The following is a 52,216-nucleotide window of genomic DNA, read 5'->3' as shown; positions in this document are numbered from 1 at the left end:
CCGTCCACAATTCTACTTCCGTACAACAGACGTAACAGGTGTTGTAAACCTTCCTGAAGGTGTAGAAATGTGTATGCCTGGCGATAACGTAACAATGGAAATCGAATTGATTACTCCAATCGCTATCGAAGAAGGTCTTCGCTTCGCGATCCGCGAAGGTGGCCATACAGTAGGCGCTGGCGTAGTAACAGAAATCGAAGGTTAATTTAACCTTTTATGCTCATCGTAGAATGCGTTGAGCACAATACATGCAGCACTCAGAGCGGCAGATAATGCCGCTCTCGTGTTGTGTTTTTAAACTATGAAGTAGAAGGTTGCCTCTGCGGAGGAGAATTTCTATGGAGCAGCCCATTCACGAAATGGACGACAGGAGGAATTATTAATAATGGCTAAACAGCAAAAAATCCGTATTCGCCTTAAGGCATACGACCACAAAGCTCTCGATCAAAGCGCTGCTAAGATCGTAGACACTGCAAAAAGAAATGGCGCTATGGTATCTGGTCCGATTCCATTGCCAACAGAAAAGAATATCTTCACAATTCTTCGTTCTGTACACGTAAACAAAGATTCTCGTGAACAATTCGAAATGCGTACACATAAACGCTTAATCGATATTCTTGAACCAAATTCGAAAACAGTAGATGCTATCACTCGTTTAGATTTACCAGCTGGTGTATCTATTGAAATAAAACTATAAGGAGGTGCGATAATGTCTAAAGCTATTTTGGGTAAAAAATTAGGAATGACACAAGTCTTCACAGCTGAAGGCCAATTAGTTCCTGTAACAGTAGTGGAAACTACCCCAAGCGTTGTAGTGCGCGTAAAGACTGTAGAAACAGACGGCTACGAAGCAGTACAAATTGGTTACGGTTCCATTAAAGAAAAACATTTAACAAAACCTGTAAAAGGTCAGTTCGACAAAGCTGGCGTAGCTCCAGTGAAATATCTTCGCGAAGTTCGCGTAGCTAATGCAGCTGACTACACAGTAGGCCAAACTCTGGCAGCTGATATCTTCGCAGAAGGTGAATTGGTGGACGTAGTGGGTACAGGTAAAGGTAAGGGTTTTGCTGGCACAATTAAACGCCATAACTTCTCCCGTGGTCCTGAAACTCATGGTTCTAAATCTCACCGTGAACCTGGTTCCATCGGTCCTATGATCTCCGGTGGCGGCGGTAAGGTATACAAAGGTAAAAAACTCCCTGGACAAATGGGTGGTTACAGAGTTACCGTACAACGCTTATCCGTTGTGAAAGTTGATGCTGAACGTAACCTTTTATTGGTTAAAGGTGGTATCCCAGGCGCTAAAGGTAGCTTGGTTATGGTTCGCAACACGGTTAAACCTGTTAAATAATCATTTGTCGAAAGGAGGATTATGTAATGCCTACAGTAGCAACATATAATCAATCCGGCGTTAAAGTCGGTGAAATACAGTTAAACGATGCAGTATTCGGCGTTGAAGTTAACGAAGCCGTAATGCATCAAGCCGTAGTTCGTCAATTGTCTAACGAACGTCTCGGCACACATGCAACAAAAACTAGAGGTATGGTTCGTGGCGGTGGCCGCAAACCTTGGAAACAAAAAGGTACTGGCCGTGCTCGTGCAGGCTCCAGCCGTTCCCCAATCTGGATCGGTGGTGGTACTACATTTGGTCCACAACCTCGCAGCTATTACAAAGCTATGCCTCGTAAGGCTAGACGTTTAGCAGTTAAATCTGCTCTTAGCGATAAAGTGAATAATAGCGAATTATACGTTTTGGAAGAAATCACATTAGCAGCTCCTAAAACAAAAGAAGTGTTGAACATTATTAACAGCTTCAACGTTGGTGATGCAAAAGTATTGTTCATCACTGAAGGTGATGTAAATGTTGAACGTTCCGCTCGTAATATCCAAGGTGTTAAAGCTTTGGCTTGCGAAGGTATGAACATTTTCGATCTTCTTCATTACGATAAGCTCTTCATTACTAAAGGCGCTGTCGCAAAAATCGAGGAGGTGCTCGGATAATGCAATTACATGATGTACTAATCCGCCCGGTTATTACCGAAAAATCCACTATGCTTATGGAAGAAGGCAAATACACTTTCCGTGTGCCTTTGACTGCAAATAAAGTGCAAATCCGTCAAGCAGTTGAAAAAATCTTCAATGTAAAAGTAGAAAAAGTAGCTACTATTCGTGTTTTAGGTAAGACTAAACGCATGGGTCGTACACAAGGTAAACGTAGCGATTATAAAAAAGCTATCGTAACCTTAAAAGCTGGCGAATCCATTGAATTCTTTGAAGGTGTCTAAGAGTCTAGTTGTAAGGAGGCCCACTAATGGCAATTAAATCATTTAAACCGTACTCCGCTGGTCGCCGGTTTATGACAGTATCCGCCTTCGACGAAATCACAGCAAGCAAACCAGAAAAATCCTTGCTCGCTAAGATTTCTCAAAAAGGTGGTCGTAACAATACTGGTAAAATGACAGTTCGTCACCAAGGTGGCGGTCACAAACGTCAATACCGTATTATTGACTTCAAACGTACTAAAGATAATATTCCAGCTAAAGTAGCAACAATTGAGTATGATCCTAACCGTTCTTCTCGTATCGCTTTGCTTAACTACGCTGATGGTGAAAAACGCTACATTTTAGCTCCTAACGGTCTAAAAGTTGGTGACGTTGTATTCTCCGGTCCTGAGTCTGATATTAAACCTGGTAACTGCTTACCATTGGCTAATATTCCAGACGGTACACAAATCCACAATATCGAATTGAAAATCGGTAAAGGTGGTCAAATCGTTCGTTCCGCTGGTACATCTGCTCAATTGATGGGTAAAGATAATGGCTACGCTATTCTTCGTTTACCATCTGGTGAAATGCGTCGTGTTCGTCAAGAGTGCCGTGCAACAATTGGTGTTGTTGGTAACGCTGACCACAGCAACCTTGTAATTGGTAAAGCTGGTCGTCATCGTTGGATGGGTGTTCGCCCTGGCAACCGTGGTGTTGTAATGAACCCTTGTGACCATCCACATGGTGGTGGTGAAGGTAAATCTCCTGTTGGTCGTAAACATCCTGTTACACCTTGGGGCAAACCAGCACATGGTGTTAAAACTCGCGACAAGAAAAAAGCTTCTAACAGCTTAATTATTAAACGTCGTACAAAATAGGATAAAGGAAAGGAGATAAAATAGTGTCCAGATCTATTAAAAAAGGCCCTTTCGTAGCAGATCATTTGCTTAAGAAAGTTGAAGCTTTAAACGAAACTAACGAAAAGAAAGTTGTAAAAACCTGGTCCCGTGCCTCTACTATTATCCCAAGTTTTGTAGGCCACACAATTGCTGTGCATGATGGTCGCAAACATGTACCTGTATTCATTACAGAAGATATGGTAGGTCATAAATTAGGTGAGTTCGCTCCTACACGTACTTATAGAGGTCATGGTAAGGACGAAAAATCTACAGGCAAAAAATAGGAGGAAATAATACATGGAAGCAAAAGCAATCGCTAGACATATCCGAATCGCGCCTCGTAAAATCCGTATCGTTGCAGATTTAGTGCGCGGTAAAAACATCGGCGAAGCATTTGCCATCTTGAAGTTCACTCCGAAAGTTGGCGCTGATGTAGTAGAAAAAGTTATGCGTTCTGCAATCGCAAACGCTGAACATAATTTCGATATGAATGTTGACAATCTTTACGTATCCGAGATCTTCGTTGATCAAGGCCCTACATTAAAACGCATTCATCCTCGTTCCCGTGGTCAAGCTTTCAAAATTTTGAAACGTACTAGCCACGTAACAGTAGTAGTTAAAGAAAGAGCTTAAGAAGGAGGGAAACAGAGTGGGTCAAAAAGTTAATCCACACGGTTTGCGTGTCGGTATCGTAAAAGATTGGGACGCAAAATGGTATGCAGATAAAGATTTCGCTGCTAATCTTCATGAAGACGTAAAAATTCGTAACTTCTTGAAAGAAACCCTTTTCATTGCTGGTATTTCCCGCATTGAAATCGAGCGTACAAATAAACGTATTAAATTGACTATCCACACTGCGAAACCAGGTATGGTTATCGGTCGTGGTGGTGCTGGTATCGAAGATATCAAAAAAGCAATGACTCGTTTCACTGATAAACAAGTGGACGTTAACATTGCAGAAATTAAACAAGCAGACATGGATGCAACATTAGTTGCTGAAAACATTGCGGGCCAATTGGAACGTCGTATCGGCTTCCGTCGTGCAATGAAACAAGCTGTAGGTCGTACAATGCGCTTAGGTGCAAAAGGTATTAAAATCATGGTAAGCGGTCGTCTTGGCGGTGCTGAAATCGCTCGTAGCGAATCCTATCGTGAAGGTTCTATTCCTTTGCATACACTTCGTGCAGACATCGACTACGGTACTGCTGAAGCTCATACAACATATGGTTGTATCGGCATTAAAGTATGGATTTACAAAGGTGAAGTTTTGCCAGAAGCAAAACAAGCACCTGCTAAGAAGGAAGAAGGTGGCAAGTAATGCTTATTCCAAAGCGCGTAAAACATCGTAAGCAATTCCGCGGCCGTATGAAAGGTCGTGCTATGCGCGGTAATACAGTGTCTCATGGTGAGTTCGGCTTGGTAGCATGCGAACCATCTTGGATCACTAACCGTCAAATCGAAGCTGCCCGTATTGCTATGACTCGTTATATCAAACGTGGTGGTAAAGTATGGATTAAAATTTTCCCTGACAAACCAATCACAGCTAAACCAGCTGGTACTCGTATGGGTTCCGGTAAAGGTTCTCCTGAATACTGGGTAGCAGTGGTTAAACCAGGTCGTGTAATGTTTGAAATGGACGGTGTGCCAGAAGCTACAGCTCGTGAAGCTATGCGTCTTGCAAGCCATAAACTTCCAATCAAATGCAAATTTGTTGTTAAGGGTAAAGAATTGGGTGGTGACGTAAATGAAGGTTAATGACATTCGCAATATGAGCGCTACCGAAATGGAACAAAAAGTTTCCGGTCTTAAGGAAGAGTTATTTAACCTCCGTTTTCAGCTTGCAACAGGTCAATTAGAAAATCCTATGCGCATTCGTGAAGTTAAGAAGACAATCGCTCGTATTAAAACTGTACAACGTGAAGTTGAACTTAAATCTGAAAACGCATAATAACAGATTTGTTAAAGTTTGAAAAGGAGGCTTAAAATCGTGGCAGAAGAAAGAAACGTACGTAAAGTCCGCGTAGGTAAAGTTGTTAGCGACAAAATGGACAAAACTGTTGTTGTTGCTGTTGAACGTAAAGTACCTCACGCATTATATAACAAGCCAATGGTTAGCACAAAACGCTTCAAAGCTCATGATGAAAATAATGAGTGTCAAATTGGCGATACAGTTAAAATTGTAGAAACTCGTCCACTTTCTAAAGATAAATGTTGGAGAGTTGTTGAAATTCTTGAAAGACAAAAATAAGAGTGATGTAAGGAGGAATAGACGATGATCCAGCAACAAACAATTTTGAATGTTGCCGACAACACTGGTGCTAAACGTATTATGTGCATCCAAGTCATGGGCGGTTCTTATCGCAAATTCGGCAATATCGGTGACGTAATCGTTGCTTCTGTAAAAGATGCATCACCCGGTGGCGTTGTCAAGAAAGGCGACGTAGTTAAAGCTGTTATTGTTCGTTCTAAAAAAGGTATCCGCCGTCAAGACGGTTCCTATATTCGTTTCGATGAAAACGCAGCAGTAGTTATTAAAGATGACAAGACCCCTCGTGGTACTCGTATCTTTGGACCTGTAGCTAGAGAACTTCGTGAAAAAGACTTCATGAAAATCGTTTCTTTGGCTCCAGAAGTATTATAAGAAGGAGGAACGCAGCATATGGCTAAGCTACAAATCAAAAAAGGCGATACAGTTGTTGTTATCTCCGGTAAAGATAAAGGTAAGCAAGGTACAGTTATCGCAACTGAACCTAAAAAAGAACGCGTATTTGTTGAAGGCGTTAACACTGTAAAACGTCACACAAAACCTTCCCAAGCTAACCCACAAGGCGGCATCGTTACTAAAGAAGCTGGCATTCATGTTTCTAACGTAATGGTTGTCGACCCAGAAACTAAAACAGCTACTCGTATCAAAAAGGTAGAAGGCAAGGACGGTAAATTCGTTCGCGCTACTGTTAAATCCGGTACAGTACTTAAATAATCAGGAAAGGAGGAGCTACATAAATGTCTCGTTTGTTTGAACAATACAACTCTGAAATCAAAAAGAGTATGCAAGAAAAATTCCAATACGGCAATGTAATGGAAATTCCTAAATTGGAAAAAATCGTTATCAACATCGGCGTAGGTGATGCAGTAGGCAATGCAAAAGCATTGGAAGCAGCAGTTAATGACTTGACTATTATTGCTGGTCAAAAACCTGTTATCACAAAAGCTAAAAAATCCATTGCGAACTTCAAAGTTCGTGAAGGCATGGCGTTGGGTACAAAAGTTACTCTTCGTGGCGAACGCATGTATGAATTCCTTGATAGATTGATCAATGCGGCATTACCTCGTGTACGTGACTTCCGCGGTATCAGCGCTACTGCATTCGATGGCCGTGGTAACTACGCTTTGGGTCTTAAAGAACAGCTCATCTTCCCTGAAATCGAATATGATCAGGTAGAACGTGTTACTGGTATGGATATCATTATCGTAACAAGTGCTAAGACAGATGAAGAAGCTCGTGAATTGTTGACTCAATTCGGTATGCCTTTTGAAAAATAATAGGAGGAACATATAGATGGCTAAAAAATCTATGATTGAACGCGAAAAGAAACGCGCTAAAATCGTTGAAAAATATGCAGCTAAACGTGAAGCGTTAAAAGCAGCAGGTGATTATGAAGGCTTATCCAAATTACCAGTAAATGCATCCCCAACACGCTTGCACAACCGTTGCAACTTAACTGGTCGTCCTCACGGCTATATGCGTAAATTCGGTATCAGCCGTATTGCGTTCCGTGAATTGGCGTACAAAGGACAAATTCCTGGTGTTAAAAAAGCCAGCTGGTAATATTAGACGAGAGGAGGTTTTTAGATTATGGTAATGACCGATCCTATCGCGGATATGCTTACGCGCATCCGTAATGCAAACGCTGCACTTCATGAAACGGTAAACATTCCTGCATCTAGAATGAAAGCAGCCGTTCTTGACATCCTTTTACAAGAAGGCTTTGTAAAGAACGTTGAAAAAGAAGAAAACACTTTAAAAGTAACTTTGAAATATGGTTCCAATAACGAGAAAGTTATTACAGGAATTAAACGTATTTCCAAACCAGGTTTACGTGTTTACGCGAAAAAGGAAGAACTTCCTCGTGTACTTGGTGGTTTGGGTATCGCAGTTATTTCTACGTCCAAAGGCGTTATGAGCGACAAACAAGCTCGTAAAGAAGGTCTTGGTGGCGAAGTAATCGCATACGTTTGGTAATAGTAGCAATAGGAGGTAGAAATAATGTCACGTATCGGTAGAATGCCTATCGAGATCCCTGCAGGCGTTACTGTTACATATGATAACCATCATATGAACGTAAAAGGCCCTAAAGGTGAATTATCTCGCGATTTGCATCCAGATATGAATATCACTGTAGAAGGTAACACAATCACAGTAACTCGTCCTTCCGACGATAAAAATCATCGTTCCCTTCACGGTTTGACTCGCGCTCTTGTTGCTAATATGGTAACAGGCGTATCTGAAGGATTTACAAAAACTCTTGAAATCAACGGTGTTGGTTACAGAGCGGCTAAACAAGGCAATAAATTAGCTCTTACACTTGGCTTCTCTCATCCAGTAGAAATGGAAGCTCCAGCTGGTATTACAATCGACGTTCCAGCTCCTAACAAAATCGTTGTGTCTGGTGCAGACAAAGAAGTTGTAGGTGCAGTAGCAGCTGATATCCGTAAATGGAGAAAACCTGAACCTTACAAAGGTAAAGGTATCCGCTATGAAGGCGAAGTTGTTCGTCGCAAAGCTGGTAAAGCTGGTGCAAAAGGTAAATAGTAATATCATCTATATGAATGAAAGGAGTGAATATCTTGCCTCGTAAATCTAGTAGAAATATCGCTCGAGCAAAACGTCATCTTCGTATTCGCCGTCACATCTCTGGTACGGCAACTTGCCCACGTTTGAACGTTTACCGTTCTTTGAGCAACATTTACGCACAAGTAATCGATGACGTAGCAGGTACAACTTTGGTTGCTGCTAGCTCTTTAGATAAAGATTTGAACTTATCCTATGGTGGTAACGTAGCTGCTGCTAAAGCTGTTGGTGAAGCAGTTGCTAAAAAAGCTATCGCTAAAGGCATTGACACTGTAGTGTTTGACCGTGGTGGTTACATTTACCACGGCCGCGTAGCAGCCCTTGCAGAAGGTGCTCGTGAAGCAGGCTTAAAATTCTAAGAAGGAGGAACTATAGACATGGCGAGAATTGACTACACCAGTCTTGATCTTAAAGAAAGAGTAGTATTCATCAACCGCGTAGCCAAAGTAGTTAAAGGCGGTCGTCGTTTTTCCTTCAGCGCTCTTGTAGTTGTTGGTGATGGCAACGGTTATGTAGGCGTTGGCTTAGGTAAAGCAGCGGAAGTACCAGAAGCAATTCGCAAAGGTATCGATGATGCTAAGAAAAATATTGTAAACGTAGCTATTAAAAATGGTACAATCCCTCACAGCGTAACAGGCGTATTCGGTGCAGGCCGCGTATTCTTGAAACCAGCTGCTGAAGGTACTGGCGTTATCGCTGGTGGCCCTGTTCGTGCCGTATTGGAATTAGTAGGTGTTCGTAACATCTTGACTAAATCTTTGGGCTCTTCTAACCCTAACAATATGGTTCGCGCTACAATCGAAGGTTTGAAAGATTTGAAACGCGCTAGCGAAGTTGCTGAGCTTCGTGGTAAAACCGTTGAAGAAATCTATAACGCGTAATAAGGAGACAAGAAATGGCACAAGTTAAAGTAACATTAACAAGAAGCTTAATCGGTCGTCCTGAAGATCAACGCGCGACAGTTAAAGCTTTGGGCTTGAAAAAAACTAATTCTCAAGTCGTAAAAGAAGTAACACCTCAAATCGAAGGTATGCTTCATAAAGTTAGACATTTAGTAAAAGTTGAAGAAGTTTAATACTGATAAGGAGGTGCACTGAATGAAACTTCATGAATTACAACCAGCAGCTGGTTCTAAAAAAACTCGTACTCGTGTAGGCCGTGGTTTAGGTTCTGGCTTGGGTAAAACATCTGGTCGTGGTCAAAAAGGTCAAAACTCCCGTTCTGGCGGTGGCGTTCGCTCCGGTTTTGAAGGCGGCCAAATGCCTCTTTATCGTCGTTTACCAAAACGCGGTTTCAACAACAGCGTTTTTGCTAAACAATATGCTGAAGTTAACGTAGCACAATTAAATCGCTTTGAAGATGGTGCAACAGTTGATCCAGTAGCTCTTATTGAAGCTGGCATTTTGAAAAATGTACGCGATGGTATTCGTATTTTAGGTAACGGCACATTGGAAACTAAAAACTTGACTGTTATCGCTAATGGCTTCACTAAAGCTGCTGAAGAAAAAATCACAGCAGCAGGCGGAAAAGTTGAGGTGATCTAGGGTGCTAGATAGCCTCTCGAACATCTTTAAGATTACTGAGTTACGTAACAAGATTTTGTACACATTGATGATGTTTGCTGTGTTTAGAGCCGGCATTCACATCCCAGTACCAGGTGTAGATGCATCTGTTATCGAATCCTTGTTTACATCCGGTAACCTATTTGGTCTATTAGACTTGTTTGCTGGTGGTGCGCTAAGTAAGTTCTCTATCTTTGCGATGAGTATTACCCCTTACATTAATGCTTCCATCATCATGCAACTGCTTCAGTCTGTAGTTCCTCAGTTTGAAGCATGGAGTAAAGATGGTGAAGACGGGCGTAAGAAAATAGCGAAGGTAACTCGTTATGGCACCGTAGTCCTTGGCTTTGTACAAGCCGCTGGTATGGCATTTGCTCTTAGAGCAAACAACGCTTTGGTAAATAATGATTTCCTTAGCGTATTCGTTGTGGCCATCATCCTCACAGCAGGCACATGTTTGTTGATGTGGATTGGTGAGCAAATCACAGCATATGGTATAGGTAATGGTATTTCCTTGATCATCTTTGCTGGTATCGTAGCTCGATTGCCAGATGGTCTCGAAACTATTTATCAATATATCCAAAACGGAACCATTAACATGTTCCAAGCATTCTTATTTGCTGTAATTGCACTTGCGATGATCGCTGTCGTAGTGGCAGTTACACAAGGCCAACGTCGCATTCCTATCCAATACGCAAAACGCGTAGTAGGGCGTAAAATGTACGGTGGTCACTCTACATTCTTGCCGTTGAAAGTCAATCAGGCAGGTGTAATCCCAATTATCTTTGCGTCATCTGTGTTGATGTTCCCTGTAACAATTGCACAATTTATTGACAATGAATTTGTTCATAAAGCTGCTGATTTATTTACATGGGGGACGCCGTTACAAACGGCATTGTATGCGATATTGATCTTTATCTTTACGTATTTCTATACTGCAATCTCTATCAACATTACAGATATGGCAGATAATATGAAAAAATACGGTGGTTTTATCCCAGGTATTCGTGCGGGTAAACCAACTGCTGATTATGTGGATAACGTGATGACCAAGATCACTTTGGCTGGCGCTGTATTCTTAGCTGTCGTTGCTATTATACCGAATTTCCTCGGTAGTATAACCGGCGTCCAAGGCGTATACTTTGGTGGTACGGCTCTTCTTATTGTTGTAGGTGTAGCACTTGATACAATGCAACAAATTGAGTCGCTCATGGTAACACGCCACTATAAAGGCTTTGTGAAATAGGAGGGAAACGATATGTATATTTTATTAATGGGACCTCCTGGTGCAGGTAAAGGCACTCAGGCAGCTCGACTTATTGAAAAATACGGTATTCCCCAAATTTCAACAGGTGATATGTTCCGCGCTGCGATTAAGAACGAAACACCTCTTGGAGTTGAGGCTAAGAAATACATCGATGCTGGTCAATTGGTACCAGACAGTGTAACTGTTGGTATCGTACGTGATCGCTTGGTGAAAGATGACTGCAAATCTGGATTTATTCTTGATGGATTTCCAAGAACTACAGCGCAAGCTGTATCCTTGGATGCAATCCTTAAAGAATTAGGAATTTCTTTGGACGCTGTACTTAACTTAAACGTTCCTTCCGAGGAATTGGTTAAACGTATTAGCGAACGAGCTGTTCTAGAAAATCGTGCTGATGATAACCCTGAAACAGTACAGAAACGTCTAGCTGTGTACGAAGAATCTACTAAACCGTTAATTGATTACTATCGCAATAGCGGATTATATCAAGAAATTAATGGTTTACAAGATGTAGACGCAGTATTTGCTGACATCATTAAGGCGTTGGAGAAATAATCTATGATTATTTTAAAATCGCCCCATGAGATTGAATGTATCCGCAAGGCAAGTAAGCTTACAGCAGACACGTTGTCCTTGTTAGTAAAAAAGGCTAAACCTGGCATCACGACGCTTGAGTTAGATACAATTGCCGAAGAATATATTCGCAGCCACGGTGGTATACCAAGTTGTAAAGGGTACTATGGATTCCCCGCTACAATCTGTGCTTCTATTAACGAAGAAGTCGTTCATGGTATTCCGAGCGCTAAGCGTAAGCTTAAAAACGGCGATGTCCTCAGTATTGATCTCGTATCATCTATTGATGGATATCACGGCGATTCGGCTGTGACGATTCCTATCGGTCACGTCAAACCCGATGTGATGAAATTGTTAAAAGTTACAGAGGAAAGTCTGTTCAAGGGAATTGAACAAGTGAAAGTCGGTAACCGTATTGGTGCTATCGGTCACGCTGTTCAAACGTATTGTGAGAAACATGGTTACGGTGTCGTACGCGACTTCGTAGGTCATGGTTTAGGCCGCGAAATGCATGAAGATCCGCAAATACCAAACTATGGTAGTCCTGATCAAGGACCTCTTATGAAACCAGGTATGGTATTGTGTATTGAACCGATGATTACATTAGGTACTCACCGTGTTCGTGTATTAGGGGATGACTGGACAGCAGTTACAGTAGATGGTAAACCTGCTGCTCATTTCGAACATACAGTGGTTGTTACAGAAAACGGCCCTGAAATATTAACTATGCGGGAAGAACCGCGGTTAATTAAATAAACAGGTAACCGGAGGAAAAGATATGTCAAAAGAAGACGTTATTGAGGTGGAAGGTACGGTCGTTGAGGCATTACCGAATGCCATGTTCCAAGTTGAATTGGAAAATGGTCATATCGTATTGGCTCATGTGTCAGGTAAAATGCGTATGAATTTTATCCGTATTCTTCCTGGTGATAAAGTTACTATGGAACTGACACCGTATGACTTAAATCGTGGTCGCATCACCTATCGCTTTAAATAAGCATAGGGTCCACAAAGGAGGTACTAATGAAGGTTCAACCATCAGTTAAAAAGATATGCGAAAAATGTAAAATCATTAAACGCAAAGGCCGTGTAATGGTTATTTGCGAAAATCCAAAACATAAACAAAAACAAGGATAATCTGATAGGAGGTGGATGATTAGATGGCACGTATCGCCGGTGTAGATTTACCTCGTGATAAACGAGTGGAAATTGGTTTAACTTATATTTATGGTATTGGTCCGACTTTAGCATCTGAAATTATTGCTAAAACTGGTATCAATCCTGACACACGCGTTCGCGATCTTTCTGAAGATGAAGTAGCGAAAATCCGTGAATTGTTAGATGCTGATTACAAAGTAGAAGGTGACCTTCGTCGTGAAGAAGCTCTTAACATTAAACGCTTAATTGAAATCAACTCCTATCGAGGCAAACGTCATCGTATGGGTTTACCACTTCGTGGTCAACGTACTAAAACGAATGCACGTACTCGCAAAGGTCCTAGAAAAGCAATTGCTGGTAAAAAGAAATAAGATAAAGGAGGGATAAAGCGTGGCTAAAAAAGTTGTTAGAACTAAAAGAAAAGAAAAGAAACATATTGAATCCGGTGCGGCTCATATTCGTTCTACATTCAATAACACTATCGTAACTTTGACAGATACAAACGGTAATGCGTTGTCTTGGGCTTCCGCTGGTGGCTTGGGCTTCCGTGGTTCTCGTAAATCCACTCCATTTGCTGCTCAAATGGCTGCTGAACAAGCTGCTAAAGCTGCAATGGAACATGGTCTTCGCACTGTTGAAGTATTCGTAAAAGGTCCTGGATCCGGCCGTGAAGCTGCAATCCGTGCTTTACAAGCTGCAGGTCTTGAAGTTACTTCCATTAAAGACGTAACTCCAATTCCTCACAATGGTTGTCGCCCTCCAAAACGCCGTCGTGTATAATTTATAGCGACCGATATGATACGGTGCTATAATTAACTATGAACGTGTGTTATATAGGAGGATGTTCCTGATGAGCGAAGAAAAGAAACTTAAAATCGAGAAAGTGGACATCGCCGATGGCGGTCGTTATGGTAAGTTCGTATGTGAACCATTAGATCGTGGTTATGGGATCACTCTCGGTAATAGCTTACGCAGAATTTTGCTTTCATCCTTGGATGGGGCAGCTATAACCTCTATCAAAATTGATGGAGTTCTTCATGAATTCTCTACTATTCCTGGTATTCGCGAAGACGTTACGGATATCATCCTTAACTTAAAGCAATTGTGCATCAAAGTTGAAGAAGAAGCACAATTACCTTTGGAAGTTCATTTCGACTTCCAAAAGGATGGAATATTGACAGCTGCTGATTTGGCTGAACAATTCCCACCAGAGGTAGAAGTATTGAATCCTGAACTCGTGATTGCGACAATGGATGAGACAGCTCATCTCGTAATGGACGTAGTAATCGAACGAGGTAAAGGCTATGTTCCTTCAACGAAGAATAAAAAAGATACTGATGTTATTGGTTGTATTCCAATCGATTCCATCTTCTCTCCAATTCTTCGTGCTAAATACGAAGTGAGTGATGTTCGTGTAGGCAATGAAATGGACTTCGACAAACTTACATTAGAAGTTTGGACTGATGGCTCCATTACTGCTGCTGATGCAGTGGCAAAATCTGCTGCCATTATGATTGGTTATTTAGGGAACTTCACTAAATTAGCGCATTCTGCAGATGTTGTAGATGTAAACACTGGTGAAGGCGGTATCGTTATAGATCCAGTAGGTTCCGATAATGAAGAACCAGCTGTAGATGACGGCCCAGCAAAGATTTCCATCGACGAGTTGGAACTCTCTGTTCGTGCGTATAACTGCTTGAAACGTGCTGGCATTAATACAATTGCAGACTTGCTAGACAAAACCATTGATGACTTAGGAAAAGTTCGCAACTTAGGTAAAAAATCTATCGATGAAATTGAGGAAAAACTCAATAATCATCCAGGTGGTTTTCAACTTAAACAAAAAGGCGAATAAGGAGGAAGACGAATGTACAGAAAATTAGGCCGCGACAGCTCCGCTCGTAAAGCGTTGTTCCGTAGCATGTTAACATCTTTCTTCCAATATGAGCGTATTGAAACGACTGAAGCTAAAGCGAAAGAACTTCGTTCTTTAGCTGATCAAATGGTAACTTTGGCTAAACGTGGTGATCTTCATGCACGTCGCCAAGTTCTTGCATACCTCATGGATGAAAGTGTAGTAAAAAAATTGTTTGATACAATTGCTCCAAAATATGCAGACCGTCAAGGTGGTTACACTCGTGTAATCAAAACTGGTCTTCGCAAAGGTGACGCTGCACCTTTGGCTATTATCGAGTTAGTTTAATCAAACTCATACGGTGTTGTAACTTATGTTGCAGCACCGTTTTTTTATTGTCAATTTTATGGTACAATCGACTAGTATAATATCGTAATATGTTAGCAGTTATCGTAAAGGATGAATATGTATTGTCAACCTTTTGCATAATATCTAAGACATTATTAAATTCAAGTTCTATTAAATAGGATAAATTGAAATATGGGGATTATGCACAACATGAGTATGATAGATGATGCAAATGGTTCTACTTTCATAGAAACGAAATTGACTAGAAAGATATGAGGTTATCCATGAATGAACAAGACATTATGATTGAGGTCAATCATATGAGTCATATTTATACTGATGAAAACGGCAATGATGTACGTGCCTTGGATGATGTGAATCTATCCATTAAGCGTGGTGAATTTGTTTGTATCATTGGCACTAATGGCAGTGGTAAAAGTACGCTTGCCAAGCATTTTAATGTGTTATTACAACCTAGTGAAGGTCATATCAATGTATGTGGCTTTGATACGCGGGATGAAGCGCATATTTGGAATATTCGCCAACATGTAGGAATGGTATTCCAAAATCCTGATAACCAAATCGTAGCGGCCGTTGTAGAGGAGGACGTTGCCTTTGGTCCAGAAAACTTAGGTATTCCTAGTGCCGAAATTAGACAACGTGTCGATGCAGCTTTAGCCGCTGTTAATATGACTGAATATAGAGAACATGGTCCCCATTTATTATCGGGCGGACAAAAACAACGTATTGCTATCGCAGGTGTATTAGCGATGAAGCCTGATTGCATCGTTCTTGATGAACCAACAGCGATGCTCGATCCAAAAGGTCGCCGGGAAGTGCTTGAAACGGTTCACAAACTCAATAAAGAAGAGGGCATTACGATTGTGTATATTACGCACTTCATGGAGGAAGCTGTTACGGCAGACCGCGTTGTGGTTATGAAAAATGGTGTGAAATTACATGATGGTACGCCTCGTGAAATTTTTAGCCATGTAGATACCTTAAAAGGTCTGGGCCTCGATGTACCGGTAGCCTCTGAGATTGCTTTCAAATTGAATGCTAAAGGTTATGAAGTGGGTAAGAGTATCATTAATAATGAAGAGTTAGCAAAGGGCCTTAAAGGCTCAAAGTTAGGCAAGCAATTATCCGCTATACACTCAACAGATGCTCCAAGAGAGGAGGGAACCCATTAATGGCGATTGTGTTAGATAATATTACATATACCTACGGCATGGGTACCCCTTTTGAAAAGACTGCGCTTCGTGGTGTATCACTTACCATTGAAAATGGGGAGTTTCTAGGTGTTATCGGTCATACTGGTTCCGGTAAATCTACCTTTGTACAACATCTAAATGGGCTATTACATCCTACAACTGGTACAGTTACTGTCAATGGTGTAGATATTAGTGCTTCTACAGAAGAAGCAAAAAAAATGCGTCACAAGGTGGGGATGGTATTCCAGTATCCAGAGCATCAATTGTTTGAAGAAACCATCGCTCAAGATATCGCCTTTGGTCCTAAAAATTTAGGGCTTAGTGCTGATGACGTAGACGAGCGTGTGCGAGATGCGATGAAGTTCGTAGGGCTCGATTATGACACATATGCAGAACGTTCTCCATTCCATTTATCTGGTGGTCAAATGCGCCGCGTGGCTATTGCTGGCGTAGTGGCTATGGATCCAGATTTTCTCGTGCTCGATGAACCATCTGCTGGTCTTGATCCATTTGGACGGGAAGAAATCTTTGAAGAAATCATTCGACTTCATAAAGAAAAGGGGATCACTGTAATTCTTGTATCTCACAATATGGAAGATATTTCTCGCATGGCTTCTCGTCTTGTGGTACTCGATAAAGGGCGTATCGTTCTCGATGGTGAACCGATGGACATCTTTAATAATCATCGTGATGAATTACAGGCCGTCGGTGTAGATGTACCGCCAGTGTCTGTTACCATGGAATATTTGCGCGAACGAGGTCTTGATGTGTCTAATCGCGTACTATCTGTAGATGATGCGGTACAAGCAATTCTCGAAGGAGGTAACCATGTTAAATAATATTACTATTGGTCAATACTTCCCAGGAAACTCTTTCTTGCATCGCATGGATCCACGCGCAAAGATTATTGCCACTACTATATTCGTTGTAGCCATATTCTTGGCGAATTCTCCACTGGCATATGGCATTGTAGGTGGGTTCACTATCTTTGCAATGTTGTTATCACGTTTGCCGTTACGTCTGATGTGGTCTGCTATTAAACCGCTTTGGATTATCATCGTATTTACTATGGGGATTCATATTTTTACGACACCAGGCAATCCAATTTTTCAATGGGGGATTATCAATATTACCGACCATGGCGTGGCAATGGGCCTTCAAATGGCGGCACGCTTAATCTTCTTAATCTTGTTTTCTTCTTTGTTGACCTATACCACATCACCAATTCGCTTAACTGATGGTATCGAGCACTTGCTCAATCCGTTTCGTCGCATAGGTGTTCCTGCTCATGAGCTGGCTATGATGATGACTATTGCGCTGCGTTTCATCCCTACCTTATTGGACGAGACGGATCGTATTATGAAAGCACAATCTGCTCGTGGGGCAGACTTTGTAACAGGCTCTATCATTCAACGCGCAAAAAATATGGTGCCTCTTTTAGTGCCATTATTTATTAGTGCGTTTCGACGGGCTGATGAATTAGCCATCGCTATGGAGGCGCGTTGCTATAGAGGTGGCGTCAATCGTACACGTATGAAAGAATTACAAGTTACCTATGTCGATTATATCGGCGTCGGTGCTGTTGTCTTGATTACGATTATACTCATTGCATTATGGTGGCTTGGCCTATGAGAAATATACGAATCATAGTGGCTTATGATGGTACAGATTTAGCAGGTTATCAAAAGCAACCTAATGATAAGGGGTTAACGGTACAAGGTTGTTTGGAATATGGTTTATCACGTATTTGTAATGAACCCATTCAAATTTATGGTGCCTCTCGTACGGATGCGGGTGTACATGCTAAATTTCAAGTTTGTACATTTCAAACGTCGGGGACTATACCAGTAGAAAATATTCCTCGCGCTATGATAGCTCATATTCCTAAGGATATAGTCGTTCTAGAAGCGGTAGAAATTCCGCTAGATTGGAAGCCACGGTGGAATATATACGGTAAAGAGTATGTATATACGATTCATAATCAGCTCATTGCAGATCCTTTGACGCAGCGATATCATTGGCATGTGAAAAAGCCCTTAAATATTGCTCGTATGCAGGCTGCAGGTAATGAACTAGTAGGTACGCATGACTTTACAACCCTAAAGGGCACCAACTCAACTCCGGCGGATCCTGTAAAGACAATTATGGGAATTCGTGTTGAGGCCCGAGGTTCACAGGTAACGATTTCTGTGATTGGTGATGGTTTTTTATATCATATGGTCCGCAATATTGCAGGTTTACTTGTAGATATAGGTCTTGGTCGTCGCAAGGTTGAGGATATTAAAGGATATTTAGCCGCTAAAGACCGGCGTGCTATAGGGAAAACTGCACCTGCTCAAGGCTTATGTTTAGAAGAAATATTCTTCACTGAAGAGCGACAACAAGAGGTATTACGGAATAAATATTTTAGATGATTTGAGAATAAATATTCTATATAATTTTATATAGACTCTTTTTTTGATGTGAAAGTATAAAACGTTGAGCATAAATACTAAAAGGATACTACTTCAAAAGTAGTATCCTTTTTTTCTTATAATTTTTAGTTATAATGCCTTAATTTATACCTATTATTATGTGAAATGATACATTGTAAACCTAAAATATACATGATACAATGGCGATATAAGACAGGTTCGTACTATAAAACATTAACATAGTAAGGTAGACTCTTGTCAGCAGTGTAATTTTTATCCTAAGGAGGGTGAATCTCTTGCAAAAACGTAAAGATTTTATCTGGAAAATGGGCGGCCAACAAGGTGAAGGTATCGAGAGTTGCGGCGAAATTATGGCCACAATCCTTGCTAAAGAAGGCTACTCTTTGTATAGCCAACGTTTATTTGCATCTCGCATCAAAGGTGGTCATACTACATTCGCATTGCGCGTAGCATTGGAACAAATTATGTCCATTGGTGAAGGGGTAGACTTCTTGCTTTCCCTTGATCAAGAAACCGTTGATATGCACGGTTCCGAAGTACGTGATGGTGGATATATCATCTGTGATAGCAAAGTTAATCCAGACTTTTCTAAATTTGAAGGTACAAAGATTAATTGCTTATCTTTGCCTATCTCTGAAACAGCAATGAAACAAGGCTCCTTGTTGATGCGTAATATCGTAGCACTGGGGATGTCCGTAGCGCTTCTTGGCTTTGATACTAAGATGTTTAAAGATGCTATTATTGAGAAATTTGCAAAGAAATCCCAAGAGATTATTGATAAAAACTTGGCTGCTTTCGATGATGGTCATAGCCTTGTAATGGAAAAATTAGGCGATGTTGAAATCGATACATTGCCAGCGCCTGGTAAGAAAGATCAAATGTTCTTATTAGGTAACGAAGCATGTGCTCTTGGTGCTATTGCAGCAGGCTCCCGTTTTATGGCGTCTTATCCTATTACACCAGCATCCGAAGTTATGGAATACATGATTAAAACTATGGATAAGTTGGGCTCAACTGTTGTTCAAACAGAAGACGAAATCGCAGCGTGTATGACAGCTATGGGTGGCGTATACGCTGGTGTTCGCGGCTTTACATGTACTTCTGGCCCAGGTCTTTCCTTGATGGCAGAATCCTTGTCCATGGCTTCTATGGCTGAATTGCCAATGGTTGTTATCGACGTTCAACGTTCTGGCCCATCCACTGGTATGGCTACAAAAGTTGAACAATCTGATATTGATGCAGCTTGCTACAATGCACATGGCGACTATTCTGGTATCGTAATTTCACCAACATCTATCGAAGAATGCTTCTATGAAATTCAAAAAGCTTTCAACTTGGCAGAAATGTATCAATGTCCAGTTATCTTTATGCCTGACTTACAACAAGGTTTGAATAAACAATCAGTTCCTTCCTTCGATTTGAACCGCGTACCTATTAATCGCGGTAAAATGATGAAAGAAGCTGAACTTCCTGAATTGGTACAACCTAACTACTTCAAACGCTTTGAATTGACTGAAGATGGCATTTCTCCGCGTACAATTCCAGGTATGAAAAATGGTTTATTCCTTTCCACAGGTTTAGAGCATAATGAAGAAGGTAAACCAGCAGAAGCGCCTACAATGCACGTAGCGCAAACTGATAAACGGTTCCACAAATTGGAAACTGTAGCTGATAACTATGAACCATTCTTGAACAATGCTAAATACGACGAAGCAGATGTACTCGTTGTAGGTATGGCTTCTAGCCGTGGTGCTATTGAAGAAGCCGTTGCTGAATTCGATCAAGAAGGCGTTAAAGTTAACCACTTACAATTGCGCTTAATTAAACCATTCCCAGCAAAGCAATTACAACCGTTCTTTGATGCTGCGAAAAAAGTAGTTATCGTAGAACACAATAAAACTGGTCAATTGGCTAACTTATTTAAAATCAACATGCATAAGAAACATAAGATTTCTAGCTGCTTGAAATACGATGGTAATCCATTCACAAAAAGTTATGTGAAAAATGCGATTAAGGAGGTCCTATAATATGACAACAGCTAAAGATTACAGAAATGATATTCGTCCTAACTGGTGTCCAGGCTGTGGCCATTATGGGGTTCAAGCGGCGATTACTGACGCTGTAGTAGCGAAAAATATTCCACCAGAAAAATTAGCCGTAATTTCCGGTATCGGTTGTTCTAGCCGTATCGGTGGCTATTTCTACGCTTATGGTGCACATACAACTCATGGCCGTGCGCTTCCTTATGCGCAAGGCGTTAAACTTGCTAACCAAGATCTTGAAGTTATCGCATTTTCTGGTGACGGTGATGCCTTTGCTATCGGTATGGGTCACACCATTCATGCTTTCAAACGTAATGTAAACATGACATACGTAGTAATGGACAACCATGTATATGGTTTGACTAAAGGCCAAGCATCCCCTCGTTCTGACATTGGTTTTGTTACAAAAACAACTCCTCATGGTGCGTTTGAGTCTCCATTATCCGTTTGTGAAACTGCGATTGCAGCAGGTGCTACATTTGTAGCGCAAAGCTATATGGTGAATCGTAAAGAGCTCGTCGATTTGATTCAACAAGCTATGGATCATGAGGGCTTCTCCTTCATCAATGTATTCAGCCCATGTGTTACATATAACAAACGCAATAGTTACGATTGGTTCAAAGAACATTTAGTAGCATTGCCTGAAGGTTATGATCCAACAGATCGTGCTACAGCGCTTAAAACTTTGGGTGATACTGATGGTTTGGTTACAGGCCTTATCTATCAAAATACATCTAAACCTTCCTTTGAAAAAGCATTGGCTGCAGCAAATGGTGGCCCACATCCTCGTCCATTGACTGAAGATGTTGTAAAACCTGACCAAGCATTATTTGATAGTCTTTGCAATAGCTTCAAATAATTATTAGCAGAACACTATAGATACTTGCTTGTCTACATAATAAACGTGTCACCTTTGGGTGGCACGTTTTTTGTATGTACTATTTTATGAAAAACTATTTAGTATATTGCTTTCTGCGATTTGTCCCATGTGGTTATATAACGTGATATAATAAGGACATTGTATGATATTCATTGCAATTGTATCGTATTCATTGCAGAGGTTTTTATGAAAGCATACGAAAAGGGGATTAGTCTATCTATCTGGACTTTGAGCTGGCCTATATTTATTGAAGTGTTCCTACAGATGCTAGTAGGTAATATAGACCAATTGATGATGAGTCACTACGCGCCTCAAGCGGTAGCAGCGGTAGCTAATGCCAATCAAATTTTAAATATCTTTATTATGCTCATCATCGTCATGAGTACAGCTACGACGATTTTGATTGCCCAATATTTAGGAGCGAGAAACCAGTCCAAGCTATCAGAGGTATGTACGGTCAGCTTAGTGATGAATTTTTTCTTTTCATCTATAGCGGCAGTATTCTTTATTACTTGCCATGAATGGATCTTTACATGGCTAGGTATACCACCAGAAACGATGAGTGATACGTCGATATATACTACTATCGTTGCTGCAGGGCTACCGATACAAGCGATGTATTATGCGTTAGTAGCCGTATTTAGAGGTCACTCATTAACACGCGTTACCATGTACATTGCCCTTGTGATGAATATCATTCATATTCTAACAAACTATGTATTAATCTTTGGACATGATCCAATACCAAGTCTTGGTGTATTAGGTGTTTCTATTTCTACGTGGCTATCTAAAGTGGTAGGACTCGTGATTATTGGATATACTTTTAAGAAATTATTAACCTTAGAGGTGAGCTTTAAATTCTTAAAACCATTTCCGTGGCATACGATTAAGTCTTTATTGCATATCAGTGTTCCTTCTGGTGGAGAAACATTGAGCTATCAATTATCTCAAACGATGATTATGAAAATGGTCAATATTTTGGGACTCGCGGTAATCAATACAAAGGTGTATGTATCTGTTATCGCTATGCTTTGTTATGTATACACCATAGCACTATCCAATGCTTCACAAGTTATTGTAGGCTTCCTAATGGGCGCTAAACGCCAAGAGGAGGTTACTAGTCGTGTATGGCGGTCCATGTATTTAGCTATTGCTATTAGCGTAGGTCTTGCTACATTCTTCTATGTGACTAGTGATTTTGTTGTATCTGTGTTTACTTCAGATCCGGAAATCTTAGAGTTAGCACATAATGTATTACTGGTTGAGATCTTCCTTGAGTTAGGACGTGCAGTAAATATCGTTATGGTTGGTTGTTTGCAGGCTGCCGGTGATATTCGTACGCCTATGCTAGTGGGAATCTTTGGCATGTGGTTATGCGCCGTGCCATTATCATATCTATTTGGTATTTACTGGGGCTGGGGGCTTGTTGGTATATGGATTGCCATGGCCGCTGATGAAATCTTGCGAGGTGTATTGTTTGTGTATCGTTGGTATAGCGGTAAATGGAGAAACAAGCATCTTATCGAAGCTTAATTTCATTCTTCCTAATTTTGATTTATAATTAGCTAAATAATAATGTAATATAACTAGCATTATATTGGAGAATAGACATTGCTAGTTTTACTTGAAAGTAGGTTTATATGAGCAAGACAGTAGGCATTATTGGCTTAGGCCTATTAGGTGGATCCTTGGCAAAGGCTCTAAAGGAATATACAGATTATGAGGTAGTAGGCTATGCACGTCGTCAAGAGGTCTGTGATGCGGCCATTCAAGATGGTGTGGTAAAAGCTGCGTGGACTGAAGTTGAGCCATTGATTAAGAACTCAGATATCGTTGTGTTCTCCTTGCCACCTGATACAAATGCACGACTTTTTACTGAAACGGCTCATCTATTTAGACCGGGACAAGTCGTAACCGATGTATCTAGTGCGAAGGAAAATTTTGTACGAGCCGTTTATGAATCGATTCCTAAGGGGACCGTTTTTGTATCTGTCCATCCTATGGCAGGATCCGAAAAGGGTGGGTATGAAGTATCTCATAAAAACCTATTCAAAGGTATGGGCTGGATCGTGTTAGAAGATAAGGCATCTGATGTATATAGTGAAGAAGTAGCTCAAGAATTAGCTGAAATGGGTCGTGCCTTAGGGTCTCGTATTGAATTTGTCGATATCTATGCCCATGATGCATATCTTGCGATGGTTAGTCATATGCCTCATTTGTTGGCGTCCATTGTGACACAAGTTTCTGGCGGTGGTGAATTGGGCGAATTACGCATGAAATTATCTGCTGGTGGGTTCCGTGATTGTACCCGTGTTGCAGGTGGATTACCATCTATGTGGCGTGAAATTATCTATGGAAATCGTCGTAATGTCATCGAAGGTCTTACACAAGTTGAAGCAGAAATTCAACGTGTAAAAGAGATACTTTTACAAGAGGATGACGGTCAAGAATTAGAAAGCTATCTTGAACGAAGTCGCGAGATTCGAGGAAAGTTACCGTATTTAACTGGTTAAATCAAGGATAATTAAATTTGCGTAGTTTTGTATCCTATAAGAGTATAAATGTAACTGAAAAAACATGACATATAGCTAGAATCGTGTATACTATATATCGATATGAGTATGTAAATATATTATGTTAAGGGAGCTTTTATGAGTTTGTTACAAGAAACTTGTGGCGCTATTACAGGTCGCAGCTTAAAGATTGAACAACATATATTTAATAGCTGGAATGCAGAATCGCCGGTGGAACTATATGGTCGTCTTGTAGATGTTGTGGCTCAATACGGGGCGGCTACGAATCAAGAGCAGGTAACCGTGCCAAAACCATGCATGATTATTGCTTCTGCGGATCATGGCGTAGCTGATATGGGTGTCAGTGCGTATCCTAAGGAAACAACTGTTGGGATGACACAAAATTATCTAATCCCCAAAGGGGCGGGTGCTAACTCCCTAGCTAATTATTGTGGGGCCCAAATGGAAGTTATCGACATGGGGATTGATGCGGATATGAGTTGGGTTCCAGGTCTTCGAAGTCATAAACTGGGGATGGGTACAAAAAACTTTGTAGAAGAGCCGGCTATGACGCGCGAACAAGCCGTGGAGGGCATCGAAACAGGGATTCGTCTAGTAAAAGAAAAAATCGATGAAGGCTTCAACGTATTTTTGGTAGGTGAAATGGGCATATCGAATACGACAGCTAGTGCTCTTATGACCGCTAAGTTTGCAGGACTTACAGCGGAAGAGGCGACGGGACGAGGAACGAATATTTCCGATGAACGCCTCAAACTAAAACAGCGGATCGTTCATGATGTGCTAGAAAAATATAAGGATATTAGTAAGGATGATGCTCTTGGTATTTTATCGTCTGTAGGCGGTTTTGAATTTGCTTGTATTGTTGGTGTTATCTTAGGCGCTGCAGCAAATCATGGGTTAGTTATTATTGATGGATTTAATACATCGGCTTGTGCATTGGTGGCTAAAACGTTGGCTCCAAAAGCGATGGATTATGTGATGGCATCTCATTTGTCTGCAGAGAAGGCGGCGAAGTCCTCCTTAGAAAACCTAGGCTTAGAAGCGTATGTAGACTTGGGACTTTGTTTGGGTGAGGCCTCTGGCAGTTCGATACAAATGGGGATGCTAGATCTTGCGGTGCATATGTATATGGCTATTACAGGAGGTAATAAATGAGAACTTTCAAAATTGAGCCGTTAGATACACAAGCAATGGAAACATGTCGATTCCGTATTGATAATCTGACAAAGCCTATCTATAGCTTGGCTACGTTAGAAACTATAGCGGAGCGTTTTGCAGGAATTTTAAGAGACCCTAAACCAAATCATTTGCGTCAAGGTGTGCTCGTTGTGGCAGCTGATCACTTGGTAGATGGACCGCAAAATGATCAACATGGTAGTGAAAGTTATGCTGCCATAAAACGCTTTAATGAGGGAACAACAGCTACACAAGGGGCTGCAGCTAAATTAAATGCTGTTGTACATGTGGTGAATATAGGTCTAGAACAAGACACTTCTGATTTAGCAAATATTGAGCAACAGGTGATTCGGAAGGGGTCCCATTTCTTTGGTGTAGAACCTGTTATTTCTCGAGATGAATTAGACCGTGCTCTTGAGCTAGGTTTTGCCTATGCAGATAAATTACATGCAGATGGATTACAAGTGGTGGCGATTGGTAACATAGGGGAGAGAGCTTTTTTAGATTCTCTCGTAACGACAGCTACTATTACAGGCTGTGCCTACAATGATATTCTCGTACACAATGAATGGGGGCCTACAGTGGATGAACGTGCTGCTCATATTCATTCCTTTGTAGATCCATTCAAGATTGCTGTTGATGATTGGTCTACTATTAGTGAAAGTGAGCGCCGTGATGCGGTATTGCACTTGCTTCACATAGCGGGTGGTTTAGATATTGCATTTTTAACGGCCTTTATCTTAGGAGCTGCTAGCCATCGCATGGCTGTAGTCTTTGATAATATAGTAACTGGTGCAGCTGTTTTAGCGGCGGTTACCATTGAACCGCTAGTTAAGGACTATGTGTTCCCGTCGGCTGCCTATGATGAGCCTATACATGATGCGCCAATACATAAAAAACAATGTCGCTTCTTAGGGGTAAAGCCTTATTTAGACTATAAATTGCTAATCGATGAAGCCTTAGGTTCTACCATGGGCCTATCTGTTATCAATGCATCTATGTATATGCTAAATGACATGAAAACCTTCGTTGAAGCAGAGGTGAGTGTAGCCGAAGATGGAGCCGGTAAAGGTAGACAAAAGAATAAAGAATAACCCGTTTTAAAGGGGATTGTACCATCTCCATTTTTCTTATGTGGGCGATGGTCTTTAAACCAATATTTACTAGCATTTTATGGAAAAACCATTGACACTATATGTGTAAATTGATATTATTATATGGCAGTCAGGACGGACTTAATTTATCCTTGACGACAGATTGATAATTATGTTATAGTAATTATCGGTTCTGTATGCGGGAATAGCTCAGCGGTAGAGCACCGCCTTGCCAAGGCGGGGGTCGCGAGTTCGAATCTCGTTTCCCGCTCCATACATTCCTCGATAGCTCAGTCGGTAGAGCAATCGGCTGTTAACCGATCGGTCGTAGGTTCGAGTCCTACTCGAGGAGCCATTTGACTCACTAGCTCAGTTGGCAGAGCACCTGACTTTTAATCAGGGTGTCCCGCGTTCGAGTCGCGGGTGAGTCACCATTTCTGGCCCGTTGGTCAAGCGGTTAAGACACCGCCCTTTCACGGCGGTATCCCGGGTTCGATTCCCGGACGGGTCACCACATATGGACGATTAGCTCAGCTGGGAGAGCGCCTGCCTTACAAGCAGGATGTCGGCAGTTCGATCCTGTCATCGTCCACCATTTGCGGGAATAGCTCAGCGGTAGAGCACCGCCTTGCCAAGGCGGGGGTCGCGAGTTCGAATCTCGTTTCCCGCTCCATAAACATTCCTCGATAGCTCAGTCGGTAGAGCAATCGGCTGTTAACCGATCGGTCGTAGGTTCGAGTCCTACTCGAGGAGCCATTTTTATTGGCCCGTTGGTCAAGCGGTTAAGACACCGCCCTTTCACGGCGGTATCCCGGGTTCGATTCCCGGACGGGTCACCACATGGACGATTAGCTCAGCTGGGAGAGCGCCTGCCTTACAAGCAGGATGTCGGCAGTTCGATCCTGTCATCGTCCACCAAAGTAAACGGTTATCTTCGGATAGCCGTTTTTTAGTATGTAAAATTATCGCGGTGCGTACATGATGATATATACACCTACAAGACATACGATACCACCGATGATGTCGTACATGTCTGGTCGCAAGCCGTCCACAAGCCAGCCCCAGAGAATAGAGAGGGCAATGAATACACCGCCATAGGCGGCGTAAACTTTACCAAAACTAGCTTCTGGTTGAAAGGTAGGGATAATACCGTATAAAAATAATATAAATGCACCTGCGATCAGGTAAATCGGTCCTTTGTCATCGCGCATATAGAGCCATACGAGATAGCCACCACCGATTTCCGCAAGTCCTGCCAATATAAAGAAGAGAATAGATAAGAGCATAGTAACCTCACTGTATTCTTACTGTATTAATTGAAATCTATTCTCTATTGTACAACCTGAGTTAGAAGAGAGCAATTATTTTATACCCTTAGACTATTAATCGTTTAGAATGAAAGAGAAAATTTACTTAAATATAGATTTTAGTAGTGATGGAATTGAGTCGTGTTGTGAAAATAACAAAACCCCGTACACCTAAAAAAGTATACGAGGTTTTGTTATTTTTTATAAACGTGGTGGTGATTCGCTTTGTACATAATCCATGAAGGTATGCATGGTTTCTGTTTTAGAATTGTTCTTCTTAAATGCGAAGCACACTTGTAGTTTGAATGGTTTTTCTAAAGGTACAAAGCCATCATTGATATTTAAGGAGCTTAAAATTTGACGTGCTACAATGCAGCCAGATTTATTCTTTTGACAATAGTCGATCATTGTATATGGATTGGACAGGCGGCTACCGCGGATATGTAGGTTTTGCTGACCGTTTCCAACATAGTTTTTTAATGTGCGGTACATAAAGTATTTAGGTGGATACATGAGCAGTGGTTGTTGCTGGATAGCTTTTAAACTGGCTGTTTCCATACCGTTCACTAAGTTTGGTGCATAGTATACAAATTCGTCTTCTCTAAGAGCGGTGGATTCATATGCGGACATATCCTTATTGTTTGGCAAATAGAGTAATGCAATGTCGATGCGATTTTCGCGCAAGTCGAGCATCAATTCTTCTTCCTCCATGTCGTAAATACTGACAGAGAATTCAGGATGGTTTTGGAAGAAGTGGGATACGTAACCATTTAGACGGATATCCCCGAGACTACGTAATACGCCAATGTTTAGAATTGGTCGTTCAACCTTGCTGGCCAAACGAATGGATTGGATAGCTCGTTCCAATGTGTCGAGAACTTGTTCTGCTTCTGGTAGAAATAACTCACCTTCTGGTGTTAAACGGCTACCTCTTGTAGAACGGGAGATTAATTTTACACCAACTAAACGCTCTAATTTTTTCATTTGAGCGCTGAAAGCTGATTGTGTAATATTCATAGATTGTGCTGCTAATGTAAAGCTTCCTGTTTTATTATAGGTAATAAAACTTTGTAGCTCTTGCATTGTAGGTAACTCTTTCATGCTATTCCCCCAATTTAGTTATAAGAATCCAATGATACCTATTACCTTACTTATTCATATTGTAGCATACTATAATTGATTTTTCATCTAAATCTATAAAATATGATGAAACATGCACAATCGATATAGAGAGTAGTATTATCGTAAAAAAGTGTAATCAAAAATTGTGATTATGCACTTATTTCAATAACTTTCACTATTATCAATAATTGACATAAGTAGATGAAAATGATATTATACTTGGGTACCATTATGTGTAGGTACAAGTTTATTTTAATCTTATGAGGTGATAATCACATGGCAACGAGAAGAGAGGCTCGATTCAAACTTTGTCGTCGCTTTGGTGTGAACGTATTCGGTCACGCAAAAGCCTTGAATCGCGTCAAAAAAGACCAACGTCAGAAAAAAATGTCTGAGTATGGCACACAATTATTAGAAAAACAAAAAGTTAAAGCTTACTACAACTTGCTAGAACGCCAGTTCGTACGCTATTATGATAAAGCGAAAAAAATGCAAGGTGTTACAGGTCAAAACATGTTGATCCTTTTGGAACAACGCCTTGATAACCTTGTATATCGCATCGGTTTCGGTAACTCCATTCGTCAAGCTCGTCAAATGGTAAACCATGGCCACATCTTGGTAAACGGTCGTCGCGTAGACATTCCTTCCTTCTCCTGCAAACCAGGCGATGTAATCGAATTACGCGAAGCATCTCGTGACAACGAAATGTTCAAAACTAACTTCCAAGAACTTCGTTCTTTCGAACTTCCTTACATTGAAAAAGACTTGGAAGGCTTCAAAGCTACATTCACTCGTCTTCCTCAACGTGAAGAACTTCCTATCGAAGTTAACGAAACACTTATCGTCGAATTGTACTCCAAATAATTTGGCGCTTTTGGGAAAACCACTCAGAATTGGGTGGTTTTTTCTTTATGAATATTACTGTCAAAGGGCTATGACAGTGCAAAAAACAATTGACATAGACAACCAAAATCTGTATACTATTTTGAGTAAGCTTTAGTCGTGTTTCCATTAGCCCCGGAAGCAAAGGACAAGCTGATTTTGGTAGAATTATGACGTTATTAGGAGGATATGCAGCATGAAAACTACATATATGGCCAATCCGAACACAATCGAACGGAAATGGTATGTTGTTGACGCTGAAGGTAAAACTTTAGGACGCCTTGCTGCCGAAGTTGCAAAAGTTCTTCGGGGCAAAAATAAACCAACTTTCACACCACACGTAGATACTGGTGACCATGTGATTGTTGTAAACGCAGAAAAAATTCGCGTAACTGGTAAAAAATTGGAACAAAAGGAATACTTCCGTCACTCTGGTTACCCAGGTGGTTCCCGTTTCACTAAATTGTCCATGATGCTTGAAAAACAACCTGAACGTGTTGTTGAAATGGCAGTTCGTGGTATGCTTCCAAAAAATAAATTGGGTGCACAACAATACCGTAAATTAAACGTATACGCTGGTCCTGAGCATCCACATGCAGCTCAAAAACCAGAAGTATTAGAAATTTCCGTACGATAATCTAGAGGGAGGAATATATAATGGCAGTAGCACAATATTACGGCACTGGTCGTAGAAAATCTTCCGTTGCTAGAGTTCGTCTGGTACCGGGCACAGGTAAAATCACTGTTAACAAACGTGAACTTAATGATTATTTCGGTCGCCAAACTTTGGAATTGATCGTAAAACAACCTTTGAACTTGACTAATACAGTTGAACAATACGATGTTATCGCAACTGTAGCTGGTGGCGGTCCTTCCGGTCAAGCTGGTGCAATTCGTCACGGTATCTCCCGTGCGTTATTGGACGTAGATGGCGAACTTCGTCAATCTTTGAAAAAAGCTGGTTTCTTGACTCGTGACCCACGTATGAAAGAACGTAAAAAATACGGTCTTAAAAAAGCCCGTAAAGCAAGCCAATTCTCCAAACGTTAATATTTGGAATACAGGTTATTACACCTGCAGACAATGTCTGCAGGTGTTTTTGCATCATATATAGTTTTTAACTTAGATTATATTTATCTTAAGTTTTAATTCATAGGATTATTTAATTCTATCATTTACACAGACATTTAATTCTCCTATAATAGAGATATAATCGAATTTTTTCGAAAATAGATTTTCATATAGGAGAAATCATATGATTTATAATACAATTCAGTACGTAGTGGACAACGGTATTGGTACGTTGACCTTTAATCGGCCAACCGTAGCCAATGGTTTTAATATCGAGATGTGCAAGGAGATCCTTGAGGTCTTAGATAAAGCTCATAATGATGAAAGCGTGCGTGCATTGCTCATTAATGCAGAGGGTAAGGTATTCTCTGCGGGTGGCGATTTAACAGAGATGGAGCGCGCTGTAAACGAAGGGGATACTGAGTCTTTATTTGAAATTGTTGAGCTGGTAGCTGAGATTTCTATGGCTATGAAGAAATTACCAAAACCTGTTATCATGAGCCTTCAAGGTGCTGCAGCAGGAGCGGCATTTAATATGGCTTTGGCAGCGGACTTTGTTGTGGCTGCTAATAACGTACGCTTTATTCAAGCCTTCGTAAATGTAGGTCTTGCTCCTGATGCGGGCGGGTTATTCTTGTTAACTCGCTCTATTGGTATGAATCGTGCTATGCATATTGTCATGACCGGTGAAGCCGTATCTGCTGAAAAGGGTAAGGAACTTGGCTTTGTGTATAAGGTTTGTGAATTAGAAGATTTAGAGACTGCTACAAGACGCCTTGTTGAGAAATTGGCAAAAGGGCCTGCACAATCTTACCGCGTTATGAAGGAAATGATGTGGAATAGCTTCTTAGCGGGTTGGGAAGAGTACAAGAAGTTTGAAGTAGAAAACCAATGTGCATTAGGTCTTTCAGAGGACTTCAAAGAAGGAGTCCGTGCTTTCACAGAGCGTCGCCGTCCTAAATTTGGTCAACAATAATATTGATTTATGAATATACGGAATGGAATTTCCTGTAATTCATAGGTAAATACAAATATAATTAGAACCGATGTGGCTCCAACTATTGAGTTACATCGGTTTTGCTTTCATTACACAGAAAAAGTGTATATAATAGAACTATTGAAATAGTTTTAGGAGGTCATTATTACATGGCTCAAGATACAATTAAATGTTATGACAGCCCTAGCGATGTAGTTCAAGCATTGGCAGAGGATTTTATTACTTTCACCAACGAGGAAATCAATCGCACTGAAACGTGTGTTGTTGGTATTACGGGCGGGACTGTTATTAATGGTTTATTAGAATTGCTTAATTCCCCAGAATATATAGAGCGCCTCAATTGGGAACGCATATTCTTTGTGTGGACTGATGAGCGATTCTTACCGCAATCTCATGAGGATAATTACTTCAATCGCGTGAAACCTTATTTGTTGTGTAAGGCGAAAGGGGCGGCTCATTTCTTGCCAATCAATACAGATTCTAAAACTGTAATAGAAGCGGCAGCGGAATACGAGAAAGAGGTTAAGAATGTTCTCAAGGCTTGTAAAAAAAGTGGCCTAGATTTGGCATTGCTCGATCTTGGCGAAGATGGTCATACAGCCGGTCTATTTGCAGGTTCTCATGCATTGCGTGTCACAGATCAAGACGTGGTAGCTGTTGAGGATGGAAAGGTGTGGGAACGTATTTCTATGACCTTTTCGTTCTTAGCAAAATCTGATGCGGTTTGGTTTACCGTAACTGGTGAAAGTAAGCGAACTGCTTTGACAAAGGTATTGTATCAACGCGAAGATTACGAGGATTTACCTTGGGAAAAACGCATTGGTCGTGTATTGCCTGGAGCGGTGCTTTCACAAGAAGCTATGACCTGGTATGTGGACAAGGCAGCCTATGATGATGTACACTAAAGAGTATAAGTAGTAGTAAAAATAAAGGAGATACATATGGGGTCTATAGGAACACCTGAATTAATAGTTATATTAGTGATTGCTCTAGTTATCTTCGGACCTGGTAAATTGCCTGAAGTCGGTAAAGCTATTGGTAAAGGCATCAATGAGTTTAAAGATGCTATTTCGGGGCCTAAAAAGGCTGTTGATGAAACGAAAGAAGCCGTTAAGAAAGCGACTACTATCGATGTGACAGCAGGGGCTAAGAACGACGATAAACATAAAGAAGCTAACGATTAATAGGAGGTAACACTATGTGTAAAGATTGTGGTTGTGGCGAAGATAATGGCGTTGTAACAAAGGTATTTACCGTACCGGGGATGATGTGCAACAACTGTAAAGAAACAGTTGAAGGAGCATCTCTAGGTTTGCCTGGCGTATTAAGTGCAGAAGTAGATTTGCCAGAAAAGACTGCTACAGTTTCTTTTGATCCAACAAAAGCATCTGTAGAAGTTATTACAAAAGCCATTGAACGAACTGGCTTTGAAGTGGCAGGCGTTGCAGATGGTGTACAAAAACATAGTCATGGATTACTAGGCACTTTGAAACGTCTCTTCAAATAATCGAACCGATGGAGCTGTATTGAAACCTTGTTTCGATGCAGCCCTTTTTTGTTTAAAGAGGTAATACGATGATACGTAAGTTTGATGCTAAAAATTTTAAGTGGGATGGTATCGAAACCTTGGTGTATAAACAAGATGGTAGCCCTTTTAAAGATGTAACACGTCAAGTATTATACGATGGGGCTCATGATATTCCATGTCAATTCCGCTATTTTGAATGTTTGCCAGGAGGGTATTCTACCTTAGAGTATCACGATCATACGCATATGGTTATGATATTCCGCGGTAAGGGGCAGGTCTTATTAGGTGATGAAATCCACGATGTAGAAGCTGGTGATTTTATCGAAATTCCAGGCAAAACAATTCATCAATTCCGTGCTAATAAGGGAGATTATATTGGTTTTCTTTGCTTGGTAAATCAAGACCGGGATAAGGTAAAGTTATTATCCCCTGAAGAAATGGATGCGTTAAGAGCAAATCCTAAAATCAAAGAATTCTTGGAAAGTTGTTAAGCCTAATGGAGGTTCTATGAATACTTTTACACGAGCGGCCCTTACCGTTTTAGTGGGCCTCGTCATTTGGTTTTTACCTCATACAGAGGCAATCAAGCCTGAAGGTTGGCATTTATTAGCTATCTTTACGGCTACTATTGTGGGCTTTATCTTACGTCCGTGGCCAACGGGCATTATGGCGCTTTTTGGTATTGTTGTAGCCGTAGCCACTAACTCCATCACTATGGTACAGGCACTAGGTGGCTATGCTGAGGCGAATGTGTGGCTTATCGTAGCAGCTGTATTCTTTTCACGAGGTATTATTAATTCTGGCCTTGGTAAGCGTATTGCGTACACCTTGATTCGCTCCTTTGGTACAAGCTCTTTAAAGCTTGCTTATGCTTTGGCTTGTACGGATTTGATTATTTCTCCAGCTACACCATCTAATACGGCGCGTGGTGGTGGTATCGTATTCCCCATCGTACAAAATATTTCCTTAGCATTTGATTCTGAACCATATGGTAATACGGCTCGCCGCATTGGGGCGTACTTGATGACGACGGCACATACTATTAACACTATTACGGTAACGATCTTCTTGACTGCATGTAGCGGTAATTTGCTTATTACTTCTTTAGGTGCTAAACTGTTTGGCTATGATATATCTTGGTGGGAATGGTTCCAAGCCGGTGTCATTCCTGGTGTGATTTGTATGATTTTGATGCCTTGGTTTATTTATAAAATCTATCCACCAGAAATCAAGGAAACACCAGAGGCTGCAGCAATGGCTCAAGAAGAACTAGATGCTCTTGGTCCTATTACGAAGGCCGAAATTTCTGTTGCCATTATTTTTGTTCTTTGCATCTTACTTTGGGCTACAGCAATTTGGACTAAGCTTCATCCTACAGTTGTTGCGATGATGGGGGTTTTGGCGTGTGTTGTAACAGGCTCTCTTACGTGGGAGGATATTTTGGGTGAACGCACTGGTTGGGATATCCTCATCTGGATGGGCACGCTTGTCGGCATGGCTGGGTTGCTTGGTAAACTCGGTGTAGTAGCTGTGTTTGCAGATTTTGTAAGTCAACATTTAGCTGGCTTTGATTGGTTCTGGGCGTCTTTTATCATTTCCGCTACCTTTGTGTACTCTCAGTATTTCTTTGCCAGTGGTACGGCGCGTATTACGGCTTTGTTCTCCGCCTTTGCAGCCATTTTAGTGGCGATGGGGGCTCCTATTCCGTTTACGATATTGCTCTTTGGTTTGATGAATAGTCCTGGCTGTACATTGACTCATTATAGTTCGGGTGTAACACCAATCTTCTTCGGTGCTGGCTATGTGCCACAAGGTACGTGGTGGCGCGTAGGCCTTGCTATCTCTGTGGTGAGCTTCCTCATTCATTTCTGGGGCGGCACCTTTGGCATGTGGCTCTTTGGTATCCTATAATATATTTAATCCCTCACTACGGTGAGGGATTTTTCTTGTTATATCTATATTTTTTATACCTTACTAGGTTTGCTATAGTTTTTGGGTATGGTGAACTTCATAAAAAAACTATGATGAATCTATAGAATTTATTGTGAATTATCTTGCGCGGGATAATATAACGTGTTATTATTATTCCGTGATTAATATTACAGAATATTTTAGGAGGAAACATGTTAGGTTTAGTCATTAGCTTATTGATTATTGCGCTAGTCGTGATTATTAATGACATTCGAATTATGAACAACAACTTAACACGTTTTTGTCTTAGAAGTTCCGCGAATGGTTTAATATACAATCAATAAGATTTGACTATATGGTTTGTTTCTTATGTGTATATTTTCCAAGGGGTACATAGGATTATTTATGTATATAGGAATTCTGTAAACAAAAGGAATATCATTTGTAAACTTTTAAGACGATTCATTGGAATCGTCTTTTTTTATGCGTCGTGAAAGCTGTCCAAGTGGATGCTTTCAAAAGTGAGGAGATTAACATGAGTTGTAGAAGTGACAATTTGAAAACAGGCGTAGCACGTGCACCACACAGATCTTTACTAAAAGCTCTAGGTTTTGTTGATGAAGAAATGGGTAGACCAGTCATCGGTATTGCCAATTCTTTCAATGAAATCATCCCTGGTCACGTAGGCCTGAAAAATATTGTACAAGCCGTAAAAGACGGTATCCGCAACGCAGGTGGTGTGCCAATTGAGTTCAATACTATCGGTATTTGTGATGGTTTGGCAATGAACCATATCGGCATGAAATACTCCTTAGTTACACGTAATATCATTGCAGATTCCATCGAAGCTACTGCTATGGCTACACCATTCGATGCGATGGTATTCATTCCAAACTGTGATAAGGTAGTGCCAGGCATGTTGATTGCAGCTGCGCGCCTTAATATCCCATCTGTATTCGTGTCTGGTGGGGCTATGCTCGCTGGTGTACATAAAGGTAAAAAGATTGGTTTGTCCGACGTATTCGAGGCCGTAGGTAAACATCAAACTGGTGAAATGGATGATGCTGAGCTAGCCGATATCGAAAATACGGCATGTCCTACATGTGGCTCTTGCTCTGGTATGTATACGGCAAATACAATGAACTGTTTAACAGAAGCTCTCGGTATGGGCCTTCCTGGCAATGGTACAATCCCAGCGGTATATTCTGAACGTTTGCGCTTAGCAAAATTAGCGGGTATGCAAGCGGTAGAGGTATTAAAAGCAAACCTTCGACCTAAAGATATTATGACTCGTGAAGCCTTTGAAAATGCGGTAGCTCTAGATATGGCTTTGGGTGGCTCCTCTAATACGGCGCTTCATTTACCGGCTATTGCTCATGAAGCAGGTGTACCATTATCCTTAGACGATTTTGATCGCATCGCCCAAAATACACCTCAATTATCTAAATTATCTCCATCTGGCGTATATTTCATTGAAGACTTGTACGCTGCAGGTGGTGTATCTGCCGTGTTGAAACGTTTAGCAGAAAATGGTCGCCTTCATACAGATTGCAAAACTGTTGCTCTTAAAACACAAGGTGAAATTGCAGCGGCCGCTCATGTTGTGGATGAAGATGTTATTCATCCATGGGATAATCCAGTACATGAAACTGGTGGTATCGCGGTTCTCAAAGGTAACCTTGCTGTAGATGGTTCCGTTGTAAAAGCCGGTGCCGTAGATGCAGATATGCTTGTTCACTCTGGTCCAGCAAAGGTATTCAACAGTGAAGAAGAAGCGGTTGAAGCTATCACGGGCGGTAAAATTGTAAAAGGTGATGTTGTAGTTATCCGCTACGAAGGCCCTAAAGGCGGTCCTGGTATGCGTGAAATGTTGACTCCAACATCTATGATTGCCGGTATGGGTCTAGATAAAGATGTAGCATTGTTGACAGATGGACGCTTCTCTGGTGCGACTCGTGGTGCATCGATCGGACACGTATCTCCAGAAGCAGCTGCAGGCGGTACCATTGCCATCGTTGAAGATGGTGATATTATCAACATCGATATTCCAAACGGTAAATTGGAATTAGCTGTATCTGATGATGAAATCGCTCGTCGTAAAGCTGCATTGAAACCGTTCAAATCCAATGTAACTGGATATCTTAAAAAATACGCTCTTCACGTATCCTCTGCTGCACAAGGTGCTATCGAAGTATTTGAAGACTAATACTCGACTTTCATTTAATACTAACTAGAGGAGACCGTGTATATGTATAAGTTATATGATTTTATGGAGGCTCGTGAGCGATTGAGCACAATCACTGTGAAAACGAAGTTACTTCATAGTGATGTGTTTTCTGACGAGTGTGGAAATGATGTATACATCAAGCCAGAAAACTTGCAAATAACAGGCTCTTTCAAGGTTCGTGGAGCTTATAATAAAATTGCAAAACTAACAGAAGAGGAAAAGGCGCGCGGTGTTATCGCTGCGTCTGCCGGTAATCATGCACAAGGCGTGGCCCTTGCTGCGAAACGTCTTGGTATTAAAGCGACTATTGTCATGCCGAAACACACGCCTCTTATCAAGGTGAATGCTACAAAACAATACGGTGCAGATGTTGTACTATTCGGCGAGATTTATGACGAAGCCTATCAAAAGGCGATGGAGTTGCAAAAAGAACACGGCTATGTGTTCGTTCATCCGTTTAATGATGAAGATGTCATCGAAGGGCAAGGTACGATTGCCCTTGAGGTTCTTGATGAATTGCCTGATGCAGATATCTTGCTCGTTCCTGTTGGTGGCGGTGGTATCGTATCTGGTATTGCGGCTGCTGCAAAATTAAAAAATCCGCGCGTTAAGATTATCGGTGTAGAACCAGAAGGTGCAGCGAGTGCCCTAGCTGCCTTAAAGGCTGATCATCCTGTACCTCTCGATGAAGTGGCGACGATTGCAGATGGTACGGCAGTACGCCAAATTGGGGAAACTACATTAGAATATATCAAACAATATGTAGATGAAATTATTACCGTTTCTGATTATGAATTGATGGAAGCATTTTTATTGCTTGTTGAAAAACATAAGTTAGTAGCAGAAAATTCTGGTATTTTACCACTCGCTGGTCTTAAAAAATTAGAGTGCCGCGATAAAAAGGTGGTAGCTATCGTCAGCGGTGGTAATATCGACGTACTTACTATATCGTCCATGATTAATAAAGGTCTCGTATTGCGTGGTCGTATCTTTACCTTCTCCGTTAACCTTCCTGATAAACCAGGTCAATTGGTTGCGGTATCTCAAATGCTGGCGGATGCAGATGCAAACGTTATTAAACTTGATCATAATCAGTTCAAAAACCTTGACCGTTTTCATGAAGTGGAATTGCAAGTAACGGTAGAAACAAATGGTGAAGAGCACATCCAACACATTATTGATACTTTCAAACATAATGGCTACATTATTAAACGTTTAAATTCCAGCGAAATATTGTCTGAATAGCTGGGTGAAAGGGTTCCTATGAGCGCAGAAACAATCAATGGGGCACGCATTGTCCTTGAAACATTGCATCGCCTTGGTGTAACCGATATGTTCGGCTATCCAGGTGGCGCGGTAATTCCAATTTATGATGAAATATATAGCTTCCCTGAAATTAAACATTACTTTGTTCGTCATGAACAAGGTGCTGCACATGCCGCGGATGGTTATGCACGTGTGTCCGGCAAAGTTGGGGTATGTCTTGCTACGTCTGGTCCTGGTGCAACGAATCTTGTAACAGGTATTATGACTGCGTACATGGATTCCGTACCTATGGTGGCCATTACAGGTCAGGTTGGCCGACCATTTATCGGTAAGGACTCCTTTCAAGAGGCGGATATCCAAGGTATTACGATGCCTATAACCAAGCATAACTATCTTGTTCAAGATATTCATGATTTGCCTCGCATCATTAAAGAGGCGTACTTTATTGCTGGCACAGGTCGCCCAGGCCCTGTACTCATTGATATTCCTAAGGATATTCAAACCGAAAAAATATCCATGGCGGAATACAACAAATTGTACGAAGTACCTATTCATCTTGAAGGCTATGATCCAACCTATAAAGGGCATCAAGGTCAAATCAAAAAAGCAGCTACTCTCATCAAAAATGCAAAGCGCCCACTTATCATTGCTGGGGCAGGCGTATTGAAATCTAGTGCTATGGATGAGCTTAAGGAATTAGCTGAAAAGGCTCAAATCCCGGTGACGAATACATTAGTTGGGCTTGGTGGCTTCCCAGGAGATCACGAGTTGGCTCTAGGTATGGTTGGTATGCACGGTTCTGTTGCAGCTAATAATAGTACAGATGAGGCTGATCTCGTGATTGCTGCAGGGATTCGTTTCCATGACCGCATCACAGGCCATCCAGATTTCTTCTGTAAAAAAGCTAAAATTATCCATATCGATATTGACCCAGCTGAAATTGATAAGAATGTTACAATCAATGTGCCTATCGTAGGGGATCTAAAACAGGTATTAACGGAGCTTAATGCTCTTGTAGAACCTACAACGCATGAAGCGTGGCTTGAGCAAATTCGAGAATGGCAAACGGAATACCCTATGGTGATTCCTGAATCGAAAAATGGTGTATTGCATGCACAATATGTGTTGTCTGAGCTTAATAAGATTGCCAAGGAAGATGCCATAATCGTAAGTGATGTCGGTCAACATCAAATGTGGGCGGCTCAATTCTTAACTCATAAAAAACCTCATACTATCGTTACCTCTGGCGGTGCGGGTACCATGGGGTATGGCTTACCGGCGGCTATTGGGGCTCAAGTAGGGGCACCTAAGAAGCAAGTTATCCTCGTTGTCGGTGATGGCGGGTTCCAAATGACTTGTGAAGAGCTCATGATGGTTCGTCAATATAATTTGCCAATCAAGATTGTTATTATTAACAATGGCTATCTTGGTATGGTTCGTCAATGGCAAGAAATCTTCAATGATAGACGCTACTCTTATGTAGATTTAGAAGTGAGTCCGAACTTCGTGAAACTCGCAGATGCATTTGACCTAAAAGCAGCTCGTCTAGATAATGTTGAAACTTTCAACAAAGAATTTAAATCATACATTACATCGGATGAAAGCATTGTCTTGGATTGTCGCGTTGAACGAGAGGATAATGTATTGCCAATGATCCCAGCAGGCGGCACGATAAGCGGTATGATGGGTAAGAAAGGGGTGCTATAATGGCGAAAGAACATCAAGTCTTAATCATTGCAAAAAATGCACCGGGTATTGGTACACGTATTTTGGCACTCTTTAACCGTCGTGGCTTTAACGTTACAAAAATGACATCTGGCATTACAAATCAGCCAGGTTATGCACGTATTACTATTACTGTAGAGGCCGATGACCGAATTCTCGATCAAGTGCAAAAGCAAATCTACAAGCTTATCGATGTTGTTAAGGTTAAAGTGTTTGAAGATCATGATGTGGTATGCCGTGAGTTAATGCTTATCAAGGTAAAAGCATCTGCTTCTACAAGATCACAAATTGTACAGATTGCCGATGTATATCGTGGTAATGTGTTAGATATTTCTCCTACATCTATGATCATTGAAGTCATTGGCAGTGTAGAAAAATTACGTGGCTTCATTCAAATTATGGAAACTTATGGTATTCTTGAAATTGCCAAAACAGGTATCACCGCTATGAGCCGCGGAGAAAAAATGTAGGAGTTGATAACGTGGGGCGTGAATTACTCCATTATGAAAATGTCTGCTTTCGCCGTGATGGTAGACCTATTTTAGATAATGTAAATTGGCATATAGAGGACGGTGAACATTGGGCTTTATTAGGGCTTAATGGGGCTGGTAAATCGACGCTGCTCAGCATGATACCTGCTTATCAAATTCCCACAACGGGTACTTTACGTGTGTTTGGCAAGGAATTTGGTAAATATGCGTGGCCCAAAATCAAGGCTAGACTAGGATTTGTTAGCTCTGCGCTTGGACAATTTCAGTCAACCTTGGATAAACAAGTCGTTGAAGATATCGTTATTTCTGGTGCATTTAGTAGTATTGGTATATACCAAGAGGTAGCACCTGAGGTGCGCCAACGAGGTATGCAATTATTATCTGAATTTGGACTAGACTATTTGGAAGGTCATCGTTTTCGCACCTTATCTGCTGGCGAACAGCGCCGGGTATTGTTAGCGAGGTCTATTATGGCAAATCCAGAATTATTGATTTTGGATGAGCCTTGCTCTGGTTTGGACTTACCAGCGAGGGAGCAGTTTTTACGCACCGTATCCACTTTGGTAGCTGAGCAGCAGACACCGATTATTTATGTGTCACATCAAATTGAAGAGATACTATCGTTTATTACTCATGTAGCTATCTTGCGAGAGGGTAAGATGATTCATGCAGGTCCTAAACACAAGGTACTAACTGATGATATTTTATCTGATGTCTTTGGACTTTCCGTACAAGTTGTATGGAAAGATGATCGTCCATGGGTGATGGTTCGCTAGTTATCAAATTTTTTTATCAGAGGCTTAAAACTCGGCTTACTGATACTAAATTAATGTACGCCACATCTTGCAAAAATTTGTTAGATTGTGTACAGTATATATAATCTATATTCTATTGAATATGTTTGGAGGTTGTCTAATATGGCAGGTAAAATTTTAGGTACTACAGTTTATTATGATGCAGATTGTAATTTAAGCAAATTGGAAGGCAAAAAAATTACAGTGTTAGGTTACGGTTCCCAAGGTCATGCTCATGCATTGAACTTGAAAGAAAATGGTATGGACGTAACAATTGGTCTTCGCGGTGGTTCTTCTAGCTGGAAAGCGGCTGAAGAAGCAGGTCTTACAGTAAAAGAAACTGCAGAAGCCGTTAAAGGCGCTGATATCGTTATGGTATTGATTCCAGACGAATTGCAAGCAGACGTATATGCACAAGATATTGCTCCAAACTTGAAACAAGGTGCGTACTTGGCATTTGCTCATGGCTTTAACATTCACTTTGGTAAAATCGTACCTCGTGAAGACATCAATGTATTCATGGTAGCTCCTAAAGGTCCTGGTCATTTAGTTCGTCGTACATACCAAGAAGGTTCTGGCGTTCCTTGTTTGTACGCTGTAGAAAAAGACCCATCTGGCGATACTGAAGAAGTGGCATTAGCATGGGCATCTGGTATCGGTGGTGGCCGTTCTGGTATTTTGGAAACTAACTTCAAATCCGAAACTGAAACTGACCTCTTTGGTGAACAAGCTGTATTGTGTGGTGGTGTTACTGAGTTGATCAAAACTGGCTTTGAAGTATTAACTGAAGCTGGTTATGAACCTGTTAACGCTTACTTCGAATGCTTGCATGAAATGAAATTAATCGTAGACCTTATCTACGAAGGTGGCTTCCAAAAAATGCGCCACTCCATCTCCAACACTGCTGAATACGGCGATTACCATGCAGGTCCTCGCGTAATCACTGCAGATACTAAAAAAGCTATGGAACAAATCTTGGCGGATATTCAATCTGGTAAATTTGCTGATGAATTCTTAGCAGATTCTAAAAATGGTCAAAAATTCCTTAAAGAACATCGTGAAGCAGCTGCTAATCATCCAATTGAACCAGTTGGCGCAGAACTTCGCAACTTGATGAGCTGGTTAAAATAAGAGTATTACTTAGGTAATCTTTTGTGAGATTATATGCTTATTAAAAGGGACCCCGTAAGGGGTCGCTATTTTTTATCTTTTCTTACATTATTTTGGGCCATCTTGACGATTACATCGAAAATATTGGAATCAAATATGGTATAATAAAAAGTAATATTTGAAAGGAGTGTAGCATGGATTTTTACACATTAGCCTATGTTGAAAGTCAGGCTGTAATAGGTCAAACTTGGGACTTTATTATAATTGTAGCTGTTCTGTTAGCATTACTCATTTTGGGAGTACAAGTATTGCGAAATGGTTTTACTAGTCGCTATCGTGACCTGATGATTATATTGTCTTTAATCGTAGTGTTCTTCTTAGGGCTTGAATACCAAGAGTATAATCGGATGAAAACCTATTCTGAGGACTCCTCTCGTATGGCTCAATTTTTACATTCTTTTAGTTCAGATCGTTCCGTACCGAGCGACCAATTGGCGGTTAACTCCTTAAAGATTCGTAATGGTATGATTTTAAAAGTAAGTGACGCTTACTATGAGGTTCAATTTAATCCAGAATTTTCAACCTATACTATTACACGTGTTTATAAGGTAAGCCCTATAGATCGAATTCACGATAAAGAGGATGCATTACAATAAGGAGGACCACATATGACAGAAGCTATGGCCGTCTATGGGATGGTCTTTGCAAAACTCGCCATCGGTCTCTTGGCGATTATTTTACAAATCAATTTAATGGGTAAGGGCAATTTAGCCCCAACCTCTGCCTTAGATCAACTGCAAAACTACGTACTTGGTGGTATTATCGGTGCCATTATTTACAATGATCAAATTGGTATTTTACAATTTATGTTAGTCCTTATTTTATGGACTATCCTCGTAATGACTCTTAAGTTTTTAAAAGGGAATCTTCGTATTTTTAAAGCAATTCTTGATGGTCATCCAGTTATAGTAATCGAAAAAGGTCATATTCTAACAGAAGAATGTATGCGTTATGGTATACAAGCGGCTGAACTTAAATTAAAACTTCGTGCTGCCGGTGTTCAATATGTTACGGATGTTAAGCGTGCCGTATTGGAGCAAAACGGTCAGCTCAACGTGGTTCAATTCGGTGAAGATAATATCCGATTTGATCTTATCGATGATGGTCAAATTAATCAGTTTACCCTCGATGTAATTGAAAAAGATAGAGAGTGGCTTGAACAAGAAATCCAAGCTCAAGGATACTCTGTTAAGGATATATATATTGCAGAATATAAAGATGGAAAAGTTGTTGTATATCCTTACGAAAGAAAACATCGTCCACAAATTGTAAGCACTCTTAAAAGTAAGACCAATTATACTAAAGATAAATTGAAATCTAAATTATAATATCTATTGCTCTTATAGTATAGGCGAGATACGTATTTCGTAGTCTTATAAATATATAAATAATATATATAATGTTATTAAGCCCACTATTCGTAGTGGGCTTATATAGAAAGGAAATTAGTGAATCGTAAAGATTTAATAGATCGATTACAAGAATTATATAAAGATGAAGATAGTCGGGTAACAGTAAATCCTCATGCAGGGCAAAAGGTGGCCATCGTCTATCCAAATACATACTTCGTGGGCATGAGTAATCTTGGACTTCATATCATTTATGAGGAAATCAATTTGCGAAATGATAGCGTTTGCGAACGGATTTTCTTGCCTGAGAAAAAGGAATTAGAAGCTTACGATAAGACTAAGACTCCCCTTATGAGCGTTGAAACACAACGGCCTATGCATCAATTTGATGTAGTCGCTTTTGATGTTACCTTTGAAATGGATTATTTCCATATTCCTTTGATGTTGCGCCATGGCCGTGTACCTATCATGGGAAAAGACCGTACCGAATTTGACCCTATCGTTATTGCAGGGGGCCCTTGTGCGACCTTTAACCCTGAGCCTTTTGCCGACTTTATCGATGCTTTTATCATCGGTGAAGGGGAAGGTATCGTCAGTCGCGTACTAGATATCATTCGAGATGGAAAAATGGAAGGCTTGGATCGTCACGCTATTTTACGTCAATTAGCGGATGTATCGGGTGTTTACGTACCATCCCTGTATGTGCCGATTTACAATGAAGATGGTGAATTTAAAGGCTATGATATTGCTGAGGGCGTGCCTAAAACGATCAAACGTCACTTTGAAATGCTCACTAGCGGTGGTGAAACGGTAGTAGCTACGAACTATACTGAATTTGGTGCTATGTATATCATCGAAGTAGCCCGTGGTTGTGGTCGGCACTGTCGCTTCTGTATGGCTGGATATTGCTTCCGCGTACCGCGTGTACGTCCTTTGGACATTTTGAAAGAAGGCGTAGAGCGCGCAGAAAAGCTAGGCAAAAAGGTGGGACTCATGGGTGCTGCTATTTCGGATTATCCCGAGGTAGATGAGCTAGTTAATTATATTCGCTCTAAAGATATGCGTTACTCTTGTGCATCCTTGCGTGCTGACTCGTTAACACAAGCCGTGGTGGATGGACTAGCGGATAGTGGACAAAAGACGATTACCATTGCCCCAGAAACGGGTAGTGAACGGTTGCGTCGCGTCATTAACAAGGGTATCAGTGAAGAGCATTTACAAAATGCAGCTACCTTATCTGCAAAGTCAGGTATTCAGCACATGCGCTTATATATAATGATTGGGCTGCCAACGGAAACCGATGAAGATATTGAGGCTATTGTAGGTCTTGCGGAAAGGACGCAGGCTCATATGGAAAAAGTTGGCTGTAAAGGTCGTTTGACGCTCAGTATCAATCCCTTTATTCCGAAGCCTTTTACACCGTTCCAATGGATGGCCATGGATAATCAAAAAGCGGTGGAGAAAAAGTTACAATATATAAAGAAAGCATTGCAAAAGAATCGCCGTATTGAGGTTCTCGTAGAGTCTCCTAAAGAGGCGTACATTCAAGGAGTTCTCGCTCGTGGAGATCGTCGCTTAGGCGCTGTCATTGCAGCATGTGCAGCCGATCGGGGCAGTAAATCTTTTAAGTCCGAAATGAAGGCTGCTGGCCTGGATATGGATAATATGAATTATCGTGAACGCAGTTTTGATGAATTCTTGCCATGGAGCCATTTAGATATGGGCATGCAGGAGGGCTATCTTGAAATGGAATGGAAACGATCTATCGATGAAGCATATACCCCTCCATGTGCAGCAGGTTGTAAACGCTGTGGCGTTTGTAAATAGGAGGAACAGATGAATCAATCTGTAAAACGTATAGATGTGAAAGGCCCTCATGGAACATGGTCTTATGAGGCGCCAAGCTGGGTTGATCGATTTCCCATTGTTATGGGCGATACCTATCGTCATGGTGGTGTATCTAAAGTTCCTTATGAATCATTAAACCTAGCGTTTCATGTAGGGGATGAAGCTCAAAGCGTACGAGAAAATCGAGCTATTGTTGCGAAATATTTAGGTGTTGAACCAAATCGTATTTCTTGTGGCAATCAAGTCCATGGTTTAAAGGCTGTAGAAATCACAGAAGACCTTGTTGGGGCAGGTGCTTTTGGAGAAGATACGGCCATCGATGATTGTGATGCGGTATTTACAAATCTACCGCATGTGCCATTATTTCTGTTCACAGCAGACTGCGTTGGCGTAGGTATTTACGATGCTAAACATCATGCGATTGCTACGGCGCATGCAGGTTGGCGTGGTGCCATTGGCCGCTTACCAGTACTTACTATTGAGGCCATGAAAGAGGCTTATGGGACCGAGTTCAAAGATTGCTATATATATCTTGGGCCTAGTATTGGCCCAGAGTCCTTTGAAGTAGATATAGAACTAGGTAAACGCTTTGAATTAGCATGGAGAGATATGACAGACAGAGATGCATCTGATGTTGTCAATTATCCTGGTGATAAATTAGATAAGGCTTATATCAATTTATGGAACTTTATTGGTGAGGATCTCGTTGTAAATGGAGTTCCTTCAGAGCATATCACGATTGGTGGTACCGATAGTGTAAGTGAAGTAGACTGTTATTCCTATCGTCGAGAGGCAGGCCTAACAGGTCGCATGGCCTTATTTGCGATGTTACAAGACCGATAAAATTCGGCTTTCACAGGAATCATAATAAAGTATGATATTTTATATATATATACATGCTTGGATTTGTGGAAGGGATAAGCCTTAAATCATGTACATTTGACCTTAAATACTATATAATAAAATAGTCTATACAAATATATTTGATGATTATGATATATAGATTGAAGGGGGCATTCACGTGATTGAAGAATCCCTACACGCTATACAGCAGCGCATGGCCGATGCTATGGCGCGTGTTGGTCGCGTAGATACAGCATTATTAGTGGCGGTTACAAAGAACCACCCTGTGTCGGCTGTGGAAGAGGTCGCACGGCTCGGTGTCACTCATGTAGGAGAAAATCGAGTACAAGAGGCCAAAGAAAAACAGCTAACCTATAAGGGGCCACAATTAACATGGCATTTGATTGGTCATTTACAGGTCAATAAGGTGCGCCAAGCGGTTCCTATGTTTGATTTAATTCATTCTGTGGATAGCCGTAAATTATTAGATGAAATCGAAAAGGTTGCTGCAAAGCACGATAAAATACAAGATGTATTACTGCAAGTCAATGTGGCCCGCGAAGCTTCTAAAACGGGAATGACCATCGAAGAGTTTCCAGAAATACGAGATTATGCAAAAACATTGCCTCATGTACGCGTAAGGGGCTTGATGTGTATGGCGCCATTTTTCGATGATCCACAGGAAGCTCGTCCAATCTTTCGCGTAGCGAATGCCTTGTTTGAGGATATGAAACGCTACTTTGAAGAAGGGCAGATTCAATATTTATCTATGGGGATGACTCATGACTTTGAGGTCGCTTTGGAAGAAGGGGCTAACATCGTTCGTGTAGGCACAGCAATTTTTGGGGAACGTGTATATTATTAAGGTTCGGGTTACCTGATAATCGGAAGCGTTAATTGTATTAGGAGGAAATCCAAATGGCATTGGGAGATTATTTAGACAAAGCAAAAAACTTATTCTTAGGCAGAACTGATGATGACTATGAATATGATGATTACGAATACGAAGATGAAGAGGAATACGAAGCTGAACCTACCCCAGTAGCAACAGCGGCTCCCGTGTCCGGCGCATCTGAATTTCATCCACGCAAGGTAGGAGGCCAATCTACGATGACACAACGTCCAACAGCTATGAAAGTAGTTGTAATTGAACCAAAAGTATTTGAAGACTCTGAAAATATTACACATCAATTGCGCGACATGCGTCCTGTATTGATTAATTTTGAAAATACAGACCCTCATGAAGCAGCTCGTATTGTAGATTTCGTATCTGGTGCGACCTATGCATTGGATGGCAAATTGGAAAAAGTAGGTAAAGACATTTTCATGTGTGTACCTGTAAATATTTCCATTGATTATAATGACAATGAAAGCAACACAACTGAGCAAAACGAATACTCTTGGGAAAATAAATAATCTCTCTATAAATGGTGGTGATAACTATGTTAGGTAAAACCCTATGTATAGGCGTTGGCTCAATGGGGGGCGCTCTATTGCGCGGTGCATTACAGCATGGTATTTTGAAAGCATGTGATACACACATTCTAGTGCGTCGCGAAGAACAATGTAAGGCTCTTACAGAGGAGCTTGGTGTAGTAGGTTTTACTACATTGCCTAATGTAAACGAGTACAACACTATTCTATTGGCTGTAAAACCACAAGTGTTACCATCTGTATTAGAGTCGTTGAAAGAAGTGCCTTATGGGACTGTTATGATTTCCGTTGCCGCTGGTATAACCTTAGATACTCTTGACGCGGCGATTCCACAAGCTAACTGGTTTAGAGCTATGCCAAATACACCGGCTTCTATCGGTGCTGGCATGACGGCACTCGCCGGGGATGATGTGAATACGGACCTAGGTCGTGCTGTACAAGCCTTGTTTGCGGCTGTAGGCGAGGTAGCAGTAGTGAGTGAAGCCGATTTAGATCGCTTAGGGGCGTTATCCGGTGCGGGCCCTGGCTATATGTTTGTCATCCTTGATGCTTTAGCTGATGCGGGCGTTCGCATTGGTTTACCACGTCAATTGGCGATAAAGGCGGCGGCTCAAACAATGTACGGCGCTGGTAAGATGGCTCTTGAAAGTGGCAATCATCCAGCGGTACTACGAGATCAAGTGACAAGCCCTGGTGGCACTACCATTGCGGGTATTGGTGCTATGGAAAAAGGTGGACTTCGCAGTGCTCTCCAAGATGGCGTAGTAGCATGTCTTGCTCGGTCGAATGAGTTGGGGAAATAATTTTGGCAGATACTAGTAAATTAATACGATATTTCGAGGCCAGTGGCAGTGGCGAGGAAGCTCGTCGCATGCTAGATTTGGCTGAGCAGGTTGTAAAAGGTCGTCCCTATCGTGTGGCGGACTTTACGAGCCCTGCAGGCCTTGTTATTGCAGATGCTATCAAGGCTAATTACCCACAGTTAACAGTTAAAACTGATGGTGGCTATGAAGGGGCGGAACGCATTCGTATCGCTTTCGTAGACAGCGACTTTAACGGTACTGTGGACATGGGCATTCGCGCCCTTAAGGTGAATTGGGACCCTCGGTTCCGATTGCTCACTCATCGCGATGTGCTTGGCTCCTTAATGGGCCTAGGCATTGATCGCTCCAAATTTGGGGACGTTATCGTCCAACAAGGGGGCGCTCAGATTATGGTGGATGAAAGCGTGGCTGATTTCGTAATTCAAAACTTTACGAAAATTGCTATGGTTTCCGTATCTGTAGAGGCTATTGAGTTATCGGATATTGCACCAAAAGAAGAAAAAATTAAAGAAGTCCGCACTACAGTTGCTTCTTTGCGCTTAGATGCGGTAGCGAGCTCTGGATTTAGTGTATCGCGTACTAAACTAGTGAGTGCTATCAATGCGGGCTTATTACAAGTAAACTGGCAACCAGCTAAGGGGGCATCCCAAGAAGTTAAAGAAGGGGATGTCATATCCATGCGTGGTCGTGGCCGAATGAAGGTAGAAGCTATTACAGGTACCTCTCGTAAAGGGCGTATCGGCGTATACCTGAAACGATTTATGTAGGCAGTTGAAAATCGGCTTGACCATCAAGCCGATTTTTTTATATATAGTAGGACAGCCATGGTATCCATAACATTTCAACCTACAACTGAAGATATAATCCTATTCGTAGGCGGCGGAGAAGTAGCAGAACGACGGATGCGGCTCTTTATTGATGAGCCTTGTAACATTGTCGTTATCGCTCCTGTTGTAACAGATATGATTAGTCAATGGGCAAAGGACAAGCGCATCACATGGTGGGACCGTGCTTTCACCAGTGATGATGAACAATTCATCATAACGAGCAGTTTGCTCTTTATCTGCACAGATAATCATAAATTGAACGATTCGTTGTATGCACTTGGTAAAAAGCATCGCGTGTGGACCAACCGCAGTGATGACCCGAGCGCGTGCATCTTTACTGTGCCGTCATCCCTTGAGCTTGGCGATCTTCATATTGCTATTAGCGCTAACAATGTAGGCCCTCGTATTAATCGTCTCGTACGACAAGATATGATGAATCGTTATGGTCAGTTGCAAAAGGCTATGCCTAGACTTAAAATATTTAGAGAAGAAGTAAAGTTACTGCTTCCTACGCCAGAGGCTCGACAGAAATTTTGGCGAGACAATCTGACGGTAGAAACATTTGAAGCCATTCTCAAGGGAGAGTGGATGATTATAGAGGAGAAACTTAACCATGCAATTAGTGGTATTAGGTCTAAATCATAGAAGTGCCGCTGTAGAGGTGCGTGAACGTTTCTCGTTTGATAAAGACGAGGTAGTTGCCGCACTAAACCGCCTCTATGAATTTGACTGTATCTCAGAATGCGTTATATTATCCACCTGTAATAGAACGGAAATTTATGCTGCTTTAGAAGGTGTAGAATTCCCGAAGGATTACATGTTGGCAGTGTTAAAAGATTTAAAAGGAGCAGATCATATCGATGCAGATGCATTCTTCTTCTACGAAGAGCGAGATTGTATTGAACATCTATTCCGTGTGTCTGCTAGCCTTGATTCCCTTGTGTTGGGGGAAGGTCAAATCTTGAGCCAATTAAAAGGAGCCTATATTCAGGCTTATAGCGCAGGCTGTACGGGCACAATATTTAATATTTTATTCCAACGTGCTATTGGGGTTGGTAAAAAGGTGCGCACCAATACGGGCATTGCTAATACGCCTGTATCTGTTAGTTATACGGCGGTCAATCTTGCAGAGGATAGCTTAGATAAGCCATTATCTGAAGCGACTGTTCTTATTTTAGGCGCTGGCACCATGAGTGAGCTAACGGCTACACATTTACAAGCGAAGGGTGTAAAAACGATTTTCGTATCTAATAGAACCTTTGCTAAGGCTGAAATGTTAGCGGAACGCTTTAATGGTAAAGCTGTTAAGCTCGATAACTTTGTAGACTATGCTAAAGATGCGGATATTCTTATCACATCTACAGGGGCGCCACATTATATTATTACGGAACGAGAAGCCAAGAAAATTACGACTCTTCGTAAAGGTGAACCTATCGTTATGATCGATATAGCGGTGCCTCGCGATATCGATCCTGCGGTGGCAGACTTGGACGGTATTTACCTATTTAATATTGATTCTCTTGAAAGTGTAGTAGAAGAAAATAAGGCGCAGCGCGAAGAGGAAGCTCGTCGGGCAGAACCTATTATTCATGATGCTATTGAAGAGTTGTTGGATAAATTGAGCTATTTAACAGTGCGTCCTATGATGGCATTGCTCACAGAAAAGGCAGAGCGGATTCGCCGTCGTGAGTTACATCGCGCATTAGCTAAATTGCCAGATATTTCCGATAAAGAGCGCCGTGTTATGGACTCGATGAGTCGCATGATTATTCGCAAAATGTTGCGTGAACCGATGATTCACTTCAACGAAATTGCTGGTACAGAGGAAGAAGGCTTGTACTGGGACTTATTCAAAGATATGTTTAATCTTGAGAAAGAAGGCTAATGCCATGAGAGATCATATTCGAATCGGCACGCGAAAAAGTGCCCTTGCCCTATGGCAGGCTGAACATATTAGTGCAGAATTACAACGTCTGTACCCAAATATTACGGTAGAGCTAGTTCACTTTAATACAAAGGGTGACCGTATCCTAGAGAAACCACTAGCTCAAGTTGGTGGTAAAGGTTTATTTACCGCTGAATTAGAAGAGGCTATGCATAAAGGCAATATCGATATCGCCGTACATAGCTTAAAGGACATGCCTACAGAGTTGCCAGAAGGACTTACTCTTGGTGCTATTTCCGCTCGTGAAGTACCTTATGATGCACTGGTGAGTCCCGTGTATAAAACATTAGACAAATTGCCACAAGGGGCTCGCGTTGGTACCAGTAGCTTGCGCCGTCAAGCGCAGTTATTGCATGCTCGTCCTGATCTTAAGGTAGAGGTTATTCGCGGTAATGTACAGACTCGTTTGAGCAAGATTGAAACGGAAAAGCTAGATGGTGTTATCTTGGCTCAAGCAGGGCTTAAACGATTGGGTTTAGAAGACCAAATTACACAAGTCTTC

69 protein-coding genes and 9 tRNA genes (1 of these 78 running past the window's edge) are annotated in these 52,216 nt (G+C 41.3%); 76 read left to right on the top strand and 2 right to left on the bottom strand.

Annotated elements, in window-relative coordinates:
* From ACMKPP_RS09805 to ACMKPP_RS09560, 50 genes are all read left to right on the top strand, one after another.
* Window positions 1–205, top strand: a 205-nt coding sequence (locus ACMKPP_RS09805) for an EF-Tu C-terminal domain-related protein (protein WP_472725476.1), incomplete at its 5' end; no start/stop codon positions are given.
* 180 nt (window positions 206–385) lie between these two features.
* On the top strand, window positions 386–697 hold the full coding sequence (gene rpsJ / locus ACMKPP_RS09800; protein ID WP_004695100.1) for a 30S ribosomal protein S10: 312 nt from the start codon (window positions 386–388) through the stop codon (window positions 695–697).
* Window positions 698–709: 12 nt separating this feature from the next.
* Window positions 710–1,351: a 50S ribosomal protein L3 gene (rplC, locus tag ACMKPP_RS09795; RefSeq protein WP_004695102.1), complete on the top strand. Its 642-nt coding sequence runs from the start codon at window positions 710–712 to the stop codon at window positions 1,349–1,351.
* 26 nt (window positions 1,352–1,377) lie between these two features.
* On the top strand, window positions 1,378–2,001 hold the full coding sequence (gene rplD / locus ACMKPP_RS09790; protein WP_004695105.1) for a 50S ribosomal protein L4: 624 nt from the start codon (window positions 1,378–1,380) through the stop codon (window positions 1,999–2,001).
* The gene (gene rplW, locus ACMKPP_RS09785) at window positions 2,001–2,285 is read left to right on the top strand and encodes a 50S ribosomal protein L23 (protein ID WP_004695108.1); all 285 of its coding nucleotides are present in this window, start codon (window positions 2,001–2,003) and stop codon (window positions 2,283–2,285) included. Before rplD ends, rplW begins: the two co-directional genes overlap by 1 nt.
* Before the next feature lie 26 nt (window positions 2,286–2,311).
* The gene (gene rplB / locus ACMKPP_RS09780) at window positions 2,312–3,142 is read left to right on the top strand and encodes a 50S ribosomal protein L2 (protein ID WP_004695109.1); all 831 of its coding nucleotides are present in this window, start codon (window positions 2,312–2,314) and stop codon (window positions 3,140–3,142) included.
* Between the two features lie 23 nt (window positions 3,143–3,165).
* Window positions 3,166–3,447 carry a 30S ribosomal protein S19 gene (gene rpsS, locus ACMKPP_RS09775; RefSeq protein WP_004695110.1) on the top strand — a complete coding sequence of 94 codons (282 nt, stop codon included), beginning with the start codon at window positions 3,166–3,168 and terminating at the stop codon, window positions 3,445–3,447.
* A gap of 13 nt (window positions 3,448–3,460) precedes the next feature.
* On the top strand, window positions 3,461–3,796 hold the full coding sequence (gene rplV, locus ACMKPP_RS09770; protein ID WP_004695112.1) for a 50S ribosomal protein L22: 336 nt from the start codon (window positions 3,461–3,463) through the stop codon (window positions 3,794–3,796).
* Between the two features lie 16 nt (window positions 3,797–3,812).
* Window positions 3,813–4,481, top strand: coding sequence for a 30S ribosomal protein S3 (gene rpsC / locus ACMKPP_RS09765; RefSeq protein ID WP_004695113.1), 669 nt, complete (start codon window positions 3,813–3,815; stop codon window positions 4,479–4,481).
* Window positions 4,481–4,918 (top strand): 50S ribosomal protein L16, encoded by a 438-nt coding sequence (gene rplP, locus ACMKPP_RS09760; protein WP_004695114.1) that lies wholly within the window; start codon window positions 4,481–4,483, stop codon window positions 4,916–4,918. Before rpsC ends, rplP begins: the two co-directional genes overlap by 1 nt.
* Window positions 4,908–5,111, top strand: a complete 204-nt coding sequence (rpmC, locus tag ACMKPP_RS09755; RefSeq protein WP_418369655.1) for a 50S ribosomal protein L29 — start codon at window positions 4,908–4,910, stop codon at window positions 5,109–5,111. The genes rplP and rpmC overlap by 11 nt, the downstream gene beginning before the upstream one ends.
* Window positions 5,112–5,150: 39 nt before the next feature.
* Window positions 5,151–5,411 carry a 30S ribosomal protein S17 gene (gene rpsQ, locus ACMKPP_RS09750; RefSeq protein ID WP_004695116.1) on the top strand — a complete coding sequence of 87 codons (261 nt, stop codon included), beginning with the start codon at window positions 5,151–5,153 and terminating at the stop codon, window positions 5,409–5,411.
* 24 nt (window positions 5,412–5,435) lie between these two features.
* Complete coding sequence (gene rplN / locus ACMKPP_RS09745) at window positions 5,436–5,804, top strand: 50S ribosomal protein L14 (RefSeq protein WP_004695117.1); 369 nt, start codon at window positions 5,436–5,438, stop codon at window positions 5,802–5,804.
* Window positions 5,805–5,822: 18 nt separating this feature from the next.
* Window positions 5,823–6,143, top strand: a complete 321-nt coding sequence (gene rplX / locus ACMKPP_RS09740; RefSeq protein WP_004695118.1) for a 50S ribosomal protein L24 — start codon at window positions 5,823–5,825, stop codon at window positions 6,141–6,143.
* Window positions 6,144–6,166: 23 nt separating this feature from the next.
* On the top strand, window positions 6,167–6,706 hold the full coding sequence (gene rplE, locus ACMKPP_RS09735) for a 50S ribosomal protein L5 (RefSeq protein ID WP_004695119.1): 540 nt from the start codon (window positions 6,167–6,169) through the stop codon (window positions 6,704–6,706).
* A gap of 16 nt (window positions 6,707–6,722) precedes the next feature.
* Window positions 6,723–6,992, top strand: coding sequence for a 30S ribosomal protein S14 (gene rpsN, locus ACMKPP_RS09730; protein ID WP_418369654.1), 270 nt, complete (start codon window positions 6,723–6,725; stop codon window positions 6,990–6,992).
* Between the two features lie 27 nt (window positions 6,993–7,019).
* Window positions 7,020–7,406, top strand: a complete 387-nt coding sequence (gene rpsH / locus ACMKPP_RS09725) for a 30S ribosomal protein S8 (RefSeq protein WP_004695128.1) — start codon at window positions 7,020–7,022, stop codon at window positions 7,404–7,406.
* A 24-nt stretch (window positions 7,407–7,430) separates the two neighbouring features.
* The gene (gene rplF, locus ACMKPP_RS09720; RefSeq protein ID WP_004695131.1) at window positions 7,431–7,976 is read left to right on the top strand and encodes a 50S ribosomal protein L6; all 546 of its coding nucleotides are present in this window, start codon (window positions 7,431–7,433) and stop codon (window positions 7,974–7,976) included.
* 17 nt (window positions 7,977–7,993) lie between these two features.
* Window positions 7,994–8,374, top strand: a complete 381-nt coding sequence (gene rplR / locus ACMKPP_RS09715; RefSeq protein WP_005385510.1) for a 50S ribosomal protein L18 — start codon at window positions 7,994–7,996, stop codon at window positions 8,372–8,374.
* 18 nt (window positions 8,375–8,392) lie between these two features.
* On the top strand, window positions 8,393–8,896 hold the full coding sequence (rpsE, locus tag ACMKPP_RS09710; protein WP_004695136.1) for a 30S ribosomal protein S5: 504 nt from the start codon (window positions 8,393–8,395) through the stop codon (window positions 8,894–8,896).
* Window positions 8,897–8,910: 14 nt separating this feature from the next.
* Window positions 8,911–9,090 (top strand): 50S ribosomal protein L30, encoded by a 180-nt coding sequence (gene rpmD / locus ACMKPP_RS09705; protein ID WP_004695138.1) that lies wholly within the window; start codon window positions 8,911–8,913, stop codon window positions 9,088–9,090.
* A gap of 22 nt (window positions 9,091–9,112) precedes the next feature.
* Window positions 9,113–9,559 carry a 50S ribosomal protein L15 gene (rplO, locus tag ACMKPP_RS09700; RefSeq protein WP_004695141.1) on the top strand — a complete coding sequence of 149 codons (447 nt, stop codon included), beginning with the start codon at window positions 9,113–9,115 and terminating at the stop codon, window positions 9,557–9,559.
* Window position 9,560: 1 nt separating this feature from the next.
* Window positions 9,561–10,823, top strand: a complete 1,263-nt coding sequence (gene secY, locus ACMKPP_RS09695) for a preprotein translocase subunit SecY (RefSeq protein ID WP_004695143.1) — start codon at window positions 9,561–9,563, stop codon at window positions 10,821–10,823.
* A gap of 12 nt (window positions 10,824–10,835) precedes the next feature.
* The gene (locus ACMKPP_RS09690) at window positions 10,836–11,399 is read left to right on the top strand and encodes an adenylate kinase (protein WP_004695145.1); all 564 of its coding nucleotides are present in this window, start codon (window positions 10,836–10,838) and stop codon (window positions 11,397–11,399) included.
* Between the two features lie 3 nt (window positions 11,400–11,402).
* On the top strand, window positions 11,403–12,173 hold the full coding sequence (gene map, locus ACMKPP_RS09685; protein WP_004695146.1) for a type I methionyl aminopeptidase: 771 nt from the start codon (window positions 11,403–11,405) through the stop codon (window positions 12,171–12,173).
* A gap of 22 nt (window positions 12,174–12,195) precedes the next feature.
* Window positions 12,196–12,414 carry a translation initiation factor IF-1 gene (gene infA / locus ACMKPP_RS09680; RefSeq protein WP_004695147.1) on the top strand — a complete coding sequence of 73 codons (219 nt, stop codon included), beginning with the start codon at window positions 12,196–12,198 and terminating at the stop codon, window positions 12,412–12,414.
* Between the two features lie 26 nt (window positions 12,415–12,440).
* Window positions 12,441–12,554, top strand: coding sequence for a 50S ribosomal protein L36 (rpmJ, locus tag ACMKPP_RS09675; RefSeq protein WP_004695148.1), 114 nt, complete (start codon window positions 12,441–12,443; stop codon window positions 12,552–12,554).
* Window positions 12,555–12,577: 23 nt separating this feature from the next.
* A complete protein-coding gene (gene rpsM, locus ACMKPP_RS09670; RefSeq protein WP_004695149.1) occupies window positions 12,578–12,946 on the top strand; it encodes a 30S ribosomal protein S13 in 369 nt (122 codons plus the stop codon).
* Between the two features lie 19 nt (window positions 12,947–12,965).
* On the top strand, window positions 12,966–13,355 hold the full coding sequence (gene rpsK, locus ACMKPP_RS09665; RefSeq protein ID WP_004695151.1) for a 30S ribosomal protein S11: 390 nt from the start codon (window positions 12,966–12,968) through the stop codon (window positions 13,353–13,355).
* 70 nt (window positions 13,356–13,425) lie between these two features.
* A complete protein-coding gene (locus tag ACMKPP_RS09660; protein ID WP_004695153.1) occupies window positions 13,426–14,430 on the top strand; it encodes a DNA-directed RNA polymerase subunit alpha in 1,005 nt (334 codons plus the stop codon).
* A 12-nt stretch (window positions 14,431–14,442) separates the two neighbouring features.
* Window positions 14,443–14,778, top strand: coding sequence for a 50S ribosomal protein L17 (gene rplQ / locus ACMKPP_RS09655; protein ID WP_004695155.1), 336 nt, complete (start codon window positions 14,443–14,445; stop codon window positions 14,776–14,778).
* A gap of 284 nt (window positions 14,779–15,062) precedes the next feature.
* Window positions 15,063–15,971 (top strand): energy-coupling factor transporter ATPase, encoded by a 909-nt coding sequence (locus ACMKPP_RS09650; protein WP_195213293.1) that lies wholly within the window; start codon window positions 15,063–15,065, stop codon window positions 15,969–15,971.
* Entirely contained in the window at window positions 15,971–16,831 is an 861-nt protein-coding gene (locus ACMKPP_RS09645; RefSeq protein ID WP_278451800.1) for an energy-coupling factor transporter ATPase, read from the top strand. Before ACMKPP_RS09650 ends, ACMKPP_RS09645 begins: the two co-directional genes overlap by 1 nt.
* Window positions 16,821–17,624 carry an energy-coupling factor transporter transmembrane component T family protein gene (locus tag ACMKPP_RS09640; RefSeq protein WP_004695161.1) on the top strand — a complete coding sequence of 268 codons (804 nt, stop codon included), beginning with the start codon at window positions 16,821–16,823 and terminating at the stop codon, window positions 17,622–17,624. The genes ACMKPP_RS09645 and ACMKPP_RS09640 overlap by 11 nt, the downstream gene beginning before the upstream one ends.
* Window positions 17,621–18,406: a tRNA pseudouridine(38-40) synthase TruA gene (truA, locus tag ACMKPP_RS09635; protein ID WP_021148510.1), complete on the top strand. Its 786-nt coding sequence runs from the start codon at window positions 17,621–17,623 to the stop codon at window positions 18,404–18,406. Before ACMKPP_RS09640 ends, truA begins: the two co-directional genes overlap by 4 nt.
* A 296-nt stretch (window positions 18,407–18,702) precedes the next feature.
* Window positions 18,703–20,454 carry a 2-oxoacid:acceptor oxidoreductase subunit alpha gene (locus tag ACMKPP_RS09630; RefSeq protein WP_418369653.1) on the top strand — a complete coding sequence of 584 codons (1,752 nt, stop codon included), beginning with the start codon at window positions 18,703–18,705 and terminating at the stop codon, window positions 20,452–20,454.
* 1 nt (window position 20,455) lies between these two features.
* Window positions 20,456–21,328: a 2-oxoacid:ferredoxin oxidoreductase subunit beta gene (locus ACMKPP_RS09625; protein WP_418369652.1), complete on the top strand. Its 873-nt coding sequence runs from the start codon at window positions 20,456–20,458 to the stop codon at window positions 21,326–21,328.
* A 207-nt stretch (window positions 21,329–21,535) separates the two neighbouring features.
* On the top strand, window positions 21,536–22,882 hold the full coding sequence (locus tag ACMKPP_RS09620) for an MATE family efflux transporter (RefSeq protein WP_418369651.1): 1,347 nt from the start codon (window positions 21,536–21,538) through the stop codon (window positions 22,880–22,882).
* Between the two features lie 107 nt (window positions 22,883–22,989).
* The gene (locus ACMKPP_RS09615) at window positions 22,990–23,862 is read left to right on the top strand and encodes a prephenate dehydrogenase (protein WP_418369650.1); all 873 of its coding nucleotides are present in this window, start codon (window positions 22,990–22,992) and stop codon (window positions 23,860–23,862) included.
* Between the two features lie 138 nt (window positions 23,863–24,000).
* On the top strand, window positions 24,001–25,038 hold the full coding sequence (gene cobT, locus ACMKPP_RS09610) for a nicotinate-nucleotide--dimethylbenzimidazole phosphoribosyltransferase (RefSeq protein WP_302498864.1): 1,038 nt from the start codon (window positions 24,001–24,003) through the stop codon (window positions 25,036–25,038).
* Window positions 25,035–26,153 carry a nicotinate-nucleotide--dimethylbenzimidazole phosphoribosyltransferase gene (locus tag ACMKPP_RS09605; RefSeq protein WP_418369649.1) on the top strand — a complete coding sequence of 373 codons (1,119 nt, stop codon included), beginning with the start codon at window positions 25,035–25,037 and terminating at the stop codon, window positions 26,151–26,153. Before cobT ends, ACMKPP_RS09605 begins: the two co-directional genes overlap by 4 nt.
* Before the next feature lie 199 nt (window positions 26,154–26,352).
* Window positions 26,353–26,427 (top strand) — tRNA-Gly (locus ACMKPP_RS09600).
* A 5-nt stretch (window positions 26,428–26,432) separates the two neighbouring features.
* Window positions 26,433–26,508: transfer RNA gene (locus tag ACMKPP_RS09595), tRNA-Asn, on the top strand.
* A gap of 3 nt (window positions 26,509–26,511) precedes the next feature.
* Window positions 26,512–26,587, top strand: a tRNA-Lys gene (locus tag ACMKPP_RS09590).
* 5 nt (window positions 26,588–26,592) lie between these two features.
* Window positions 26,593–26,667 (top strand) — tRNA-Glu (locus ACMKPP_RS09585).
* A 5-nt stretch (window positions 26,668–26,672) separates the two neighbouring features.
* Window positions 26,673–26,748 (top strand) — tRNA-Val (locus ACMKPP_RS09580).
* 3 nt (window positions 26,749–26,751) lie between these two features.
* Window positions 26,752–26,826 (top strand) — tRNA-Gly (locus ACMKPP_RS09575).
* Between the two features lie 7 nt (window positions 26,827–26,833).
* Window positions 26,834–26,909, top strand: a tRNA-Asn gene (locus tag ACMKPP_RS09570).
* A gap of 8 nt (window positions 26,910–26,917) precedes the next feature.
* A tRNA-Glu gene (locus ACMKPP_RS09565) sits at window positions 26,918–26,992 on the top strand.
* Between the two features lie 3 nt (window positions 26,993–26,995).
* A tRNA-Val gene (locus tag ACMKPP_RS09560) sits at window positions 26,996–27,071 on the top strand.
* Between the two features lie 44 nt (window positions 27,072–27,115).
* On the opposite strand, the gene ACMKPP_RS09555 is transcribed toward ACMKPP_RS09560, so the two are convergent.
* Together ACMKPP_RS09555 and ACMKPP_RS09550 are read right to left on the bottom strand one after the other, a co-directional pair.
* Complete coding sequence (locus ACMKPP_RS09555; protein WP_008602538.1) at window positions 27,116–27,439, bottom strand: YnfA family protein; 324 nt, start codon at window positions 27,437–27,439, stop codon at window positions 27,116–27,118.
* Window positions 27,440–27,661: 222 nt separating this feature from the next.
* Window positions 27,662–28,561 carry a LysR family transcriptional regulator gene (locus ACMKPP_RS09550; protein ID WP_004695178.1) on the bottom strand — a complete coding sequence of 300 codons (900 nt, stop codon included), beginning with the start codon at window positions 28,559–28,561 and terminating at the stop codon, window positions 27,662–27,664.
* 297 nt (window positions 28,562–28,858) lie between these two features.
* On the opposite strand from ACMKPP_RS09550, the gene rpsD reads away from it, so the two are divergent.
* From rpsD to hemC, 26 genes are all read left to right on the top strand, one after another.
* Window positions 28,859–29,446, top strand: a complete 588-nt coding sequence (rpsD, locus tag ACMKPP_RS09545; RefSeq protein ID WP_004695181.1) for a 30S ribosomal protein S4 — start codon at window positions 28,859–28,861, stop codon at window positions 29,444–29,446.
* Window positions 29,447–29,660: 214 nt separating this feature from the next.
* Window positions 29,661–30,101, top strand: coding sequence for a 50S ribosomal protein L13 (gene rplM / locus ACMKPP_RS09540; RefSeq protein WP_004695186.1), 441 nt, complete (start codon window positions 29,661–29,663; stop codon window positions 30,099–30,101).
* Window positions 30,102–30,121: 20 nt separating this feature from the next.
* On the top strand, window positions 30,122–30,514 hold the full coding sequence (gene rpsI / locus ACMKPP_RS09535; RefSeq protein ID WP_004695188.1) for a 30S ribosomal protein S9: 393 nt from the start codon (window positions 30,122–30,124) through the stop codon (window positions 30,512–30,514).
* 205 nt (window positions 30,515–30,719) lie between these two features.
* Window positions 30,720–31,511, top strand: coding sequence for a trans-2-decenoyl-ACP isomerase (gene fabM, locus ACMKPP_RS09530; RefSeq protein WP_004695189.1), 792 nt, complete (start codon window positions 30,720–30,722; stop codon window positions 31,509–31,511).
* A gap of 170 nt (window positions 31,512–31,681) precedes the next feature.
* Window positions 31,682–32,437 carry a 6-phosphogluconolactonase gene (gene pgl / locus ACMKPP_RS09525; RefSeq protein WP_418369648.1) on the top strand — a complete coding sequence of 252 codons (756 nt, stop codon included), beginning with the start codon at window positions 31,682–31,684 and terminating at the stop codon, window positions 32,435–32,437.
* Between the two features lie 36 nt (window positions 32,438–32,473).
* Window positions 32,474–32,716 carry a Sec-independent protein translocase subunit TatA/TatB gene (locus ACMKPP_RS09520; RefSeq protein ID WP_004695192.1) on the top strand — a complete coding sequence of 81 codons (243 nt, stop codon included), beginning with the start codon at window positions 32,474–32,476 and terminating at the stop codon, window positions 32,714–32,716.
* 14 nt (window positions 32,717–32,730) lie between these two features.
* Window positions 32,731–33,039 (top strand): heavy-metal-associated domain-containing protein, encoded by a 309-nt coding sequence (locus tag ACMKPP_RS09515; RefSeq protein ID WP_021148497.1) that lies wholly within the window; start codon window positions 32,731–32,733, stop codon window positions 33,037–33,039.
* Between the two features lie 68 nt (window positions 33,040–33,107).
* Window positions 33,108–33,551 carry a cupin domain-containing protein gene (locus tag ACMKPP_RS09510; RefSeq protein WP_418369647.1) on the top strand — a complete coding sequence of 148 codons (444 nt, stop codon included), beginning with the start codon at window positions 33,108–33,110 and terminating at the stop codon, window positions 33,549–33,551.
* Between the two features lie 16 nt (window positions 33,552–33,567).
* Window positions 33,568–34,971 carry a DASS family sodium-coupled anion symporter gene (locus ACMKPP_RS09505; protein WP_418369646.1) on the top strand — a complete coding sequence of 468 codons (1,404 nt, stop codon included), beginning with the start codon at window positions 33,568–33,570 and terminating at the stop codon, window positions 34,969–34,971.
* A 535-nt stretch (window positions 34,972–35,506) separates the two neighbouring features.
* Window positions 35,507–37,177 (top strand): dihydroxy-acid dehydratase, encoded by a 1,671-nt coding sequence (ilvD, locus tag ACMKPP_RS09500; RefSeq protein ID WP_004695202.1) that lies wholly within the window; start codon window positions 35,507–35,509, stop codon window positions 37,175–37,177.
* 42 nt (window positions 37,178–37,219) lie between these two features.
* Window positions 37,220–38,443: a threonine ammonia-lyase gene (ilvA, locus tag ACMKPP_RS09495; RefSeq protein ID WP_004696872.1), complete on the top strand. Its 1,224-nt coding sequence runs from the start codon at window positions 37,220–37,222 to the stop codon at window positions 38,441–38,443.
* A gap of 18 nt (window positions 38,444–38,461) precedes the next feature.
* Window positions 38,462–40,171 carry a biosynthetic-type acetolactate synthase large subunit gene (ilvB, locus tag ACMKPP_RS09490; RefSeq protein WP_004696901.1) on the top strand — a complete coding sequence of 570 codons (1,710 nt, stop codon included), beginning with the start codon at window positions 38,462–38,464 and terminating at the stop codon, window positions 40,169–40,171.
* On the top strand, window positions 40,171–40,659 hold the full coding sequence (gene ilvN / locus ACMKPP_RS09485) for an acetolactate synthase small subunit (RefSeq protein ID WP_004695208.1): 489 nt from the start codon (window positions 40,171–40,173) through the stop codon (window positions 40,657–40,659). The genes ilvB and ilvN overlap by 1 nt, the downstream gene beginning before the upstream one ends.
* Window positions 40,660–40,670: 11 nt before the next feature.
* Window positions 40,671–41,456: an ABC transporter ATP-binding protein gene (locus ACMKPP_RS09480; RefSeq protein WP_008714969.1), complete on the top strand. Its 786-nt coding sequence runs from the start codon at window positions 40,671–40,673 to the stop codon at window positions 41,454–41,456.
* Between the two features lie 141 nt (window positions 41,457–41,597).
* Window positions 41,598–42,605 (top strand): ketol-acid reductoisomerase, encoded by a 1,008-nt coding sequence (gene ilvC, locus ACMKPP_RS09475; protein WP_004695212.1) that lies wholly within the window; start codon window positions 41,598–41,600, stop codon window positions 42,603–42,605.
* 173 nt (window positions 42,606–42,778) lie between these two features.
* A complete protein-coding gene (locus ACMKPP_RS09470) occupies window positions 42,779–43,240 on the top strand; it encodes a DUF3290 family protein (protein ID WP_221741257.1) in 462 nt (153 codons plus the stop codon).
* A 12-nt stretch (window positions 43,241–43,252) separates the two neighbouring features.
* Window positions 43,253–43,972 (top strand): DUF421 domain-containing protein, encoded by a 720-nt coding sequence (locus tag ACMKPP_RS09465; protein WP_038125705.1) that lies wholly within the window; start codon window positions 43,253–43,255, stop codon window positions 43,970–43,972.
* Between the two features lie 120 nt (window positions 43,973–44,092).
* Window positions 44,093–45,820: a TIGR03960 family B12-binding radical SAM protein gene (locus ACMKPP_RS09460; RefSeq protein WP_287550467.1), complete on the top strand. Its 1,728-nt coding sequence runs from the start codon at window positions 44,093–44,095 to the stop codon at window positions 45,818–45,820.
* A 9-nt stretch (window positions 45,821–45,829) separates the two neighbouring features.
* Complete coding sequence (locus tag ACMKPP_RS09455) at window positions 45,830–46,684, top strand: purine nucleoside phosphorylase YfiH/LACC1 family protein (protein WP_316604159.1); 855 nt, start codon at window positions 45,830–45,832, stop codon at window positions 46,682–46,684.
* A 178-nt stretch (window positions 46,685–46,862) separates the two neighbouring features.
* On the top strand, window positions 46,863–47,549 hold the full coding sequence (locus ACMKPP_RS09450) for a YggS family pyridoxal phosphate-dependent enzyme (RefSeq protein WP_316604160.1): 687 nt from the start codon (window positions 46,863–46,865) through the stop codon (window positions 47,547–47,549).
* 53 nt (window positions 47,550–47,602) lie between these two features.
* A complete protein-coding gene (locus ACMKPP_RS09445; protein WP_004695224.1) occupies window positions 47,603–48,100 on the top strand; it encodes a cell division protein SepF in 498 nt (165 codons plus the stop codon).
* 26 nt (window positions 48,101–48,126) lie between these two features.
* The gene (gene proC / locus ACMKPP_RS09440; protein WP_303766541.1) at window positions 48,127–48,921 is read left to right on the top strand and encodes a pyrroline-5-carboxylate reductase; all 795 of its coding nucleotides are present in this window, start codon (window positions 48,127–48,129) and stop codon (window positions 48,919–48,921) included.
* A 2-nt stretch (window positions 48,922–48,923) separates the two neighbouring features.
* A complete protein-coding gene (locus ACMKPP_RS09435; RefSeq protein ID WP_004695229.1) occupies window positions 48,924–49,709 on the top strand; it encodes a YlmH family RNA-binding protein in 786 nt (261 codons plus the stop codon).
* 57 nt (window positions 49,710–49,766) lie between these two features.
* Complete coding sequence (locus ACMKPP_RS09430) at window positions 49,767–50,414, top strand: precorrin-2 dehydrogenase/sirohydrochlorin ferrochelatase family protein (RefSeq protein WP_349209102.1); 648 nt, start codon at window positions 49,767–49,769, stop codon at window positions 50,412–50,414.
* Window positions 50,383–51,654 carry a glutamyl-tRNA reductase gene (gene hemA, locus ACMKPP_RS09425; protein WP_281782711.1) on the top strand — a complete coding sequence of 424 codons (1,272 nt, stop codon included), beginning with the start codon at window positions 50,383–50,385 and terminating at the stop codon, window positions 51,652–51,654. The genes ACMKPP_RS09430 and hemA overlap by 32 nt, the downstream gene beginning before the upstream one ends.
* 4 nt (window positions 51,655–51,658) lie before the next feature.
* Window positions 51,659–52,216, top strand: partial view of a hydroxymethylbilane synthase gene (gene hemC, locus ACMKPP_RS09420; RefSeq protein ID WP_287501711.1) — the 5' portion only. It continues 381 nt past the right edge of the window; the window shows 558 of its 939 coding nt (coding positions 1–558); it begins with the start codon at window positions 51,659–51,661; the stop codon falls past the right edge of the window.

Origin of the sequence: Veillonella parvula (assembly GCF_048309325.1) — a bacterium.
GTDB classification, from domain to species: domain Bacteria; phylum Bacillota; class Negativicutes; order Veillonellales; family Veillonellaceae; genus Veillonella; species Veillonella parvula_T.
This window is presented reverse-complemented; position numbering and strand designations above follow the sequence as displayed.

Excerpts from the sequence above, each read along its gene's own strand:
- ACMKPP_RS09645 (WP_278451800.1), top strand. The coding sequence starts at position 15,971 with ATGGCGATTGTGTTAGATAATATTACATATACCTACGGCATGGGTACC.
- ACMKPP_RS09660 (WP_004695153.1), top strand. The coding sequence starts at position 13,426 with ATGAGCGAAGAAAAGAAACTTAAAATCGAGAAAGTGGACATCGCCGAT.
- ACMKPP_RS09640 (WP_004695161.1), top strand. The coding sequence starts at position 16,821 with ATGTTAAATAATATTACTATTGGTCAATACTTCCCAGGAAACTCTTTC.
- ACMKPP_RS09650 (WP_195213293.1), top strand. The coding sequence starts at position 15,063 with ATGAATGAACAAGACATTATGATTGAGGTCAATCATATGAGTCATATT.
- proC (WP_303766541.1), top strand. The coding sequence starts at position 48,127 with ATGTTAGGTAAAACCCTATGTATAGGCGTTGGCTCAATGGGGGGCGCT.
- rplN (WP_004695117.1), top strand. The coding sequence starts at position 5,436 with ATGATCCAGCAACAAACAATTTTGAATGTTGCCGACAACACTGGTGCT.
- ACMKPP_RS09550 (WP_004695178.1), bottom strand. The coding sequence starts at position 28,561 with ATGAAAGAGTTACCTACAATGCAAGAGCTACAAAGTTTTATTACCTAT.
- rpsE (WP_004695136.1), top strand. The coding sequence starts at position 8,393 with ATGGCGAGAATTGACTACACCAGTCTTGATCTTAAAGAAAGAGTAGTA.
- ACMKPP_RS09605 (WP_418369649.1), top strand. The coding sequence starts at position 25,035 with ATGAGAACTTTCAAAATTGAGCCGTTAGATACACAAGCAATGGAAACA.
- ACMKPP_RS09690 (WP_004695145.1), top strand. The coding sequence starts at position 10,836 with ATGTATATTTTATTAATGGGACCTCCTGGTGCAGGTAAAGGCACTCAG.
- rpsM (WP_004695149.1), top strand. The coding sequence starts at position 12,578 with ATGGCACGTATCGCCGGTGTAGATTTACCTCGTGATAAACGAGTGGAA.
- cobT (WP_302498864.1), top strand. The coding sequence starts at position 24,001 with ATGAGTTTGTTACAAGAAACTTGTGGCGCTATTACAGGTCGCAGCTTA.
- ACMKPP_RS09615 (WP_418369650.1), top strand. The coding sequence starts at position 22,990 with ATGAGCAAGACAGTAGGCATTATTGGCTTAGGCCTATTAGGTGGATCC.
- rpmD (WP_004695138.1), top strand. The coding sequence starts at position 8,911 with ATGGCACAAGTTAAAGTAACATTAACAAGAAGCTTAATCGGTCGTCCT.
- hemA (WP_281782711.1), top strand. The coding sequence starts at position 50,383 with ATGCAATTAGTGGTATTAGGTCTAAATCATAGAAGTGCCGCTGTAGAG.
- rplQ (WP_004695155.1), top strand. The coding sequence starts at position 14,443 with ATGTACAGAAAATTAGGCCGCGACAGCTCCGCTCGTAAAGCGTTGTTC.
- rpsH (WP_004695128.1), top strand. The coding sequence starts at position 7,020 with ATGGTAATGACCGATCCTATCGCGGATATGCTTACGCGCATCCGTAAT.
- rplC (WP_004695102.1), top strand. The coding sequence starts at position 710 with ATGTCTAAAGCTATTTTGGGTAAAAAATTAGGAATGACACAAGTCTTC.
- rplX (WP_004695118.1), top strand. The coding sequence starts at position 5,823 with ATGGCTAAGCTACAAATCAAAAAAGGCGATACAGTTGTTGTTATCTCC.
- pgl (WP_418369648.1), top strand. The coding sequence starts at position 31,682 with ATGGCTCAAGATACAATTAAATGTTATGACAGCCCTAGCGATGTAGTT.
- ACMKPP_RS09510 (WP_418369647.1), top strand. The coding sequence starts at position 33,108 with ATGATACGTAAGTTTGATGCTAAAAATTTTAAGTGGGATGGTATCGAA.
- ACMKPP_RS09505 (WP_418369646.1), top strand. The coding sequence starts at position 33,568 with ATGAATACTTTTACACGAGCGGCCCTTACCGTTTTAGTGGGCCTCGTC.
- ilvB (WP_004696901.1), top strand. The coding sequence starts at position 38,462 with ATGAGCGCAGAAACAATCAATGGGGCACGCATTGTCCTTGAAACATTG.
- rplE (WP_004695119.1), top strand. The coding sequence starts at position 6,167 with ATGTCTCGTTTGTTTGAACAATACAACTCTGAAATCAAAAAGAGTATG.
- ilvN (WP_004695208.1), top strand. The coding sequence starts at position 40,171 with ATGGCGAAAGAACATCAAGTCTTAATCATTGCAAAAAATGCACCGGGT.
- ACMKPP_RS09465 (WP_038125705.1), top strand. The coding sequence starts at position 43,253 with ATGACAGAAGCTATGGCCGTCTATGGGATGGTCTTTGCAAAACTCGCC.
- rplB (WP_004695109.1), top strand. The coding sequence starts at position 2,312 with ATGGCAATTAAATCATTTAAACCGTACTCCGCTGGTCGCCGGTTTATG.
- ilvC (WP_004695212.1), top strand. The coding sequence starts at position 41,598 with ATGGCAGGTAAAATTTTAGGTACTACAGTTTATTATGATGCAGATTGT.
- ACMKPP_RS09620 (WP_418369651.1), top strand. The coding sequence starts at position 21,536 with ATGAAAGCATACGAAAAGGGGATTAGTCTATCTATCTGGACTTTGAGC.
- ilvD (WP_004695202.1), top strand. The coding sequence starts at position 35,507 with ATGAGTTGTAGAAGTGACAATTTGAAAACAGGCGTAGCACGTGCACCA.
- rpsN (WP_418369654.1), top strand. The coding sequence starts at position 6,723 with ATGGCTAAAAAATCTATGATTGAACGCGAAAAGAAACGCGCTAAAATC.
- rpsI (WP_004695188.1), top strand. The coding sequence starts at position 30,122 with ATGGCAGTAGCACAATATTACGGCACTGGTCGTAGAAAATCTTCCGTT.
- ACMKPP_RS09625 (WP_418369652.1), top strand. The coding sequence starts at position 20,456 with ATGACAACAGCTAAAGATTACAGAAATGATATTCGTCCTAACTGGTGT.
- ACMKPP_RS09520 (WP_004695192.1), top strand. The coding sequence starts at position 32,474 with ATGGGGTCTATAGGAACACCTGAATTAATAGTTATATTAGTGATTGCT.
- ACMKPP_RS09455 (WP_316604159.1), top strand. The coding sequence starts at position 45,830 with ATGAATCAATCTGTAAAACGTATAGATGTGAAAGGCCCTCATGGAACA.
- rpmC (WP_418369655.1), top strand. The coding sequence starts at position 4,908 with ATGAAGGTTAATGACATTCGCAATATGAGCGCTACCGAAATGGAACAA.
- ACMKPP_RS09555 (WP_008602538.1), bottom strand. The coding sequence starts at position 27,439 with ATGCTCTTATCTATTCTCTTCTTTATATTGGCAGGACTTGCGGAAATC.
- rplR (WP_005385510.1), top strand. The coding sequence starts at position 7,994 with ATGAAAGGAGTGAATATCTTGCCTCGTAAATCTAGTAGAAATATCGCT.
- truA (WP_021148510.1), top strand. The coding sequence starts at position 17,621 with ATGAGAAATATACGAATCATAGTGGCTTATGATGGTACAGATTTAGCA.
- infA (WP_004695147.1), top strand. The coding sequence starts at position 12,196 with ATGTCAAAAGAAGACGTTATTGAGGTGGAAGGTACGGTCGTTGAGGCA.
- rpsJ (WP_004695100.1), top strand. The coding sequence starts at position 386 with ATGGCTAAACAGCAAAAAATCCGTATTCGCCTTAAGGCATACGACCAC.
- ACMKPP_RS09470 (WP_221741257.1), top strand. The coding sequence starts at position 42,779 with ATGGATTTTTACACATTAGCCTATGTTGAAAGTCAGGCTGTAATAGGT.
- rpsD (WP_004695181.1), top strand. The coding sequence starts at position 28,859 with ATGGCAACGAGAAGAGAGGCTCGATTCAAACTTTGTCGTCGCTTTGGT.
- rplO (WP_004695141.1), top strand. The coding sequence starts at position 9,113 with ATGAAACTTCATGAATTACAACCAGCAGCTGGTTCTAAAAAAACTCGT.
- ACMKPP_RS09430 (WP_349209102.1), top strand. The coding sequence starts at position 49,767 with ATGGTATCCATAACATTTCAACCTACAACTGAAGATATAATCCTATTC.
- rplW (WP_004695108.1), top strand. The coding sequence starts at position 2,001 with ATGCAATTACATGATGTACTAATCCGCCCGGTTATTACCGAAAAATCC.
- fabM (WP_004695189.1), top strand. The coding sequence starts at position 30,720 with ATGATTTATAATACAATTCAGTACGTAGTGGACAACGGTATTGGTACG.
- rplM (WP_004695186.1), top strand. The coding sequence starts at position 29,661 with ATGAAAACTACATATATGGCCAATCCGAACACAATCGAACGGAAATGG.
- rpmJ (WP_004695148.1), top strand. The coding sequence starts at position 12,441 with ATGAAGGTTCAACCATCAGTTAAAAAGATATGCGAAAAATGTAAAATC.
- ACMKPP_RS09445 (WP_004695224.1), top strand. The coding sequence starts at position 47,603 with ATGGCATTGGGAGATTATTTAGACAAAGCAAAAAACTTATTCTTAGGC.
- map (WP_004695146.1), top strand. The coding sequence starts at position 11,403 with ATGATTATTTTAAAATCGCCCCATGAGATTGAATGTATCCGCAAGGCA.
- ACMKPP_RS09515 (WP_021148497.1), top strand. The coding sequence starts at position 32,731 with ATGTGTAAAGATTGTGGTTGTGGCGAAGATAATGGCGTTGTAACAAAG.
- rplP (WP_004695114.1), top strand. The coding sequence starts at position 4,481 with ATGCTTATTCCAAAGCGCGTAAAACATCGTAAGCAATTCCGCGGCCGT.
- rplV (WP_004695112.1), top strand. The coding sequence starts at position 3,461 with ATGGAAGCAAAAGCAATCGCTAGACATATCCGAATCGCGCCTCGTAAA.
- ilvA (WP_004696872.1), top strand. The coding sequence starts at position 37,220 with ATGTATAAGTTATATGATTTTATGGAGGCTCGTGAGCGATTGAGCACA.
- rplF (WP_004695131.1), top strand. The coding sequence starts at position 7,431 with ATGTCACGTATCGGTAGAATGCCTATCGAGATCCCTGCAGGCGTTACT.
- rplD (WP_004695105.1), top strand. The coding sequence starts at position 1,378 with ATGCCTACAGTAGCAACATATAATCAATCCGGCGTTAAAGTCGGTGAA.